This is a genomic window from uncultured Georgenia sp. (genome assembly GCF_937958535.1).
Classification (GTDB): Bacteria; Actinomycetota; Actinomycetes; order Actinomycetales; family Actinomycetaceae; genus Oceanitalea.
In genome coordinates, this window is record NZ_CALGNQ010000058.1 from 1 (window position 1) to 43318 (window position 43318).

The following is a 43318-nucleotide window of genomic DNA, read 5'->3' on the forward strand; positions in this document are numbered from 1 at the left end:
CGGCCGAGCCCGGCTCGTAGCCGAAGGCCGGGTTGCCGATCTCCCAGGGCTCGAAATCGAAGAGGCACACGTCGCCGGGGATGGGCGTGACGGTGGGGTTCTCCCGGTGCGGGGCGGCGGTGATGCGGGGCAGGAGCGTGTAGACCTCGTTGCGGGCGAACTTGGCGTGGAAGGCGTTCCCGGCGAGCGGCAGGGCGTCCCAGACCGCCTGGCTCGTCGCCGGCGCCTCGTCGTCGAGCAGCCGGGCGCGGCAGGAGACGCCGCGCACCTCGAGGGTGATGGTGACGTAGCGGGCCACGGGCCTTCCTCTCACGAGACGGCGGCGAGGACGTCGGCCCAGATCGCCAGGCCCTCGTCGACCTCCGCGGCGGTGATGACGAGGGGCGGGATCATGCGCACGACGTTCATGTACGCCCCGCAGGTGAGCATGAGCAGCCCGCGGCGGGCCGCCTCCTGCTGGGCCGCCTGGGCACGGGCGGTGTCCGGCTGACCGTCCGGCGTGGTGAGCTCGACACCGACCATGAGGCCGAGGCCGCGGACGTCCCCGACGGCAGGGGTGGCCGCCGCCCGGGCACCGGCGAGCAGCTGGGCGCCGCGCTCGGCGGCGTTGTCCACCAGGCCCTCCTCGGCGATGACGTCCAGGGTGGCGACGGCTGCCGCGCAGGCCACGGCGTTCCCGCCGTAGGTGCCGCCCTGGGAGCCGGGCCAGGCGCGTGCCATGAGCTCGGCGGAGGCGGCGATCCCCGAGAGCGGGAAGCCGGAGGCGATGCCCTTGGCGATGGTCATGATGTCGGGCCGCACGTCGAAGTGCTGGTGGCCGAAGTACCGGCCCGTGCGGCCGAACCCGGTCTGGATCTCGTCGACGACGAGGAGGATGCCGTACGCGTCGGCACGCTCGCGCAGGCCCTGGAAGAAGGTGGTGTTGCCCGGGATGTACCCGCCCTCACCGAGCACCGGCTCGACGACGAACGCCGCGGTCTCCTCCGGAGCGGTGACGGTGGCGAACAGGTAGTCCAGCTCGCGCAGCGCGAAGGCGGTGGCCTCCTCCTCCGTGGTGCCGTACCGGTAGGCGGTGGGGAAGGGGGCGATGTGGACCCCGCCCATGAGCGGGCTGAAGCCGGCGGAGAAGCGGGTGCCCGACGTCGTCATCGTCGCGGCGGCGACCGTGCGCCCGTGGAACCCGCCGTGGAAGGCGACGATGTTCGGGCGGCCCGTGGCCTGCCGGGCGAGCCGGAGGGCCGCCTCCACGGCCTCGCTCCCGGAGTTGGCGAAGAACAGCGAGTCCAGCCCGGGGGGCAGCACGTCGGCGAGGCGCTCGGTGAGCTCGAGCAGCGGTCGGTGCATGACCGTCGTGTACTGCCCGTGGATGAGCCGCCCGACCTGCTCCTGCGCGGCGGCGACCACCCGGGGGTGGCAGTGGCCGGTGCTCACCACCCCGATCCCGGCGGTGAAGTCGAGGTAACGCCGCCCGTCGGTGCCGTGGACGCGGCAGCCGCGCGCGTGGTCCACGGTCACGGGGGTGGCCTGCAGCAGCCGAGGGGACAGCGTCGTCGTCATCGGGACCTCCCACGAGGGTTGTCGGATTGTTGACAATACCCATACGATGGCGGGAACGGCAAGGAGGCTGCCATGGAGGAGACCGAGGCGATCGCGTCCGTCCCGACCGGGTTGTTCGTCGGCGGGCAGTGGCGCTCGACCGAGCGGACCATGCCGGTCCACGACCCCGCCACGGGGCAGGTGCTGTGCGAGGTCGCCGACGCCTCGCCGGAGGAGGCGATGGCCGCGCTGGACGCCGCGGCGGCCGCTCAGGCCTCCTGGGCGGCGACCCCGCCCCGGGAGCGCAGCGAGGTCCTCACCCGCGCCTTCGAGCTCATCCGGGCGGACGCCGACCGGCTCGCGCTCGTCATGACCCTGGAGATGGGCAAGCCGCTGGCCGAGGCACGCGGCGAGGTGGCCTACGCCGCCGAGTTCTTCCGCTGGTTCGCCGAGGAGGCGGTGCGGATCGACGGGGGCTACCTGCCCGCACCAGGGGGCGGGTCGCGCTTCCTCCTCACCCGTCAGCCGGTCGGGCCGAGCATCCTCATCACGCCGTGGAACTTCCCGATGGCGATGGGCACGCGCAAGATCGGGCCGGCGATCGCCGCCGGCTGCACGTCGGTGATCAAGCCCGCGGCGCAGACCCCGCTGTCGACGCTCGCGCTGGTGGACATCCTCGTCCGGGCCGGGTTGCCCGACGGCGTCGTCAACGTCGTGACGACCAGCCGCTCCGACGACGTCATGACACCCCTCATCCTCGACCCGCGCTCGCGCAAGCTCTCCTTCACCGGCTCCACCCCGGTGGGCAAGCACCTCCTCGGGCTGGCCGCACGGACCGTCATGCGGACGTCGATGGAGCTCGGCGGCAACGCCCCGTTCCTCGTCTTCGACGACGCCGACCTCGACGCCGCCGTCGACGGGGCGCTGCTCGCCAAGATGCGCAACATCGGCCAGGCATGCACCGCGGCGAACCGGTTCCTCGTCCAGCGCCCCGTGGCAGACACCTTCGCCGCACGGCTCACCCAGCGCATGAGCACGCTGCCGATGGGGCGCGGCACCCAGGACGGGGTGGTCGTCGGCCCGCTCATCACCGACGCCGCGGTGGCGAAGGTCCGCGACCTCGTCGCAGACGCCGTGGACCGCGGGGCACGGGTGCGCCTGGGCGGGGAGCCGGTCGAGGGGCCGGGGTCGTTCTACCCGGCCACCGTGCTCACCGATGTCCCGCGCGAGGCCCGGCTGTCCAGCACGGAGGTCTTCGGCCCCGTCGCGGCCATCACCGAGTTCGACTCCGAGGAGGAGGCCGTCGCGCTGGCCAACGACACCCCGTACGGGCTCGTGGCGTACGTGTACACGGAGAACCTCGCCCGCGGCATCCGGGTGAGCGAGGCGCTGGAGACCGGGATGGTCGGGCTCAACCAGGGCATCGTCTCCAACCCCGCGGCACCGTTCGGGGGTATCAAGGAGTCGGGGATCGGGCGCGAGGGCGGCTTCGCCGGGATCGACGAGTTCCTCGAGACCAAGTACGTCGGGGTCGCGGTCTGAGCCGGCGGCGCTTCGCCGCTGCCGCCGGAACGGCCTATGGTGCGGACGGGTGCCCGCCGCCGCGACGGCGACGGGTGTCACACATCCCCGGACGAGGCGAAGGATTCGGTTGCCGATATCGCTGGACTTCACCCCCCGCCTCGTGGCGTCGGATATCGACGGCACGATCCTGCCCGCCACCGGAGCGGTGAGCAGGCGCACCCGTGACGTCTTCGCGCGTTCCGTCGACTCCGGTCTGGACGTCGTGCTCGTCACGGGGCGACCGCCGCGGTGGCTCCCTGCGATCCTCCGGCAGACCGGGTTGACCGGACCGGTGATCGCGGCGAACGGGGCGATGGTGGTCAGCGGCCCCACGCTGGAGCCGATCGAGGTCCACCCCATCCCCCGGGAGGCCGCTTACAGCGCGGTCGAGCTGCTCCGGGCCGCGGTCCCGGACGCCGTCTTCGCGGCCGAGACCCCGGCGGGCCTGCGCGCCACGTCGGGCTACCTCGAGGCACGCGGCCGGGAGCAGCAGGCACCCGCGCAGCGGGGCGTGACCGTGGTGACCTCCACCGAGGAGCTGCTCGCCGCGGGGCCGGTGGTCAAGCTCGTCACCCTGGCCGACGCGCTGGACCCCGACAAGTTCCTCCGCATCGGACGCGAGCAGGTGGGACACCTCCTCACCGTCACCCGGTCCAGCGTGGGCCGGGCGCTGCTGGAGCTCGGCCCACCCGGCGTGACGAAGGCGTCCACCCTCGCCGACCTCGCCCGGTCGCGCGGCATCCCCCTCACCGAGGTGGTCGCCTTCGGGGACATGCCCAACGACGTCGAGATGCTCCGCTCGGTGGGGCGCGGGTTCGCGATGAGCGGGGGCCACCCGGAGGCGCTGGCGGCGGCCGACGCGACGGCGCCCCCGGTCCACGAGGACGGCGTGGCCCAGGTGGTCGAGCGGATCCTCACCGCGCGGCCGCCTCACCCAGCGCCGGCACCCGGTGTCCGCACGAGGCGTTAGGGTCGGCCCCATGCCAGTAGTGGGAGCCCATGTCGACCAGACCGACCCGATCGCCGAGGCCCGCGCGCGGGGGGCGGATGCCGTCCAGATCTTCCTCGGGGACCCCCAGGGGTGGAAGGGCCCGGAGGTCCGGTACGCCGGCGGCGCCGAGGCGCTGCGGGCCGCCGCCGAGTCGGCCGGTGTGCGGATCTACGTCCACGCCCCGTACGTCCTCAACGTCGCGACGACGAACAACCGCATCCGCATCCCCAGCCGCAAGCTGCTCCAGAAGCACGTCGACGCCGCCGCGGAGATCGGGGCGGCGGGGATCGTGGTCCACGGCGGCCACGTGCTGGCGGCGGACGACCCGGCCGTCGGGTTCGACAACTGGCGCAAGTGCGTCGCAGGGCTCGATGCCAAGGTCCCCGTGCTCATCGAGAACACGGCGGGCGGCAACCGCGCGATGGCCCGCGGCGTGGAGCGCCTCGAGCAGCTGTGGGCCGCGGTGCTCGCGGCCGACGGCGGCGCGGAGATCGGGTTCTGCCTCGACACCTGCCACTTCTACGCCGGCGGCGAGGAGCTCGCCGGACTCGTCGAGCGGGTCCGCGCGGTGACCGGGCGGATCGACCTCGTCCACGCCAACGACAGCCGCGACGCCTTCAACTCCGGCGCCGACCGCCACGCCAACCTCGGTCAGGGGACGCTGCCGCCCGAGGATCTCGGCGCGGTGCTCCGCGAGGCGGGCGCACCGGTCGTCGTCGAGACCCCGGGCGGCGCCGAGGAGCACCGCGCCGACATCGCCTGGGTCCGGGCCCAGCTCGGCGCGGCCTGAGCCTCACCCCCGCCGGCGCAGGCTCCGGTAGCGGCGGATGAGCGCGTTCGTCGAGGAGTCGTGGCGCAGCTCGGGCTCCTCCTCGGCAGTGAGCTCGGGGCCGATCCGCTGCGCCAGCACCTTGCCCAGCTCCACCCCCCACTGGTCGAAGGAGTTGATCCCCCACACCACGCCCTGGGTGAACACCCGGTGCTCGTAGAGCGCGACGAGCTGCCCCAGCACGGAGGGCGTGAGCCGCGGCGCGAGCATGAGCGTGGTGGGGGAGTTGCCGCGGAACGTGCGGTGGCTGACCAGCTCCGCGGCCACACCCTCGGCACGCACCTCCTCGGCGGTCTTGCCGAAGGCGAGGGCCTCCGCCTGGGCGAGGAGGTTCGCGGTGAGCTGGTCGTGGTGCTCGGGCACCTCCTCGGCAGGGTGGACGAAGCCGATGAGGTCGGCGGGGACGAGCTGGGTGCCCTGGTGGATGAGCTGGTAGAAGGCGTGCTGCCCGTTGGTGCCCGGCTCGCCCCACACGACCGGTCCGGTCTGCACGGTGACCGGTGTGCCGTCGCGGGTCACCGACTTGCCGTTGGACTCCATGTCCAGCTGCTGGAGGTAGGCCGGGAACCGGGAGAGGTACTCGCTGTAGGGGAGCACGGCGTGGGTGTCCGCGCCACGGAAGTTGCGGTGCCAGATACCGATGAGGCCGAGCAGCGCCGGCAGGTTGCGCTCCAGCGGGGTGGTGCGGAAGTGCTCGTCGACGGTGTGGAAGCCGGCGAGCATGTCGCGGTAGTGCTCCGGGCCGATGGCGATCATGAGCGAGAGCCCGACCGCGGAGGTCATCGAGTAGCGGCCGCCGACCCAGTCCCAGAAGCCGAACATGTTCGCCGTGTCGATGCCGAACTCGGCGACCTTCTCGGCGTTGGTCGAGACGGCCACGAAATGCTTCGCCACCGCGGCGTCCTCACCCAGCGCCTCGACGAGCCAGCGGCGCGCCGTCGTCGCGTTGGTGATCGTCTCCAGGGTGGTGAAGGTCTTGGAGACGACGACGAAGAGCGTCTCGTGCGGGTCGGCGGCCGCGAGCACCGGGGCGATGTCGTCACCGTCGACATTGGAGACGAAGTCGACGGTGATGTCGGGCGTGGCGTACGGGGCCAGGGCAAGCGTCGCCATCCTCGGGCCCAGGTCGGAGCCACCGATGCCGATGTTGACCACTCGGGTGATCCGCCGGCCGGTGTGGCCGCGCCACCGGCCGCTGCGGACCTCCTCGCTGAAGGTGGCCATGCGGTCGAGCACCTCGTGGACGTCGGCGACGACGTCCTGCCCGTCCACCACGAGCTCGGTGCCCCGTGGGGCGCGCAGGGCGGTGTGGAGGACGGCGCGGTCCTCCGTGGTGTTGATGTGCTCCCCGCGGAACATCGCCTCGATCTGCTCCGGCAGCCCGGCGGCGTGGGCGAGGTCGACGAGGAGGCGCAGGGTCTCCTCCGTGACGCCGTTCTTGGAGTAGTCGACGTACAGGTCTCCCACCTCGGCCACGAGCCGGGTGCCCCGGTCGGGGTCCGCGGCGAAGAGGTCGCGCAGGGAGGTCCCGGCCGTCGCGGCGGCATGCTCCTCGAGGGCCTTCCACTGCGGCGTGGTCGAGATGTCCTGGGGCTGTGGCACGTCTCTGCTCCTTCGTCGGCGTCGGTGCCCCCATCATGACCCGAAGTGGTCTAGTCGGTGCGTTCGATCTCGGCCAGCGAGTCCACCGCGCGCTTGAGGGAGACGAGGATGCCGTCGACGACGAGCTGCTCGTCACGCCGCGGGGCCAGCCGCCTGGCGTCCCGCACGGCGTCGGCGGCGTGGGCGCTCGACATCGGGTTCTCCTCCCCGTCGAGGTGAGGGTCGGCGGTGCCGGCGACGGTGGGGTTCTCCAGGGCGGCGGCAATCGTCCGCAGCGCGGAGCAGATGCGGCGCCGGGTGTCCGCGGTCAGCGCGGCCGCGCGTGCCTCGGTGTCAGAGGGCAGGTCGCTGAAGAGGAGGTCGGCGAGGTCGCTGACCACCAGGGCGAGACGGTCGAGGGTGCGGGCCTCGTACCGCAGCGCCTCGATCGAGCCGCTGTAGCGGCGGGCACGCCGGTTGCGGTGGGCCGCCTCGCCCACCTCGGCGACGAACGCATGCATGCGGGCGCGCTCGTGGGGGCTGGCCGCGTGCTCCTGCTCCCACTGGAGGACGTTCGGCGGCTCGTCCGACTCCAGGAGGTCGGCCAGGCGGGCGACGTCGTCGGCGACGGTCCGGCGGAAGGCGGTGACGACAAGCTGGGCGGGGGCCAGGGGCAGTGGCGGGAAGACGGCGTTGACCGCGATCCCGACGAGCGCACCGAGGAGGGTGAGGCCGGCGTAGGCGCCGACGTAGGTCGCCTCGCCGTTGCCGATGATGAGGGTGAACAGTGCCGCGGTGGGTACCCACCCGCCCATCGCCCCGAGCCGGCGCCAGCCGGCGAGCAGCACGGCGGGCACGACGACGAGCGCGACCGCCGGCGGCCCGGACACCGGCAGGAGATCCACGACCCAGCCGACGGCGCCGCCGACCGCGATGGCGGCCACCGACTGCACCGACTCCCGGACCGAGCCGGCGAGCGTGAACGTCGTGGCGATGACGGCGCCGAAGGGGGCGTAGTAGGGGAACTCCGCGGCCGGGCCGGGCAGCACCCCCGCGAGCGCCCAGGCCAGTGCCGCTGCGACCGCGGCCCGGATCGCGAGCGCCCACCGGGGGTGGCGCCGCCACCGCTCGCGCCACCACCACGCGCGGGTGACGTCCCGGGGGAGCGGGATGCGCACCTGCCACCGTCCCGGGGTGCGCAGCTCAGGGGTCATCGAGGTTGCAGCCCCCGGGTCGCCGGTCCCTCGAGCAGCTCGCCCTCCGCCGTGAAGCGGGAGCCGTGGAGCGGGCAGTCCCACGAGCGCTCCTCGTCGTTCCAGCGCAGCACACCGCCCAGGTGCGGGCAGAAGCCGGAGAAGGCCCGGGTGACACCGTCGACGGTGGAGACCGCCACCGGATGCATGCCGCGCCGGACGATGCAGCCGGTGCCCTCGGCAGGGACGACGCCGGTCCCGGCATCGGCCGGACGGTCGGGTGCCGGGGGCGCGGCCGGCCCCTCCGGCCCCTCGGTCCGTGGCTCGGGGTGGGCGATCGCGCGCGCGTAGCCACCGGCGAGCTGGGCAGCCACGCCGGCGTTGAGCCGCACCGCCTCGGTCAGGCCGGTGACCTCATGCCGGCTCCAGCTGCGGTACGCCTCGCCCCACTCCGGGCGGTCGTCGCCGATGTGCCCTGCGATCAGGTGCGCGGCGGCCACCGCGTTCGCCATGCCCCACTTGGCATAGCCGGTGGCGACCAGCACCCGGGCGTCGCGCGGCAGCAGCGAGCCGACGTAGGGCAGCTCGTCGACCGGGTGGTAGTCCTGGGCGGACCAGCGCGCCACGAGCCGGGCGTCGGGGGACCAGCCCCGGGTCCAGCTCAGGAGGTTCTCCACCCGCGCCCGGGGGGACTCGGCGCGTCCCACGACGTGGGAGGCACCCCCGACGAGGAGCAGCTCACCGTCGGCGCCGGGTGCGGTGCGGATGGACCGGGTGGGTGTACCGGCGGTGATGGACATCTGCAGGCCGGTGGGCTCGGGGACGGCGAAGGCCAGTGCGTAGGAGCGCTGCGGCTCGAGCCGGGCGAAGAACCCGCCACGGTCGGCGAACGGGGTACCGGTGGCCAGGACGACCCAGTCTGCACGTACCGAGCCGCGTCCGGTGACGACGGCGCCGTCCGGGCCGTGCGCGTCGGTGACCCGGGCCTGGGTCCGCACATCCACCCCGGCCCGCTCGGCCTCCTGCGTCAGGGCGGCGAGCACGGCGACCGGGTCGACCTGCGCCTGGTCGGGCAGCCAGGTCGCGGCCAGGGCGGGGAAGGGGACGCGGAAGGTGTCGCGCCACTCGACCGGCAGGCCGGCCGCCCGGGCGGCCGCGTGCTCCGCCTCGGCCGCGGGCAGCTGCTGCGGTCCGGCCGCGTAGGTGAGGGCCGCCCTGCGCTGCACCGGCACGTCGAGCCGGGCGCACTCGGCGAGCAGCCAGTCCTGCCCCACCCGATTGCCCGCCACGTACTGCCGGACGAGCTCGGGGCCGTGCCGGCGCGCGATGGCGGAGAGCCGGGTCCCCTGCAGGAGGGACACCTTGGCGGTGGAGTGGCCCGTGGTGCCGGCACCGATGAAACGGGCCTCGAGCAGGACGACGCGGGCACCGGCGCGGGCGAGCAGGAGCGCTGTCGCCACGCCGGTGAGCCCGCCCCCGACGACGGCCACGTCGTAGCTGCCGGCGACCGGCTTGCTCGCGTGCCGGGCCGCCCCTGGCACGGTGTCCGGGCCGGCCGTGAACCACAGCGAGGTCATCGTGGGTCCCCCTCCGTCCTCGAGCCGCCGACGGCGGCGTCCTCCAGTCCGTGGGTGGTGCGGACCGCGGCGGCGACGACGTCGGGCAGGCTGCCGGTGCGCTCCAGCTCCCGCCGCTGCCGGTCGGCGCCGTTACCGGTACGGGCGAGCCGGTCCAGGCCCGCGGCGACGAGGCCGACGTCGCCGTACTCCTCCAGGGCCGGCCGGACCCGCTCGACGAGGTCCGTCAACACCTCGGACGCCGGTCGCGGCCGCCCGGTGTCGGGGTGGACCAGGCCGTCGCCGAGGCCGTAGCAGGACGCCTGCCAGGTCGCGGCCCGCAGGAGGGCGGTGGGGACGTCGGGCGCGGGCCGGCCCGCGCGCCAGTCGGCGGCCGCGGTCTGGACCAGGGCCCGGGACAGGGCGGCGAGCAGCACGGTGTCGCGGGGGTCCTGGCAGACGTCGGCGACGCGGATCTCCAGGGTGGGGTAGGTCGCCGAGGGCCGGGCGTCGAGGTAGACCATGCCCTCGTCCATGATGACGCCGGTGGCCAGGAGGTCCCGGATCCGCTGCCGGTAGGCGGCAGCCGTGCCGAAGGCGTCCGGTGGCCCGGCCGTGGGCCAGCGCCCCATGACCTGGGCGCGGTAGCTGGCGTACCCGGAGTCACTGCCCTGCCAGTAGGGGGAGTTGGCGGACAGGGCGAGGAGGGTGGGGAGCCACACGCGGACCCGGTCGAGGGCGGCGACCGCCTCGTCGGGTGAGTCGACACCGACGTGGACGTGGCACCCGCAGGTGAGCTGCTCGGAGCCGACGAGGCCGAAGCGCTCGACGATCTCGCGGTACCGCTCGCTCCGCCCCGTCCGCGGCTCCACCGGCAGCGGGGACGTGCCCAGGGCGGCCACCCGCGCCCCCTCCCGCCGTGCCGCGGCCTCGGCGTGCTCCCGCCAGGCGACGAGCTCCGCGCCGAGGTCGTCCATGCTCCGGTGCGGCGCGGTGTCCGTCTCGAGCTGCTGGCGCTGCAGCTCACCGTCCAGGCTGGACCCGGCCTCGGCCGTGGGGTGCCCGGGGCGGCCGTCGGCCGGGCGGTCCCCCTCGGCCAGGTCCGCCCTGCGCAGCACGCGCGGCGCCACCGACACCGCCTGCCCGGAGCCGCTGCGCACGAGCAGCAGCTCCTCCTCCACTCCGACTGTTCGCATCTGGCCAGTCTGTCCCGGCACCGGCGGGTCGGCACGGCGGGCCCCCCGGGCGGCTGACCCGCTGCGGCACACTGGCGGGGTGTCCGCCGTCCTGTCCTCCCTCCTCACCGCCCCGCCCGCCCTCCCGGTCACCGCGGGGCTCGCCGAGCTCTCCGCGGCCGTGCGTGCCCACGGCGTGGCGGTGCTGCAGTCCCCGCCCGGCAGCGGCAAGACGACCCTCGTGCCGCCCGCCCTGTCGGTCGCCCTGGGGGGACGGGTCGTGGTGACGCAGCCGCGGCGGATCGCCGCGCGCGCGGCGGCCCGGCGCCTCGCCGACCTGCTGGACCAGCCGGTCGGGGCGACGAGCGGCTTCGCGGTGCGCGGCCAACGGCGCAGCGGTCCCGACACGCTCGTGGAGTTCGTCACCGCCGGCACCCTGCTGCGCCGGCTGCAGGGCGACCCGGAGCTGCCCGGCGTGCGGGCGGTGGTGCTCGACGAAGTGCACGAGCGGCAGGTCGACACCGACCTGCTCCTCGCCATGCTCGTCGAGGTCCGCGCGGCCCTGCGGGAGGACCTCGCCGTCGTGGCGATGTCGGCGACGGTCGAGGCCGACCGGGTGGCCGCCCTCCTCGGGCCGCGGGCCACGGTGGTCACCGTGCCCGGTGCGCTGCACCCGGTCGCCACGGTGTGGTGCCCGCCCCCGCGCACCGCGGCCCGGCTCGTGCCCGGCGGGACCAGCCCGGCCTTCCTCGGGCACGTCGCCGAGGTGGTCGGCCGGGCCGTGGCCGAGCAGGAGGGCGACGTGCTCGTCTTCCTGCCGGGCGCCCGGGAGGTGGACGACGTCGTCCGCCGCCTACGGGGCACACTCCCCGGGGTGACAGTCCTGCCCCTGCACGGCCGCCTCCCCGGCGCCGAGCAGGACCGTGCGCTGCGACCCGCCGGGGAACGTCGGGTGGTCGTGTCGACGGCGGTGGCCGAGTCCTCCCTCACCGTGCCCAGGGTGCGGGTGGTCGTGGACAGCGGGCTGGCACGCGAGCCGCGCACCGACCATCACCGCGGGCTGGCCGGGCTGGTCACCCGCAGCGTCAGCCAGGCAGCGGCCGAGCAGCGTGCCGGCCGCGCCGGCCGGCAGGGGCCCGGGACGGTGTACCGCTGCTGGTCGGCCGCCGAGCACGCCCGGCTCGCGCGGCACCCGCAGCCGGAGATCCACACCGCCGACCTCACCGGGCCGCTGCTCGAGCTCGCTGTATGGGGCGCGCCCGGGGGAGCGGGGCTCGCCCTGCTCGACCCGCCGCCCCCGGCCGCCGTCTCCGCCGCCCACACCACGCTCGCCGAGCTCGGGGCGTTGACGCCCGACGGCACGGTCACCGGCCGGGGCCGCGACATCGCCGCGCTGGGCACCGACCCGCGGCTGGCGCGGGCACTACTCGACGGCGCCGCGCTGGTCGGGCCGCGGACCGCGGCCGAGGTGGTCGCGCTGCTCGCCGACGACGGCGGTCCCGGCGACGTCGACCTCACCGCGGTGCTGCGCAGGCGCCGGGCCCAGGCCGGCCGCGGCGACACGTGGCGCCGGGAGGCCGACCGGTGGGAGCGGCTGCTGCGCACCACCCGACCGGCGCCACCCCACGAGCCGGTCGCCGACCTCGACCTCGCCGTCGGGCTGGTGACGGCGCTCGCCCACCCCGACCGCATCGCCCGCCGCCGGACCGGTTCCGAGCACTACCTGCTCGCGTCCGGGGCGGGGGCCCGGTTCGCCGGCGGCGCACTGGCCGGCAGCGAGTGGCTCGCCGTCGCGGAGGCGACCCGCGCGCCGGGCCAGGCCGACGCCGTCATCCGGGCGGCCGCCCCGATCGACGAGGCGACCGCCCGGGAGGCGGGGGCCAACCTCCTCGCCACGGTGGAGGACGTCGCCTGGCGCGACGGGCGGCTCGTCGCGCGACGGGTGGAGCGGCTGGGCGCGATCGAGCTCGCGGCCGAACCGCTGGCCCGCCCCGCCCCGGAGCGCGTCACCGCCGCGGTGCGCGACGGGCTGCGTGCCGCGGGGCTCGGGCTGGTGCCGTGGCCCGCCGCGGCGGTCTCGCTGCGCGAGCGGCTGGCGTTCCTCCACGCCGCGCTGGGGGAGCCGTGGCCCGACGTCTCCGACGAGGCCCTGCTCGACCGTGTGGCGCAGTGGCTCGGCCCGGACCTGCAGCGGGTGCGCAGCGACCGGGACCTGGCGCGGCTCGACACGACGAGCGCGCTGCGCCGGCTGCTGCCGTGGCCGGAGGCGGCCCGCCTCGACGAGCTCGCCCCCGAGCGGGTCACCGTGCCCACCGGGTCCGCGCTGCGGGTGGACTACTCCGACCCGGCCCGGCCCACGCTCGCGGTCCGGATCCAGGAGGTCTTCGGCTGGCGCGGCGCCCCGGCCCTGGCCGGCGGGCGGGTGCCGCTCGTGCTCGAGCTGCTCTCCCCGGCCCGGCGTCCCGCCGCCGTCACGGCCGACCTCGCCGGGTTCTGGCGCACCGGGTACCCGCGGGTGCGGGCCGAGCTGCGCGGGCGCTACCCCAAGCACCCGTGGCCCGAGGACCCGACGACGGCCACGCCGACGACGCGAACCGCGCGTCAGTCACGCAGGTAGTCGGCGAGCACGACGGCCTGGTTGTGCTCGGTGTCCCGCGCCGAGTAGAGCAGGGTGACGTCCTCGTGCTCGGCGACGATACGGCGCAGCTCGGCCAGTGCCGTGCTGCCCACCAGCTCCTCGCGGTAGCGGCGGACGAACTCCGGGTAGCGCTCCGGGACGTGGTCGAACCACCGGCGCAGCCCGGTGGAGGGGGCCACCTCCTTCAGCCACGTGTCCACGACCTCCTTGCGGATCCCGCGCGGCCAGAGCCGGTCCACGAGCACCCGGTGGCCCACCGCCCGCTCCGCGTCGTAGACACGCACGACGTGCAGCGCCATCAGTCCCGCCTTCCCGCGACGAGCTCGCTGTCCGTGTAGGGCGGCAGCGCCACGCGCTGCACGGGCAGCGCCTCGGGGTTGTGCTCCCGCAGCCAGACGACGAGGTGCTCCCGGACGGCGCAGCGCAGGGTCCAGTCGTCGCTCGTGTTCGCCGTGGTGACGAGGGCACGGACGGTGACCTTTCCGCCCGTGGAGTCGGTGACGAGGAGCGACTTGGCCCGCCCGTCCCACGCCGGGTGCCCGGCGACGAACTCGTCGAACGCCGCCCGCATACCGGCGAAGTCGGTCCGCCAGTCGAGCTCGAAGTGGACGACGCCGGTGACGCTGTCCCCGGTGCGGCTCCAGTTGATGAAGGGCTCGGTGGTGAAGAAGGTCGACGGCAGCACCTTGTGCCGCTCGTCCCAGATGCTCACGACGACGTAGGTCAGGGTGATGTCCTCGACGGTGCTCCACGTGCCGTCGACCTCGACGATGTCGCCGATGCGGATGGCGTCGGTGAAGGCGAGCTGCAGTCCGGCGAAGAGGTTGCCCAGGCTGGTCTGCGCGGCGATGCCGACGACGACGCTGAGCAGGCCGGCCGAGGCGAGGATCGTCGTGCCGACCCGCTCCACACCCGGGAAGGTGAGGAGCACCATCGCCACCCCGATGATGACGAAGGCGACGTTGACGAGCCGGCGGATGAGCTGCATCTGGGTGCGGGCCCGCCGCCGCTCCCGGTCGTCCTGCTTGCGCGCCACCACGCGCTGTTGGGCGTGTTCCATCCAGGCGAGCACGAGGGTCGCGGCCAGCCAGACGGCCGAGGCGATGGTGGCGACGAGCAGGACATGCATCCCGACGTCGCGGGCGGTGCCACGGTCGGCGGTGGCGGCGAAGGAGATCCGCAGGGCGATCGCCAGCAGCAGCGCGGCGAGCGGCCGGCGCACCCGCAGCCAGCCGTGCCACAGCCCGGGCAGCCGCCCCCTCGTCCGGGTCACCGCGACGTTGACGACCGCCATGACCAGCAGGACCGCCGCGCCCGCGGAGGCGACGGCGATGATCCACTTGAGCACGGGCCAGAACTCGTCCATGGTCCACCAGTAACAGACGAGCCGGACTAGTGCGACGCGTGCTCGGCGAAGGCGCCCACGACCGGGTTCCAGGGCCGCACCGTGCGGCGGGTGATGAGGTGGGCCCGGTGGAACGGGTCGTCGTCGAGCAGGTGCTGGGCCCCGGCCACGTCGCGCGCGCGGACGAGGAGGAGCGCCCCCGGGGCCGCGTTGTCGAGCCACGGCCCGGAGGCGAGCAGCGTGCCCTCCTCGTGGAGGCGGCCGAGGAACTCCCGGTGCCGGGGCCGCAGCGTGGCCAGGTCCTGGGTACGGGACGTGTCGTAGGTGTACTCGACGACGAAGACGGTCATGCGCACGACAGTAGTGCTCCGCTCAGCCGCCGGGGATCGCGCAGGCGTCGGCGACGTCCGTGACGACCTGCGGGTGGGTGGCGGCCGGCGGCCGTGCCCCCGCCTCCCAGTCGGCGCCGGTGAGCACCGGCTGCTCCTCCAGGGCGCGCAGCTCGGCGTCGTTGAAGACGCGGGAGCGGGTGAGGAAGCGCACCCCCTCAGGGCCCTCGAGGCTGAACCCGGCACCGCGACCGGGCACGACGTCCAGGACGAGCTGGGTGTGCTTCCAGGCGTCGAACTGCGGCGCCGAGATCCACACCGGCACGCCATCGGCGTCGTCGGGCGCGTCCGGTCGGGTCTGTCCGGGGAAGAGCCGCAGGTCGAGCACGCCGAGGAGGATCTCCCGGTCCCCGACGACGAACTCCCCCTGCGGGTAGCACATCGGTGAGGAGCCGTCGCAGCAGCCGCCCGACTGGTGCATCATCAGCGGCCCGTGCTGATCGCGCAGCCGGTCGAGGAGCTCCATCGCGGCCGGCAGCGCCGCGACGCGCGGGACGATGACGTTCATCCGTCCTCCTGGTGGGGAGAGTCCGTGGGGCACCCGGGGCCGCCCGCGGGCGGCCCCGGGCCCGGTCGGTCTAGAAGAAGCCCAGCGGCTTGGGGGCGTAGGAGACGAGGAGGTTCTTCGTCTGCTGGTAGTGCTCGAGCATCATCAGGTGGTTCTCCCGCCCGATGCCCGACTGCTTGTACCCGCCGAACGCCGCGTGCGCCGGGTACTGGTGGTAGGTGTTCGTCCACACCCGGCCGGCCTGGATGGCGCGGCCGGCGCGGTACATCGTGTTCGCGTCACGGCTCCACACCCCGGCGCCGAGACCGTAGAGGGTGTCGTTGGCGATCTCGATGGCGTCGTCGAAGTCCTTGAAGGTGGTGACCGACAGGACCGGGCCGAAGATCTCCTCCTGGAAGATCCGCATCTTGTTGTGGCCCTTGAAGACGGTGGGTTGGATGTAGTACCCGCCCTCGAGTCCCTCGACCCGGTCGACGTCGCCGCCGGCGAGCACCTCGGCGCCCTCCTGGCGTCCGATGTCGAGGTAGCTCCTGATCTTCTCGAACTGGTCGGTGGAGGCCTGGGCACCCACCATCGTCGCCGGGTCGAGCGGGTGGCCCCGCTTGATCGCCTCGACCCGGGGCAGCGCCCGGGACATGAACTCGTCGTAGATCGACTCGTGGATCAGCGCGCGCGACGGGCAGGTGCAGACCTCACCCTGGTTGAGGGCGAACATGGTGAAGCCCTCGAGCGCCTTGTCGAGGTAGTCGTCGTCGGCCGCCATGACGTCGGGGAAGAAGATGTTGGGCGACTTGCCGCCGAGCTCCAGGGTCACCGGGATGATGTTCTGCGAGGCGTACTGCATGATGAGCCGCCCCGTCGTCGTCTCACCGGTGAAGGCCACCTTGGCGATCCGCGGGTTCGAGGCCAGCGGTTTGCCCGCCTCCGTGCCGAAGCCGTTGACGATGTTGACCACGCCGTCGGGCAGCAGGTCCCCGATGAGGGAGATGAGGTAGAGGATCGAGGCGGGGGTCTGCTCGGCCGGCTTGAGCACGACGGCGTTGCCCGCCGCCAGGGCGGGGGCGAGCTTCCACGTGGCCATGAGGATGGGGAAGTTCCACGGGATGATCTGCCCGACCACACCGAGCGGCTCGTGGAAGTGGTAGGCCACGGTGTCGTCGTCGAGCTGGGAGATGCCGCCCTGCTGCGCGCGGATGGCGCCGGCGAAGTAGCGGAAGTGGTCGATCGCCAGCGGGAGGTCGGCGTTGAGCGTCTCGCGGATCGGCTTGCCGTTCTCCCACGTCTCGGCGACGGCGAGCGCCTCCAGGTTCTCCTCCATCCGGTCGGCGATCCGGTGGAGGACCAGCGCGCGCTCGGCGACCGAGGTGCGGCCCCAGGCGGGAGCCGCGGCGTGGGCGGCGTCGAGCGCCAGCTCGACGTCCTCCGCGGTGCTGCGTGCCACCTCGGTGAACACCTGGCCGTCCACCGGGCTCGGGTTCTGGAAGTACTGTCCCTTGACCGGCGGTACCCACTGTCCGCCGATGTAGTTGTCGTAGCGCTTCTGGTAGCTCATCAGCGCGCCCTCGGTGCCGGGTGCGGCGTACGTGCCGGGCGCGGTGCTGGTGTCCCTCGTGACGTCGGTCTCGGTGGTCATGAACGAGGACTCCTTCGTGTCTCGGGCTGCCGGGTAGTGGCCGGGAGCCGGCTCCTCCTCGAGCCGGCCCTGCCCTCGACGATATGTCGTGGATCACATCTTGGGAAGGGTCCCGGTCCCCGTCGCCGCTCGGCACCGCTCCCGCAGCGGCGCAGCCGCGTGACCGTTGTTCATCCGGACCGTACGCCTCCCGGGCACCGACAGTCCGTGGAAGGGGAGGATGAGATGTACGCCGTCGTCCGGGTCAACACGATGGAACGGGAGCGTGTCGCCGAGGCGCGCGACCGGCTGGCCGAGTTCGCCGAGGTGCACGCCATGCAGCCGGGCTTCGTCGGAACCCTCACCGTCAGGGTGGACGAGGACCGCGAGGTCGTGGTCAACCTCTGGGAGAGCGAGGAACGGGCCCGGGCGGGTCTGGAGGTGATGGGCCCGCTCGCCGGCCGCCTGCTCGCGCCGCTCATGGCTGCGCCGTCGCAGCTCGTCGCGGCGGGTGCCGCGACCGCGACCGGCGCGGTGGGGGACGCGCTCGCCGCCGTGCTCACTCGGAAGGACGCCGACGTAGCGCCTTGATCTCGCTGCGGCGGGCCTTGGCCTGCGCGCGCCGGCGCCGGGAGCCCGCGGTGGGGCGGGTGGGGCGCCGGCGCGGCGGTGGGGGTGCCAGCGCCTCGCGCAGCACCTGCGCCAGGCGCTCGGCCGCCACCCGCCGGTTGCGCAGCTGGGAGCGGTGCTCGGCCGCGGTGACGGTGAGCCTGCCGTCCACCAACCGGCCCGCGAGTGCCGTGAGCACCCGGTCGCGCTGCCGGTCGCTGAGCGCAGGCGTGCGGGCGACGTCGACACTGAGCTCGACGCGCGAGTCGGTCGTGTTCACCCCCTGACCACCGGGCCCCGAGGCGCGGGAGAAGCGCCACTGGAGCTCCTCCTCGGGCAGCACCACCCGGGACGTCACACGCAGGTCACCGGTCACCGGTCCAGCATGGCACCGTGCGGGGCTGCCGCGCCCGGTCGCGTCGCCGCGCCGGCCGCCGTCGTGCTTTGCTCCTCCTGTGAGCAACCTGACCAGGGCAGAGACCCGCGAGCGCGCCGGCCACGTGACCCTCCACGCATACACGGTCGAGCTCGACCTGCGCGCCGCCCGCGACGCCGCGACGAGCACCTTCCCGACGACCACGACGCTGCGGCTGACGACCACCGCCCCCGCGACGTGGCTGGACTTCATCGGCTCGGCGGTGCACGCCGTCGTCGTCGACGGCGAGGACCGGCCCGTCCGGTACGTGGACGGGCGTGTCCAGTTGGAGGACCTGCGCACCGACGGGAAGGAGACGACCGTCGTCGTCCGGGCCGAGGGCCGCTACTCGCGGACGGGGGAGGGGCTGCACCGCTTCGTCGACCCGGTCGACGGGCAGACCTACCTCTACACCCAGTACGAGCCGGCCGACGCCCGCCGGGTGTTCGCCACCATGGAGCAGCCCGACCTCAAGGCCCCCTACACCTTCGTCGTCACCGCCCCGGCGCAGTGGCACGTGCTGTCCAACTCGGCACCGCAGCACGTCACGGACAGCGACGACGGCTCCCGCACGTGGACCTTCGCCCCCACCCCGCCGATGTCGACGTACATCACGGCCGTGGTCGCCGGGCCCTACCACCGGGAGGAGGGGCACTGGTCGCGGGTGCTCGCCGACGGCTCCCGGCTCGACGTCCCGCTGGGGCTGTGGTGCCGCGCTTCGCTGGCGCCCTACCTCGACGCGGAGGAGTTCCTCGAGGTCACCCGCCAGGGCCTGGACCTCTTCCACGACGCCTTCGACTACCCCTACCCGTGGGGCAAGTACGACCAGGTGCTGGTACCGGAGTACAACCTCGGGGCCATGGAGAACCCCGGGCTGGTGACCTTCACCGAGCGGTACCTGTTCCGTTCCCAGGCCACCGCGGCGCAGCGGGAGGCCCGGGCCACGACCATCCTCCACGAGATGGCCCACATGTGGTTCGGCGACCTGACGACCATGCGCTGGTGGGACGACCTGTGGCTCAAGGAGTCTTTCGCGGACTACATGGGCACCCACGCCACCGCGCAGGCCACCCGGTTCAGCGGTGCCTGGACGACCTTCGCGCTGCGGCGCAAGGCCTGGGCCTACCGGCAGGACCAGCTGCCCACGACCCACCCGGTGGTCGCCGACATCCCGGACCTCGAGGCGGCGAAGCAGAACTTCGACGGGATCACCTACGCCAAGGGCGCCTCGGTGCTCAAGCAGCTCGTCGCGTTCGTCGGCCAGGACGCCTTCTTCGCCGGGGCACGCACGTACTTCCGGCGGCACGCCTGGGGCAGCACGACGCTGCCGGACCTGCTCGCGGCGCTGGAGGAGAGCTCGGGCCGTGACCTCTCGGCGTGGAGCGCCCAGTGGCTGGAGTCCACCGGCCCCTCCATCCTCACCGCGGAGGTCGACGCGGCCGACGGCCGGGTGACGGCGCTGCGGGTCCGGCAGGAGGACGCGGGCGGGGTGCTGCGCGACCACCGGCTCGTCGTCGGGTGCTACTCCCGGGACGAGCACGGTGCCCTGGTCCGCACCCACCGGCTCGAGACCGACGTGACGGGCGAGGTCACCGAGGTCCCCGAGGCGGTCGGCATCCCCGAGCCGGACCTCGTCCTCGTCAACGACGACGACCTCACCTACGCCAAGGTGCGGCTCGACGACCGCAGTACGGCGAGTGCGCTGCGCGCCGGGGGCAGCCTGGAGCGGCCGCTCTCCCGGGCGGTGCTCTGGTCGGCGTTGTGGAACGCCACGCGCGACGCCCTGCTCCCGGCCGAGCGTTTCCTCGACGCCGTGGCGTCGCAGCTGCCGGCCGAGACGGAGGTCGGCATCGTCCGCGACCTGCTCGCCCACGCCGCGACGGCGGTGGAGCGTTACCTGCCCACGGACCGGCGCGCCGGGGCGCGGGCGCTGCTCGCCCAGGAGACGCATGACCAGCTGCTCCGGCGCGATCCCGGGTCGGACCTGCAGCTGGTGTGGGCACGGGCCTTCGCCGACGCGGCGGCCCGTTCCCCGGAGGCGGCACCGCACGTGCGGGAGGTGCTCGCCGGCGCAGTCGAGGGGCTCCGCCTGGACCCCGAGCTGCGATGGTCGCTGTGGCAGGCGCTGGCCGCCGTCGGGCAGGCGGACCCCGAGGAGCTGGCCGACGAGCTGCGCCGCGAGGAGACCGCGACCACCCGGCTGGCGCACCGCGCTGCGCTCGCGGGCCGTCCCGAGGCCGCGGTCAAGGCTCGTGCCTGGGCCGAGCTCGGGCTGCCCGCACCGGGCACCGACCCCACGCCGGGCGAGAGCGACCTGTCCAACGACGAGGTCGACGCCGTCCTGACCGGGTTCAGCCAACCACTGCACGCCGACCTGCTCGAGCCGTACGTCGAGGCCTACTTCGCGCTGCTCGAGCCGGTCTGGGCGGGCCGGTCGATCGAGATCGCCGAGCGCCTGGTCATCAGGCTGTACCCGGCCTGGGTCGCCGACGCCGAGGCCGGCCCGGACCACCGGGTCGTGGCCCGGACCCGCCGCTGGCTCACCGACCATCCCGACGCACCGGCGGGGCTGCGGCGGTGCGTCGTGGAGCAGCTCGACGACCTCGAGCGCGCGCTGCGGGCACGGGCCGCAGGACGCTGAGCATCCCGCGGCCCGGGGCGGCCGCTACCGCTCGCCGCGGGGGAGCCGGGCGGCCTGCACCCGGCGCCGGGCGAGCACGCCGAGCAGGACGAGCAGTCCGGCGAGGGTGACCCAGGCGGCCACCGGACCGCTGCCCGTGGACGGCATCGCCGGCCCCTCACCGGTGCGGTCGCCGCCGCGGGTACCTCCGACCGCGGCGTCGGCGCGGCCCGTGGAGGTGCCTGTCGGCTCGGTCGTGGGGTCGTGCGTGGGTGGCGACGTCGGGTCGATCGTCGGGTCGGCCGTGGGATCGTCGGTCGGGTCCTCGGTCGGGTCCTCGGTCGGGTCCTCGGTCGGGTCCTCGGTCGGCTGCTCGGTGGGGTCCTCGGTGGGCTCCTCGGTCGGGTCGTCGGGGGTTGCCGTCACGCCGCACTCCGCGTGCTCGGCGAGGCCGATGTCCACGGTGCCGTCGCTCGCACACGCCCCGCCGATCTCCACCCGGTAGCCGTCGGGAGCGGTGACACCGACCCGGTGGCTGCCCGCCGGCAGCGGCACCGGCTCACCGAACTGCGCCGGCTCCTCGTCCACGGTGAGCGCGAAGCCCGCCGGCACCGAGAACAGCCCGAGGCCGGATGCAAGGACGTCGAGCGTCACGGTGAGCGAGCCCGCGACGTCGTCGTGGGTGACGATGCACGTGTACGCGCCGCCGGCCGCGAGGTCGACCCGGCCGTCGGGGGCGCAGTCGCCGCCCAGCGCGGTCGTGTACCCGGCCAGCCAGCCCCCGTCCACCGTGTAGCTGCCCGCCGTCAGGGCGGACGTCGTGCCGTCCGCCGCACCGGGCAGGCTGACGACGACGCCGGTGCCGTCGCTCACCTCGACGGTGACGTCGCCGGCCACGGCGGTGCCGCCGTCGTCGTTGACCACGTCGGTGACGAGCGTGAGCGTCGGCACCGCGACGACGGTGTCGGTGTCGGATGCGACGTTGTTCGCCGGGGTGAGGTCGGTGCCGTGCGCGCCGTCGTCGAAGGCGGCGGCGGAGACGCTCAACGTCTGGCCCACGACGACGTCCGGGTCGACCCGCACCGTGACGGTGCGCACTACCCCGTCGCGGGCGGGCACGGCGAAGGCAGGCCAGGTCACGGTCTCGCCCGCGGCGGTGCCGTCGTCGCTCGCGGACACGAAGGTCAGCCCCGGGGGCAGCGTGACGGTGAGCCCGACCCCGCTCGCGGCCACCGGGCCGACGTTGTCCACTGCGACGGCGTAGGTGAGGATCTCCTCGGCGCTCACCTCGGAGCGGGCGTCGTCGACGGACACCGCGAGGTCCGGACGCTGGACGAGGGCCTCGGAGCAGGAGCCGAGCAGCGCCTGGAGCACCGGCTCGGGGTCGTCGGCGAACTCCCGGATGTCGAAGTACGCGCCGCCACTGTTGGTGGCGAGCTCCTGGTAGGCCGTGGTGCGGTGGTCGACGGTGATGATCGAGAACAGGATGGCGCCGTGCGCCTCGAGCGCGGCCGCGGCGTCCGCCGGGGTCACCTGGTGCTGCTGGGTCGGTTCGTCCCCGACGAGGACGACGCACTTCCCGGCACCGGGTCGCAGCCCGACGTCGGGTCCGAGCGCGTCGATGACGGCGTTGATCCCGGGCTCCGTGCCACCGTTGGTCAGCAGCCGGGCGGCTGCGGCGGCGACGTCGTCGAGGTCGTCGGTGGCCGGCACGAGGATGCGGGGCAGGTACACCGGTCCGCCGTCGCGGCGCTCGACCGAGCCGCCGAAGCCCATGACACCGATCTGGTAGTCGAGCTCCGCGGCCAGCTGGTTGGCGATCCGCACGACGTTCTCCCGGATCCGGGCCTGGACGCTGCCCATGCTCCCGGACTCGTCGACGGTGAAGACGACGTCCCCGGGTGGCAGCTGCGTGGTCGGGACCTCGACCGCGTCGGAGGAGGGCAGGTAGTCGTCGCTGCCGTCGTACGTCGCGGTCAGGCCGCGGTCTGCGCCGAGTGGGAGGAGGACGGTCGCCTCGCCGTCGCCGTCCGTCGTCACGGTGCGGCTGGTGCCGCCGAGGGTGACGGTGACCTCCTCACCGCCGATCGGCCGGTACTCGAGGGTGTTCCACAGCTTGACGCGCGCAGTGACGGACCCGCCGCCGGCGCTGCCGGGGACCGGGTGCACGCTGAGGTAGGTCGCCGCCTGTTCGGCCACCACCTGCACCGTGCTCGTCGCCTGCCCGCCGTCCTTGTCGGTGACCGTCAGCGTGGCGGTGTACTCCCCGACGGGGTAGACGTGCGGCACTCGCACGGTGGTCGAGGAGCACGGCTGGACCACGTGGACCTCGCTGCCGTCGCCGTAGTCCCACACGCAGCGCAGGGTCTGCCGGTCGATGCTGCTCGGGTCGTTGACGGACGAGCTCGGGGTCCAGCGGACCCCGACGACACCGGGCTCGACCTCCCAGACGGGCGAGCGGTAGCCCGGACCGGCCGATGCCGTCGGCGGCCGGTTCCGCACCTCCACGGTGCGGGTGGTGCTCGTCGTCATCCCGAAGGAGTCCACGACGGTCAGGGTGACCTCGTACGCCCCGTCGTCGGCGAAGGAGTGGGTCGGGCTGGCCGACCCGGTGGTGTCGGGCAGCCCGTCGCCCCACTCCCAGCGCCGGTGGACGACGGCACGTCCGTCGACGGGGGTGGTGTCGGTGAAGCGTGCCGAGGCGGCCTCGTCGACGGTCCCGGGGAAGGTGAACGTCGCCTCGGGCAGCGGAGGGACCACCCGCTGGCGCAGGCTGGTCCGCGCAGTGGTGCCGGAGGAGTCGGTGACGGTCAGGGTGACGGTGTAGTCGCCGGGCTCTGCGTAGGTGTGCGTGGGGTGCTGCTCGTCGGACGTGGCGCCGTCGCCGAAGTCCCAGTGCCATGCGGCGATCTCGCCGGTCGAGGCGACGGACCGGTCGGTGAACTCCACCGTGGCGCCGCCGACCTGGCCGGTGAGCACCTGGACCCGGTTGGTGACGATGTGTGTGCTGTGCCCGCGGTTGTTCAGTGCGTCGAACCGCACGTAGCGGCCGGTGGCCGGGCGCTCGAGGTCGATGCGCTGGAGCTCGGCGGTGTTCGCCAGCTCGGTGCCGGTGACGGCGGTGAAGCCGCTCGGGGCGTGCGAGAACGCGAAGCGGACGTCGCGCGGGCGCTGGGTGGAGGACGACCCGGGCTGGACGGCGACCGCCTCGACCTGCCAGGTGGCGCCGAGGTCGATGACCGCCCACTGGTTGGTGACCAGCCCGGCGGCGGTGGCCCACCCGACCTCGCTGCTCGGGTAGTCCGTGTCGATGAGCTCGTGGGCGGACTGGCTGCCGTGGTGGCTGCTCCACAGCACGGCGTCACCGCCGTGCTCCGCCCGGGCGACGTCCCCGAGACCGGTGTCCGGCAGCGGGCTGAACGCCGCGGACGTGGGGCCGACGACGGTGACCTCCCGCGTCACGACGTCCGAGACGGCTCCCAGGGTGTCGGTGACACGCAGCGCCACGGTGGTCGACGCGTCGAGGACGTGCCGCGGGTGCTGCTCGGCGGAGTCGACGGTGAACGTCTCGCCGTCGTGGTCGAAGTCCCACTCCCACGCCGCGATGCCGTCGGCGTCGCGTGAGGTGTCGGTGAAGGTCACCGGGGTGCCGGCGTCGACGGGGGAGGGGGCGAACGTGAAGTCGGCGACCGGGCGGTCGGTGACGGTCACCGTGCGGGTGGTCGTCGCGGTGGTGCCGTCGCTGTCGGTGACGGTGAGGGAGACCGGGTGCTGCCCGGCGGTGTCGAAGGTCCACGTCACCTCGGCGGTGTCGGCGTCGGTGGTGCCGTTGCCGTCGAAGTCCCACGCGCGCTCGACGATCGGGCCGTCCGGGTCGGTCGAGGTGTCGGTGAACGTCACCTCCTCCCCGACGATGCCCGGGGTGGGGGCGTGGTCGAAGCCGGCGGTGGGTGGGCCGGTGTCCGGTGTCGCGGGGTCGCAGTCGTCGTCCACCCCGTTGCCGGGCACCTCGGGTCGCCCGGGGTGGACCGCAGGGTCGTCGTCGTCGCAGTCGATGGTGCTGTGCCACCCGTCGCCGTCGGCGTCGGGGTGGACGGGCACGGCTGTCCACCGCGTGGTGGCGGCCCGACCCCGCCCGTCGGTGGTGTGCGCGACGACGGTGTGGGCGCGTCCCGCGTCGTCCGCGGTGAGGCTCAGCGTGTGGCTGGTGCCCGTGCCGACGACCGCGTCACCGACCGTCCACTCGGTGGTGAGCTCGTCGCCGTCGGGGTCGGACGGGGCGACGGTGAGCTCCTGCCGGCCGTCGATGGGGATCTCGAGGACGGCGTCGGCCGGCGGGGTGGGCGTCCCGTTGCTCGGCGGGCGGTTGCTCGTCGTGACGTTCGTGCGGACGAAGGTCACGGTCTGCCGGCCCTCCGCGTCGGTCCCGCGGACGCCCACCACGGTGCGGCCCGGGCGGGTGAAGGTGTGGGTGATGCTGGTCCCCGTGGCGTCGTCGAAGGCTCCGTCGTCGTCGAGGTCCCACTCGACGCTCACGCAGGCGGCGCAGGTGACGCCGAGGGTGCGGGGTGTGTCGACGGGGACCGACCCCGGCACGCTCGTGGAGGTGATGCGCGGGTAGGGCGTGTCGTCGCTGCCCGCGACGACCTGCTCGAGCTCGCCGATGACCGCGTTCATCGCGTTCCCGAGGTCGGTGTACGCCTGGGACATCTGGTTGTTGACCGCGTTGCTGGTGTTGACGTAGCCGGTGAACGAGCCCGGTACGGCGGACGGGTCGAGGGCGTCGAGCAGCTCCTCGACCATGGCGGTGAGCTGCTCCGGGGTGGCGCCGAGGTTGCGCAGCTCGCGCTCGTCGTCGGGGCTCATCCCGTTCCGCTCGAGCTCGGCGAGTGCGTTCTTCACCCGCGTGACGGCGGTGTCGAGGTTGATCCCGCTGCCCGCGCCGCCACGGACGGTGGTCAGTGCGCTGCTCTCGTTGGCGAGGGCGGTGCTGAGGAGGCGGGCGTAGGCCTGGACGTCCCGGGCGTGCATGAGCGCGGCAGCGGCGTCGTCCGCCTGGGCTGCCCCCTGGTACTTCTCCAGCGAGCCGAGGAAGGCGCCGGACAGCTCGGTGACGTCGCTGACGTGGTCGGCCCAGGTGGCGACGGCGTGCCACAGCGGTCCGTCGGTGGGAGGGGTGAAACGCTGACGTGCGGCGGGCACCGCGGGGGCGGCGAAGTCGGGGTCCGGCGGGTCGGCGGCGATGCCGTTGTAGTAGGAGGCGCGGTCGACGATCGTCTTGACGACGTCGAGCTGGAGGCGGATGAGGTCGCGCGGGCCGACGGTGGGGCAGTAGACGTCGACGGGGCCGCCCGAGATCGACGGCAGGAAGCTGCACACGTAGGTGAGGTAGAACCCGGCGAGGTTCCGTGCGTCGCTGACCAGCGAGTAGGCCGTCGTCCCGGCGAAGAGGAGGGCGTAGGCCTGGGCGGCGGAGGTCCAGTGCTCGGCCTGTGCGGTGGCCGCCGACTTCAGCTGCTGGATCCGCGGGTCGGGCAGCACCGGGACGTCGGTGGGGATGACCACCTCGAAGGCGTCGCGCAGGATGGTGTCGCTGCCGTCGAACACGCCGTCCTGGCAGGTGTCCTCGACGATGTCGTAGGTGCCCGGCCCGATGCTGCCGCCGGGGGCGGTGATGCCGATGACCTCACCGAGGACGGCGCTGCCCAGCGAGGTGCCCATGATCGTGTTGGGGCTGCCCGAGACGTCGCTCAGCGCATCGCCCCGGGAGACGGTGCCGCTCGGCACGACGTAGATGTCCGACGTCGTCCAGAAGCGGTCGCAGTCCCGGGTCAGGGTGCCGAAGTCGATGACGACGTAGGAGTTGGGGCCGTGGGTGTACCGCCCGAGGTCGAAGGTCTCGGCGTCGGCGCGGGCCGGAGCCGCCACCAGGAAGCCGGTCAGTGCCACGACCACCGCCGTCGCCGCCGCGGCCAGACGTCTGCCGATCCCCATGCCCACCCTTTCGTCGTCGAATGTCTCCGCGACACCATCGCCCATCCGACGGGGCGGCGTGGTGCTTTTGGACGAGGGAGGCGTTCTGGGACCGCCCGGTGGGCGGGGTCCGGCGGACCGGTCCGGTGGATGGGAGGGCGTGCGGTCAGAAGGGTGGCCAGGGGATCGCCGGGTACCCGGCGCGCGGCGCGGGCAGCCGCCCGGCCGCCAGCAGCTCCTCGCAGCGCCGGACGGTCGCCGCGACCTCGGGACCGGTGAGCAGCTCGCCCAGGGCCGCGCCGAGCTCCCCGTCCAGGGCGGCGCGGACGCGGTCGAGCGCGGCCCGCTCGAGGCCGTCCAGGTCACGGTCGGCCCACCCCCACAGCACGGTGCGGAGCTTGTGCTCGACGTGGAAGGTGAGCCCGTGGTCCACGCCGTGGCGGTGGCCACCCGGCATCTCCAGCACGTGACCGCCCTTGCGGTCTGCGTTGTTGGCGACGACGTCGAACACGGCCATCCGCCGCAGCGCGGGGGAGTCCTCGTGGACCAGGGCGACCCGCCGGTCCTGCTCGTCGACCCCGTCCAGGACGTGGCACCATCCCTCGGGCACCTCTCCGGCCGGGACGAGCACGACCGACTGCTGGGTGGGGTCCGGCTGCCGCCACAGCTGGGCCATCCCGGGCCCCAGCGGGCCGTCGCACAGCCACGTGCGTGGGACGAGGTCCCAGCCGAAGGCCTCCGACAGGAGGTAGGCGGCCACCTCGCGGCGGGCGAGGGTCCCGTCCGGGAAGTCCCACAGCGGCCGCTCGCCGGCCACCGGCTTGTAGACGACCTTCACCTGCCCGATGTGGCCGACGAAGGTGGCGTTCGACGCCGGGAGGACCCGCGCCTCCAGGACGATCTCGCCGTCCGGGGCGAGGTCGGGGGTCACGGCCGGTCGAGGTCCAGGTCGCAGGTGTGACCCTCCGGGTCGACCGGTGCGCCGCACAGCGGGCACGGGGGCCGTCCGGCGGCGACCACGCGGCGGGCCCGCTCGGCGAAGGCCCGGGCCGCGCCCACCGGGATGCGCACGACGAGCGACTCCTCCGGCTGGGACGCCACCGGTTCCAGGGTCTCGGGGTCGACGGGCTCGACGGGCTGGGCCTCGATGACGACCTGCGAGGTGGAGCGGTCCCAGCCGAGGCTGATCATCCCGACGCGGAACTGCTCCTCCACCGGCTGGTCGAGGTCGCCGTCGTCGACGAGGGCCTCCGAGGCCTGGGCGGGGACGCTGGCCGGGTTGCCCTCCGTGGCCATGAGACCGTCGAGGATCTCGTCGACCTTCGCGGCGAGCGCCGCCGACTGCTCCTTCTCCAGGGCCACGCTGACCATGCGCGACCCGCTGCGTGCCTGGAGGTAGAAGGTGCGTGAGCCTGGTGGTCCCACGGTGCCGACGACGAATCGGTCGGGCCAGTCGAAGGTGTGAACGATGCGGGGCACGTGCTCCATGCTACGAGCCGGTGCGCGTCGGTGACGTCGGGCCGGCCCCGCCGCCGACCGGTGCGGTGTCGGGCGGGGCGGTGAGCCAGCCGAGGTCCCCGGCGTCGGTGTTCATCGCGATGACGTGCGGCTGCTGGGGCGTGTAGCGGACGACGGACACCGAGCCCGGGTGCACGTGGATGCGCTGGAAGAGGTCGAGGTGGAGTCCCAGCGCGTCGGCGAGCACCGCCTTGACCAGGTCCCCGTGGGTGACCGCCGCCCACACCGCCTCGCGGCCGTGCTCGGCCTCCACCGCGGCGTCGATACGCCGGACGGCGCCGACGGCCCGGGCGTGCATCGCCAGGAGCGACTCGCCGTCGGGGAAGACGGCGGCCGAGGGCTGCCGCTGCACCACCGACCACAGCTCCTCCGTGGCGAGGTCGGCGAGTTTGCGACCCTGCCAGCGGCCGTAGTCGCACTCGGTGAGGTCCTCCTCCACGACGGTCGGCAGCGGGCGCGGCTGCCGCTCGACGACGGCCTGCGCCGTCTGGCGGCACCGCTCCAGCGGGCTGGTGACGACCGTGACGAGCGGGACGGGGGCCAACCGCTCGCCGGTGCGCGCGGCCTGCTCCCGCCCCGTCCCGTCGAGCTCGACCCCGGGGGTACGGCCGGCCAGGACGCCGCTGGTGTTCGCGGTGCTGCGGGCGTGCCGGACGAGGATGACGGTGGCCATGGGCACCGATCCTAGGGCCGGGCACCCACGGCCACCGCCGCCGGACGGGCTACAGGACCGCCTGGAGGAAGTCGCGGGTGCGCTGCTCGCGGGGGCTGCTGAAGAGCTCCCGCGGCGGCCCGTCCTCGACGATCCGGCCCTTGTCGAACATCATCACCCGCTGCGAGACCTCCTGGGCGAACTGCATCTCGTGGGTGACGATGAGCATGGTGATGTCGGTGTTGGCGGCGACGTCCCGCAGGACGCCGAGCACCTCGCCGACGAGCTCGGGGTCGAGGGCGGAGGTGACCTCGTCCAGGAGGAGGATCTCCGGGTCCATCGCCAGCGCGCGGGCGATCGCCACGCGCTGCTGCTGCCCGCCCGACAGCCGGGTGGGGTGCGCGTCGGCCTTGTCGCCCAGCCCGACGAGACGAAGGAGCTCGTGGGCCCGCTCGGTGGCCTGCTCCTTGCTCCGGCCCAGGACGTGGAGCGGGGCCTCGACGAGGTTCTCCAGCACCGTCATGTTCGGGAAGAGGTTGAAGTGCTGGAAGACCATCCCGATCCTCGTCGAGACGCGGTTGATGTCCTTCTGCTTCTGCCGTACGCGCTTCCCGTCGCGCAGCTCGTAGGTGAAGGGCTGCCCGTCGATGTAGATGAACCCGTCGGTGAGCTCCTCCAGTGTCATGACGAGCCGGAGGATGGTGGTCTTGCCGGACCCGCTGGGCCCGATGAGGGTGACGCGCTCACCCTTGGCCACCTCGAAGTCGAGATGGTCCAACACGGTGTTGTCGCCGAACTTCTTGACGACCTTCTCGAACCGGATGGCCGGCGTGGTGTCAGTAGCGGGCAAGGCGGTTCTCCAGTCTGCGCACGAGGAGGGAGGTGGGGTAGCTGGCCGCGAGGAAGATCAGCCCGGCGAGGGTGAAGGCCTCGGTGTAGGTGAAGGTGCGGGAGCCGTAGTTCTCCGCCGCCCGGATCATCTCCGGGACGGTGATGACAAAGAGGAACGGGGTGTCCTTGAACATCGAGATCACCCAGGTCCCCAGGGCGGGCACGGTGGTGCGCAGCGCCTGGGGGATGACGATCCGTGTCCAGGTGCGCCCCCGCGGCAGGGACAGGGCGGTTGCGGCCTCCCACTGTCCCTTCGGCACGTTGTCGATGCCCGAGCGGTACACCTCGGCCATGTAGGTGGAGTAGTGGACCCCGAGCACGCCGATGCCGATCCACAGCGGGTCCCACGTCACCGCGTAGAAGACGAAGAGCAGCTGGACGACGAGGGGTGTCATCCGGATGAACTCCATCACCCAGCGCACCGGCTTGGCGATGAACGCCGGGGCCGACCGGCGGACGAAGGCGATGACCAGGCCGAGTGTCGCGGCGATGAGGGACCCGAGCACGGTGGCGACGAGGGTCACCTCGAAGAAGGCGGAGAGCAGCTGGGGCAGGACCTCCGCAGCACGCTCCCAGCTCCAGAAGTCGTTCATGAGCTCACCGCCCCGGACTTCGCCGCACGGGGCCGGAAGATGCTCCCCGGGGGTGCCTCCATACCGAGCCGGCGCTTGGCCCGCGCCTCGCCCCAGTTGGCGATGACGACGAGGAGGTAGGCGATGACGAAGTAGATGACCATCGCCGTCCCGTAGGAGAAGAACGTGTCGTTCGTCCGCTGGCGCAGCACGTTGGTCACGAAGGTGATGTCGTGCATGAACAGCAGGTAGGCCACGGCCGTGCCCTTGAGGAGCATGATCCCGAGGTTGCTCAGCGAGGGGATCATGATCGCCCAGGCCTGCGGCCAGATGATGCGGAAAAGCCGGCGCGCGGGGGAGAGGCTGAGTGCGACGCTCGCCTCCCACTGGCCCTTCGGCACCGCGTTGATGGCGCCGCGCACCACCTCCGCCCCGTAGGCGCCGTAGTTCAGCCCGAGCCCGACGATGCCCGACACCAGGCCAGCCACCTCCCGGTTGGCGTAGAGGTCCGGGAAGGCGAGCGGCACCACGTAGAAGAACCAGAACAGCTGGACCAGGAGGGAGGTGCCGCGGAAGAACTCGATGACCGTGCGGGCCGCACCCCGCGCCAGCACGTTGCGGGCCCGTGCGGCGAGCCCGAGGGCGACGGCGATGAGGAAGGCGAGCGCGGACCCTCCGACCGTCAACTGGAGGGTGACGACGATCCCGTCGACGAACTGTGGCCACAGGGTGGCCAGAGCGTCGAAGTTGTCACGCATGGGGAAGGGGCTCAGCCGATGTTGCCGGCGCAGAGGTCCTCGGTGGTGAAGTCGCCGGTCGGGCGCTCACCCTCGGTGAAGCCCCACTCGCCGACGACGGAGAGGTACTCCTCCTCGCTGCCGACGATCTCGGCGAGCTTCTCGTTGTAGGCGTCACGCAGCTCGGTGTCCTCCGGGCGGAAGACGGTGCCGCCGGCACCGAACTGCTCCACGCCGTCGATGACGGCGACGAAGGTGTCGGTGACCTCGACCCCCGGGTCGCCCGAGGCGTTGTCGAGCATCCAGTTCAGGGAGATCCCGGTGAGCGCGAAGACGTCGGCCCGCCCGTTGGTGATGAGGTCCATCCCGTCCTGTGGGTTGCCGACCTCGGTGGCGTCGATCCCGAGTGCGCTGGCGTAGGTGGCCTCGATCGCACCGGTCATCGCGGCCATCCGCAGTCCGTCGTCCTGCGCCTCGGCGATGTCCTGCATGTCGTGCACGTCGAAGGGGTTGCCCTCCTCGACCATGAGCGCGGTGGTGTACTGGAACTCCGGGTCGGAGAAGATCGCCTGCTCGCAGCGCTCGGGCAGGATCGACATGCCCGCCGCGACGACGTCGAAGTGGCGGGCATTGAGGCCCTGGATCAGCTGGCCGAACTCGGCCTGCACGCCCTCGACGTTCTCGATGCCGAGCTCACCCCAGATGCGCTTCTGCAGCGCGACGGAGGCGCCGACGAGCTCGCCCTCGTCGTTCTGGAAGCTGTAGGGCGCCTCACCGGCGAAGCCGACGGTGATCGTGCCCTTCTCCTGGAGGGCCTCCAAGGTGCTCTGGCCGGCCTCGGTCTCCACGGCTCCGCCGGTGCCACCGTCGTCTCCGCCGCATGCCGCCAGCCCCAGGGCAACCGCTGCGGCTGCTGCGGGGATCGCGACCCGTCGGCGTGAAAGATTCGTGGTCATCATGGTCCCTTCGGTTTGCACGAGGCAGTGCTTCCCGAAACCGATCCCAGGCCGCAGGCTGCGTTGCCCGGAGACGGCCAGGCGCCCCGAGTGGTCATGTGCCCCGCCACGCTAGGGAAGTCCGGGAGGGATGACAACAGGGTGGTTCGTCCGGATTTCACGCGGCGAACGGTGCGCGACACCCGGTGTTATCCCCATGACGACGCGCAGAGGTCCCGGTCCGTCGAGGAGCGGGACCACCTGTCACGGCGTCCGAGATCCGGTGCGTGATCGTTATCGCACCGAGATGTACTTTACTTGGACTTGACTATGACCGGGACACCTGTAGACCTTCTCGGTGGCTCACTGCAGCGCGGGGATGACCTCACGCTCGAAGAGCTCGATGCCGCTGGTGTCGTAGGCGGCCTCGGGGAAGTAGAAGATCCCGTAGGTCATCCCGAGGTCACGCAGCGCGCGGAGGTTCTCCACGATCTGCTCGGGGGTGCCGCACGCGGGCATGCCGCGCACCGAGCGCAGCTGCTTCTCCACGCCGTCCTCGGGCACGCCCACCGAGCGGAGCCGGTCGGCCAGCCGCTCGAGCCGGTCGGTCACCTCGGCCTCGTCGCGCCCGATCGCGACGTTGTAGTTCGCCGAGCGGACGATGCGGTCGTAGTCGGTGCCGACGTCGCGGCAGTGCTCGGCGAGGACCGCGGACTTGTGGGCGAAGGCCTCCGGCGTCCCGTCGAAGTTCGTGTAGTCGGCGTAGCGCGCCGCGATGCGCAGCGTCACGCGCTCACCCCCGCCGGCGACCCACAGCGGCACACCACCCTCCTGGAGGGGGAGCGGCCGACAGATGGCGCCGTCGACCGCGTAGTGCCTGCCGCTGAAGGTGGCCACGCCCTCGCGCCAGGCCTGGCGCATGATCTGCACGCCCTCCTCGAGCATGGCCAACCGCTCCCCGGCCCGAGGGAAGCCGTACCCGTAGGCGCGCCACTCGTGCTCGTACCAGCCCGCACCGATCCCCATCTCGATGCGGCCACCGCTGACGTGGTCCACGGTCGCGGCCACCTTGGCCAGGTACATCGGCGGGCGGTAGGCCATGCAGGTGCACATCTGCCCGAGCCGGACCCGCTCGGTCGCGGCCGCGAGCGCGGCCATGAGCGTCCACGCCTCGTGCGTGGCCTCCTCGCTGGGCACGGGCGTGGTGTGGAAGTGGTCGTACACCCACACCGACTCCCACGGCCCGGCGTCGGCACGCCGGGCCAGGTCGCGCATGACCTGCCAGTGCCGCTCCTCCTCGATCCCGACGAGGTCGAATCTCCAGCCCTGGGGAATGAACATTCCGAATCGCATGCGCGGAGCGTACGTCAGGTCACGGACTGGTCACGGCACGCGCGCTGCGGCACGACGTCCCGGCCCCTTGCGTACCCTGGTCGCGTGGACACCGGGGAAGACACGGCGCGGGATGCCGAGGAACGCATCTGGACCGTCCCGAACGCCATCAGCTTCCTCCGGCTGGCGCTCATCCCGGTCTTCGCCTGGCTCATCGTCGCCGAGCACGACGCCGCCGCACTCCTCGTCCTGGCCGTCGCCGGGGCGTCGGACTGGGTGGACGGGTACGTGGCCCGCAGGTTCGACCAGGCGAGCCGGCTGGGCCGCATGCTCGACCCCGCGGCCGACCGCCTGTACATCTTTGTCACCCTCATCGGCCTGGCCTACCGCGAGCTCGTGCCGTGGTGGCTGGTCGCCGTCATCGTCGCCCGCGAGCTCGTCCTCGCCGCCACGCTCCCGGTGCTCCTCCGCCACGGCTACGGCCCGCTGCCCGTCCACATGGCCGGCAAGGCGGGCACGTTCTGCCTCATGTATGCATTCCCGCTGCTCCTGCTCGCCTCGGTGCCCGGCCTCGTCGGGGACGTCTCCTGGACGGTGGGCTGGGCCACCGCGCTGTGGGGCGTGGGGCTGTACTGGTTCGCCTGCCTGCTCTACCTCGAGCAGGTGGTGCGGATCGTGCGCCGGGACCGACGGGCGACGAGCACCGCATGACCGGCCGGCGGCCCGACCAGTCGATGACCCTCCTGCGGGAGGTCGTCGAGCGCCCGCTCGACCCGGGCTACGCCGAGGCGGCCCGCCGGCGCGCCGAGGGACGGGCCCCGGCGCTGCCACTGTGGCGCAAGGTCGTCATCGGGGTGCTCGCTGCCGCGCTCGGCGCGGGGGCCGTGTGGGCCACCCGCGAGCTGCGCACCCCGGCCGACGCCGCCGGTGAGGCGCGCACCCTGCTGCTGTCGCAGATCGACGAGGGGGTCGCCCGGGCCGAGGCGCTGCGTGCCGAGAACGCCGCCCTGGCCGAGGCGATCGACCGGCTGCAGGAGGAGTCCCTCGCCGGCACCGACCCCGAGTTCCTCGAGCGGGTGCGCCTGCTCACGCTCAGCGCCGGCGGCGCCCGGGTGCGCGGCCCGGGCGTGACGATCACGCTCGACGACTCCCGCGAGGCGCAGGCCGGGGAGCCCGACTCCGACCTCGGCCGGGTGCAGGACCTGGACCTGCAGGTGCTCACCAACGCGCTGTGGGCGGCCGGGGCGGAGGCAGTGGCGATCAACGGGCACCGGCTGTCCACCGTGAGCGCCATCCGCTCCGCCGGGCCGGCGATCCTCGTGGACCTGGCCCCGCTGGCCCGCCCCTACGTCGTCGAGGCGGTGGGCGACCCGGACGAGATGCAGGCCCGCCTCACCCGCAGCTCCGCCGGGGCCCACCTGGTGACCCTCCGGGAGACCTTCGGGATCTCGGTGACCATCGCCGAGTCGGCGGACCTCGTCCTGCCCGGGACGAGCGCGCGCACGCTGCGCCACGCCGAACCGTTGGCCGAACCGGCCCCGGACGAACCATGATGGTTCGCCACAGGTCCGCGCAGGCGTCGAGGGAGGGGTGGTGAATGTTCGCCGTCATCGGGCTCGTCATCGGCGTCGTCGTCGGTGTGGTCGTCGAGCCGACCGTGCCCACGGCCCTGCAGCCGTACCTGCCGATCGCCGTCGTCGCCGCGCTCGACGCCCTCTTCGGGGGCCTGCGCGCCTACCTCGACGGGGTCTTCGACGACCGGGTCTTCGTCGTCTCCTTCCTCTCCAACGTCCTCATCGCGGCGCTGCTCGTCTTCCTCGGTGACCAGCTCGGCGTCGGCGCGCAGATGACGACGGCGGTGGTCGTCGTCCTCGGCATCCGGATCTTCTCCAACGCGGCGGCCATCCGGCGCCACGTCTTCAAGGCCTGAGGCGCGTGCAGCACATGGACGGGCAGATCCGACCGGCCCAGCCCGGCGGGGGAGAGGGCAACGGCCTGGCCCGGCTGCGCCGGCTGTTGCTCGGGCGCCACCGCACGTGGGTGCACGTCCTCATCGTCCTGCTGTGCACCGCCGTCGGCTTCGCCCTCGCCGTCCAGGTCCGCCAGACCCAGTCCGACACCTACGCCGCCATGCGGCAGGACGACCTCATCCGGCTGCTCGACGAGCTCACGGTCCGGAACCGGGAGCTCACCGACGAGGGCGTCGAGCTGCGCCGCGAGCTCGCGGAGCTGGAGTCGGGCTCCAGCTCGCGGGCGGCAGCGCAGGAGGCGGCGGCCCAGCAGGCCCGGGTGCAGGGCATCCTCGCCGGGGCCCTGCCCGTCGCCGGTCCCGGGGTGGAGATCGTCGTCCACGACCCCTCCGCCCAGGTCAGCGCCCCGACCTTCGTCACCGTGCTCGAGGAGCTGCGCAACGCCGGCGCGGAGGCGATCGAGCTCAACGGGCAGCGGATCACCGCGTCGAGCTGGCTGGGCACGAGGGCCGGCGGCCTCGTGGTCAGCGGCGTGGACATCTCACCCCCGTACACCTGGCGCGCGATCGGCGACCCGCAGACCCTCGCCGTCGCGCTCGACATCCCCGGCGGGGCGCTGGCCTCGATCCGGGCCGCCGGTGCGGCCGCCGAGGTCACCCAGCGCGACCGCATCGAGATCACCTCGGTGCGCGCCCTCACCCCGCCGGAGTGGGCCACTCCGGTCCCTGTCGAGGACCGCTGACGGCACTCCGGACGCGACAACCTGTCACTGGCGTGCCAACGCGAACTATGGTGGTGTCGTGAGCCGGGTGACAGGACCCGGTCGGGTGTCGCTGGAGGGGAGTTCACGCAATGGGAACCGAACCGGAACCGCAGGACGTGTCGAGCACGACAGCCCGGTTCGGAGCGATCGGGGCCGGTGAGGACACCACCGCCCGGGCCGACGTTCCGCCGCCCGACATGGCGGCCATCGAAGGCCTGCCCCCCGGTCACGCCCTGCTCATCGTGCAGCGCGGCCCCACGGCCGGTGCCCGCTTCCTCCTCGACACCGAGCGCACGCTCGCCGGGCGCCACCCGACGGCCGACATCTTCCTCGACGATGTCACCGTCTCCCGCCGCCACGCCGAGTTCATCGCGCACGAGGGCGGGTACATCGTCCGCGACGTGGGGTCCCTCAACGGGACCTACGTCAACCGCGAGCGCATCGACTCCGCCGTGCTCCAGGCCGGGGACGAGGTCCAGATCGGCAAGTACCGGCTCACCTACCACCCGAGCCCGAACCGCGGCGACGCCTCCGCCTCGTGAGCGCGACGGCACGCCGCGCGAGCGGTCCGGAGAAGGAGGAACCGCAGGAGCAGGAACGTCGGCCGTGGCCGCCATGGGCCTCCACCGAGCCGACGATGAGCATCGGGGCGGTCCTGGCGGTGCTGCAGCCGGAGTTCCCGGCGGTGCGCATCTCCAAGCTGCGCTTCCTCGAGGAGCAGGGACTGGTCAGCCCCCGCCGCAGCGGGTCGGGCTACCGGATGTACAGCCAGGCCGACGTCGAGCGCCTGCGGTTCGCGCTGACCCAGCAGCGTGACTCCTTCCTCCCGCTGCGGGTGATCCGCGACCAGCTCGAGGATCTCGACGCCGGGCGTCCGGTGGCCAACGCCCCCGGCACCCGGGTGGTGGCCCGCGACGGCGAGCTCGTCCGGCCGCGGCCCTCGGCCAAGGTGCGCGCCGAGGAGATCGCCGACCTCACCGGGGTGAGCCTGGCCGAGATCGAGGAGATCGCCCAGGCCGGGCTCATCGTCGCCGACGCCCGCGGCCGGTACCCGGGCCGGGCGGTCGACATCGTCCAGCACGCCGCCGCGCTCTCCCGGCAGGGGATCAGCCCGCGCCACCTGCGCACCGTGCGCACGGCCGCCGAGCGCCACGCCGACACCATCGAGCAGGTCGTCGCCCCCGTCCGGGCCCAGCGCTCCGGAGCCGGCCGCGAGCGCGCCGCGGCCCGGGCACAGGAGCTCGGCGAGCTCTACGGGCGGCTGCACCTGGACCTGCTCCGGCTGGCCATCGACGATCTCGCCTGAGCATGTCCGGTCCGCGCGACACGGCCCCGCGAATACCCGCGCACGGGGCCCTCGATGGTCGTACGGTTGCGAGTATGCGAGAGATGGATGTGCTCGGCGTCCGAGTGAGCATCCCCGAGAACGAGGTCGTCGTCGTGCTGGCCGCGAAGGGCGGCGGCCGCACCGTGCTGCCGATCGTCATCGGGCCACGGGAAGGTGCCTCGATCGCGACGGCCCAGGCGGGCATCGTGCCCGAGCGGCCCCAGACCCATGACCTGTTCATCTCGCTCCTGGAGGCGACCGGGGTACGCCTGGAGGAGGTGCGGATCACCAAGCTCGAGCAGGGCACGTTCCACGCCGAGCTCGTGCTGTCCTCGGGACAGCTCGTCGACGCCCGCCCGTCGGACGCCATCGCGCTCGCGCTGCGGGCGCAGTGCCCGGTGCTGTGCGAGGAGGCGGTCCTCAGCGCGGCCGGCGTGGTGATGGACGCGGAGGACGAGGCCGACGTCGTCGCCGACTTCCAGGCCTTCCTGGAGAACGTCGAGCCGGAGGACTTCGAGACCTGACAGGCCGCGCCCCGGGAAGGCAACCCTCAAGTTCAAGTTGAGGGTGAGACACGCCGGGGATGATCCGTCCAGACGGCGCGCCGGGCGTGTCGTTGACTGCGCCCCTGCCGGGTCATAGCGTGGGGGACATCAGGGCCGGAGCACACACCTCGTGCACGGCGTGGACGAACGGGAGTGCACGTGAGCGGCAGCGACGCGACCGCCGGCGCGGCGAGCGGGATCCCACAGCGGGCACAGGGCATGCTCTTCGGCGACTCGTTGCCGGACCTCGACACCGAGACCGGCTACCGGGGTCCGACGGCCTGCCGGGCCGCCGGCATCACCTACCGCCAGCTCGACTACTGGGCCCGCACGGGGCTGGTCGAGCCGAGCATCCGCAGCGCCAGCGGGTCCGGGTCCCAGCGCCTGTACAGTTTCCGCGACATCCTCGTGCTCAAGGTGGTCAAGCGGCTGCTCGACACCGGGGTGTCGCTGCAGCAGATCCGCACCGCCGTCCACCACCTGCACGAGCGTGGCGTGGACGACCTCGCCGGGATCACCCTGATGAGCGACGGCGCGAGCGTGTACGAGTGCACGAGCGCCGACGAGGTCATCGACCTGGTCCAGGGTGGCCAGGGCGTGTTCGGCATCGCCGTCGGCCGGGTGTGGCGCGAGGTCGAGGGCACGCTCGCCGAGCTGCCCACCGAGCGCGCCGAGCGCGGCGCCCCTCCCGTGGAGGACGAGCTCTCCAAGCGCCGCCGCGCCCGCGACGCCGGCTGACCTCACCCTCCGTCCGGGTCGCCACCTCCCGGGTGGGCCGGGCTCCGCCTGGGGAGTTGTCCCCATCACGTTCGGCGGGCCGCGTGCCGGAGGTCATGCGGAGTACTCCTACTATCGAAGTATGAGTAATCCCATCGCCGGTTGGTACCCGGATCCTTCAGGAGACCAGAGCAAGCTCCGCTACTGGGACGGCACGTCCTGGACCGAGCACTACGCGCCAGCGCAGGGCGGTGGGCAGGCCACCGAGGCGGCCGGCCCCGACGGCTCGGGCACCTCCGGTGAGAGTGCCGTGACGGGCGATGCGCACAGCAGCGGCTCCGAGGAGGGCGCCGCGCAGGGCCAGGCCGACGCCGGCCAGGCACAGCAGGGCCAGTACGCCGGCCAGGCACAGCAGGGCCAGTACGCCGGCCAGGCACAGCAGGGCCAGTACGGCCGGCAGCCCACCGAGCAGCTCCCTCAGCACCAGTACACCCCGCAGGGCTACGGCCACGCACAGCCGCAGCAGGCGCCCGCCTACCAGACGCAGCAGGCTTACGGTCAGCCGGCCTACGGCCAGCAGTCGGCGCACCAGCCCTACACCCCCCAGGGCCAGCAGCCCTACGGGCAGTACCCGGGCAGCCAGCCCTACACCCAGTCGCCCTACGCCGGCCCGACGCAGGAGCAGGACCCGTACAACCAGCAGCCGGGCACCGAGGGGGGCGGCGGCTCGGGCAAGGGGCTGGTCATCGGCATCATCGTCGCGGCCGTCGTCCTCATCGTCGCCGCCGTCATCGCCGTCGTCCTGCTGCTCCGTGGCGGGGACGAGCCCGACGACCGGGCCACCGGTCCCGCATCCACCCCGGCACGTACCGAGCAGCCGAGCGACGAGCCGAGCGACGTACCGAGTGACGAGCCGTCCCAGGTGGGTGGCGGTGCGATGGACGGGGGCGAGCTCACGCTCGACACGGCGGTCGACGGCCGCTTCGACGAAGGGGGGACGTGGACGGCGACGCTGTCCGTCAGCGAGCCCACTCCCGTCGTCTTCGACGTCGTCGGCGAGCGGGGGGACCTCGTGCTCGCGGTCAGCGGCGGTTCGGTCGACGCCGAGAACGACGACCGCCGCGACTTCCTCGACGTCCGTGACTCCAGCCCGCTCGACCCGGCCCTGGCGCTCTTCCTCGAGCCGGGGGAGTACGAGGTCGTCGTCTCCGCGTACAGCGAGTTCTCCGACGGCGTCTTCACCCTGACGGCGCACTCGGTGGAGCTCGTCGCCCCCGGCGACACGGTCTCCGTCTCGGCAGGGGAGGACGACTTCTGGCTGGGCGCGTTCCAGCTCGACGAGGACGCGACGGTCGTCCTCGACACGGTGGCCACCGACGGTGACGGGGTGCTCGGGCTGTTCACCTCGGAGGGGGAGATGGACCAGGTCGACGACAGCGACGACGGCGCCGGTGAGTGGCGTGACCCGTACCTGCGCGCCGAGCTGCCGGCCGGCGTCCACTTCGTCAGCCTGCACGACTACTGGGGCGACCCGCTCGACACGGAGCTGACCATCTCGGTCGAGTGACGTCGACACCCTGAGCGCGGCGCCCCCGGAGAGCTCTCCGGGGGCGCCGCTGTGCATGCTGCGGTGTGCGGAGCCACGCGGGTCGGGCCATGCTGGGGTGGACGCCGCCGTCCGCACGGAGACCCCGACCAACAGGAACGAGGCATGACCCGCTCTCCAGTGCTCGAGTCACTCCCGGTCGCCGCCGCACCGATGGCCGGTGGGCCGACAACCCTCGCGCTGGCCGCCGCCGTCGCAGGCGAGGGCGCCTTCCCCTTCCTCCCGGGCGGCTACCGCGATGTCGCCGACCTCGCCGCCGACGTGGCCGACCTACGCCGCCGCGTCACCGCCTTCGGCGTCAACCTCTTCGTCCCGATGCCGCGCCGGCCACCCGACGAAGGTGCGCTGCGGGCCTATGCAGCCCGTCTCCGGCCCGAGGCCGAGCACCACGGGGTGGACGTCCCGTCGGTCGGGATCGGCGCGCACGACGACGGGTGGCCGGAGAAGCTCGCCCTCCTGCGGGAGGACCCGGTACCGGTGGTCTCGTTCACCTTCGGCCTGCCGGACACCCGCGACGTCACCACGCTCCACCGGGCCGGGACTCGGGTGCTCGTCACCGTGACCACGCCCGACGAGGCACGGGCGGCGCAGGAGATCGGGGTCGACGGGCTCGTGGTCCAGGGCAGCGCGGCGGGCGGGCACAGCGCCACCTTCGACCCCGAGCAGCTGCCCCGGCCGCTGCCCACCGACGAGCTGGTCCGCGCCGTGCGTGCCGCGACGGGACTGCCCGTCGTCGCAGGCGGGGGAGTCCACGGCCCCGAGAGCGTCAAGCGGCTGCTGCGCGCGGGGGCGGAGACGGTCGCCGTGGGGACCCTGCTCCTGCGCACCGAGGAGAGCGGCGCCTCCCCGACCCACAAGGCGGCCCTCGCCGACCCGCGTTTCACCGGCACGACGCTGACCCGCGCCTTCACGGGCCGCCCGGCCCGGAGCCTGCGCAACGGCTTCATCGACCGGCACGAGCGGCATGCCCCCAGCGGCTACCCGGAGGTCCACCTGCTCACCCGCGAGATCCGGCGCGCCGCCGCCCGGGCCGGCGACCCCGACCGGCTCCACCTGTGGGCGGGGACCGGCTACCGCAGCGCACCGACCGGACCCGCCGCGGACGTCGTCCGGCAGCTCGTCGCCTCCCTCTGACCTCCGTCCCTTGCGCTACACACAGCGTAGCGCTACGCTATCCGTAGCAGTCTGGTCGAGTGAGTGACTGGAGGTGCATCGAATGGCGACGACGACTGACGCACCGACGACCTCACGGCGCGAGCTGCGCACGGCGCGTCCGTGGCGCAGCTGGTCCGACTGGGTGGCCCTCGGGCTCGGCGCCTACCTCGCGCTCGCCCCGCTGTGGACGGGCGGGGCACCGGCGGCATGGTTCGCCACCCTCGGCGTGCTCACCGCCGCGGTCGCCCTGTGGGCGCTGGGCACCAGCTCGTCGGCACCGGCGGAGTGGACGCAGGCGGTCGTCGGGGTGGTGACCTTCTTCGCGCCCTGGATCGGCGACTTCGCCGGGGAGATGGCGGCGGCCTGGACCGCCCGGGTGGTCGGTGTCGCCGTGGCCGCGCTCGCGGCATTCGCCCTGGCGATGGCGGCGCGGACCAAGGCGTGAGCGCCACGCACGCCGTCCTGCGCCCGCACGCGGGACGGGACCTTAGGGGCCGGCCCAGCGCGGGCCGGCCCTCGGCATGTCTGCCCGCGGAGGGGAGAGCACCGTCGGGGGAGAGGGAGGGGAGCCGATGAGAAAGGCACGACCGCGCGCCGCAGCGCGCCGGACGGTGACGGACGCCAAGATCGCCGAGGCCGTCCTGGACATCATCCGCGGCCAGGGGGTGCGAGCGGTGACGGTCGACGCCGTCACGGCCCGGTCCGGGGTGGCGAAGACGACGATCTACCGGCGCTACGAGGATCGGTTCGAGCTCCTCGCCGGGGTCCTGGAGACCCTCGCCCCGGTGCCGGACCACAGCGACCATGCCGTCAGCAAGCGGGGGATGGCCCAGGTGCTGCGCGAGCTGCAGGACGTGTTCCAGGAGCGGGTGGGGCTGGCCGACGTCGGCCAGGTCCTGGCCGGGGAGGACTCGTTCCTGCGCCAGTGGCGCGAGAAGGTGGTCACCCCCGGTCTCGACGCGCTGCGCGGCTACCTGGAGCGCGGCACGGCGGAGGGCGCCTTCGACCCGTCCGTCGACCGCGACCTCGTCGTCGACATGATCGTCGGGGGCATGATCGTCCACCACGCGCGCAGCGGCGAGGTGGACGAGGGCTGGGCGGCGAGCATGGCCGAGGTGATCTGGCCGCTCCTGGAGACCTCGGCCAACTGACGGTCCACGGGCGCGCCCAGGGGAGGATCGCACCGGGCAGCTGCCGCGAGGAGATGCGCGACCCGCGGTCCGAGAGGAGGAGCACCATCCCGCCCGCCGACCTGAGTTGACATAATGTGCATTATCGGCGCGCCGTACCGAGGAACTGCCGCAGACGCCCTGAGCACACCCGACGCCCCCTGTTAGCCTCGCAACAGCGCATGTTGTTGCACGATCAACGATGGGGTCGGAGATGAGCACCGCCCGAGTGGCCGCCGGAGCACTCGTTGTCCTCGGATTGGCTGGGTGTTCCATCGACGGGACAACCGCCGAGCCCGAGGACATCACGGCCCAGATTGCCGAAGCTCCCTCCACGGGTCCATTCGACGTCGGGGACACCATTCCAGCCGGGGAGGTTGCCCCGCACGAAGCCCGGCGGGAGGTCGCCGAGCGTCTCGCGAGCGAGAACGACCGCGAGTTCGTGTGGGTCACCGATGCGTACACGATCGCCGAGGGCGGGGAGGTCGTTGAGACCTACTACGCGGTGGATGGCACCGGTGAGGCGTCCGACCGCGTCCGGGAAGAGTGGAGGATGTTCGACGACCCGGATGAGGCGCTCGACTACGCGAACGATGTCGTAGCCGATGTGAGCGAGCCGGAGCGATACGCCGTCATTCCGCTCGAACCGTGATCACCACACAGGCTCGATGACTGCGGCGTCGGGACCGGGCCGCCCGGCCGGGCACCGCTACTCCCGGCTCATGAACTCCCGTCCCTGCCGGCCGGCTCCCGGACACCAGCCCTACTGGCGGGCGAAGGAGACCTCGGTCGGGTAGCCGTCATGGGGATGGTCGAGCACCTGGGCGATGAGGGCGGCGGCGCTGCGCACACCGACGGCCCGGTCCGGGTCGTACTCCTGGCCCCGCGCATGGCGC

40 protein-coding genes are annotated in these 43318 nt (G+C 73.3%); 19 read left to right on the plus strand and 21 right to left on the minus strand.

Features of this window, described 5'->3' with window-relative positions:
- Both Q0195_RS03480 and Q0195_RS03485 read right to left on the minus strand, forming a co-directional pair.
- A partial coding sequence (locus Q0195_RS03480) for a DUF3830 family protein (protein WP_299274602.1) occupies positions 1 to 298 on the minus strand: 298 nt, incomplete at its 3' end.
- 11 nt (positions 299 to 309) lie between these two features.
- Positions 310 to 1557, minus strand: coding sequence for an aminotransferase class III-fold pyridoxal phosphate-dependent enzyme (locus Q0195_RS03485; RefSeq protein WP_299274605.1), 1248 nt, complete (start codon positions 1555 to 1557; stop codon positions 310 to 312).
- Between the two features lie 72 nt (positions 1558 to 1629).
- Here Q0195_RS03485 and Q0195_RS03490 point away from each other — a divergent pair, with 72 nt between their 5' ends.
- The 3 genes from Q0195_RS03490 to Q0195_RS03500 all read left to right on the plus strand — a co-directional run bounded on the left by Q0195_RS03490 (position 1630) and on the right by Q0195_RS03500 (position 4880).
- On the plus strand, positions 1630 to 3078 hold the full coding sequence (locus tag Q0195_RS03490; protein ID WP_299274608.1) for an NAD-dependent succinate-semialdehyde dehydrogenase: 1449 nt from the start codon (positions 1630 to 1632) through the stop codon (positions 3076 to 3078).
- Between the two features lie 109 nt (positions 3079 to 3187).
- Positions 3188 to 4069, plus strand: coding sequence for an HAD family hydrolase (locus tag Q0195_RS03495; protein WP_299274610.1), 882 nt, complete (start codon positions 3188 to 3190; stop codon positions 4067 to 4069).
- A 10-nt stretch (positions 4070 to 4079) separates the two neighbouring features.
- Entirely contained in the window at positions 4080 to 4880 is an 801-nt protein-coding gene (locus Q0195_RS03500; protein WP_299274613.1) for a deoxyribonuclease IV, read from the plus strand.
- 3 nt (positions 4881 to 4883) lie between these two features.
- Here the strand turns inward: Q0195_RS03500 and pgi are convergent, their stop codons facing one another.
- From pgi to Q0195_RS03520, 4 genes are read right to left on the minus strand one after another with little or no spacing between them, the layout of a single operon-like run.
- On the minus strand, positions 4884 to 6521 hold the full coding sequence (gene pgi, locus Q0195_RS03505) for a glucose-6-phosphate isomerase (protein ID WP_299274615.1): 1638 nt from the start codon (positions 6519 to 6521) through the stop codon (positions 4884 to 4886).
- A 50-nt stretch (positions 6522 to 6571) separates the two neighbouring features.
- Positions 6572 to 7714, minus strand: a complete 1143-nt coding sequence (locus Q0195_RS03510) for a hypothetical protein (protein ID WP_299274617.1) — start codon at positions 7712 to 7714, stop codon at positions 6572 to 6574.
- Positions 7711 to 9270: an FAD-dependent oxidoreductase gene (locus tag Q0195_RS03515; RefSeq protein WP_299274619.1), complete on the minus strand. Its 1560-nt coding sequence runs from the start codon at positions 9268 to 9270 to the stop codon at positions 7711 to 7713. The genes Q0195_RS03510 and Q0195_RS03515 overlap by 4 nt, the downstream gene beginning before the upstream one ends.
- On the minus strand, positions 9267 to 10445 hold the full coding sequence (locus tag Q0195_RS03520; RefSeq protein WP_299274621.1) for a glutamate--cysteine ligase: 1179 nt from the start codon (positions 10443 to 10445) through the stop codon (positions 9267 to 9269). The genes Q0195_RS03515 and Q0195_RS03520 overlap by 4 nt, the downstream gene beginning before the upstream one ends.
- 79 nt (positions 10446 to 10524) lie before the next feature.
- On the opposite strand from Q0195_RS03520, the gene hrpB reads away from it, so the two are divergent.
- Positions 10525 to 13041: an ATP-dependent helicase HrpB gene (hrpB, locus tag Q0195_RS03525; protein WP_299274624.1), complete on the plus strand. Its 2517-nt coding sequence runs from the start codon at positions 10525 to 10527 to the stop codon at positions 13039 to 13041.
- On the opposite strand, the gene Q0195_RS03530 is transcribed toward hrpB, so the two are convergent.
- From Q0195_RS03530 to adh, 5 genes are all read right to left on the minus strand, one after another.
- Entirely contained in the window at positions 13026 to 13361 is a 336-nt protein-coding gene (locus Q0195_RS03530) for a DUF488 family protein (RefSeq protein WP_299274631.1), read from the minus strand. The two genes, hrpB and Q0195_RS03530, sit on opposite strands and share 16 nt — an antisense overlap.
- Positions 13361 to 14428, minus strand: a complete 1068-nt coding sequence (locus Q0195_RS03535) for a mechanosensitive ion channel domain-containing protein (RefSeq protein ID WP_299274634.1) — start codon at positions 14426 to 14428, stop codon at positions 13361 to 13363. The genes Q0195_RS03530 and Q0195_RS03535 overlap by 1 nt, the downstream gene beginning before the upstream one ends.
- A 26-nt stretch (positions 14429 to 14454) precedes the next feature.
- Complete coding sequence (locus tag Q0195_RS03540; RefSeq protein ID WP_299274637.1) at positions 14455 to 14757, minus strand: YciI family protein; 303 nt, start codon at positions 14755 to 14757, stop codon at positions 14455 to 14457.
- Between the two features lie 22 nt (positions 14758 to 14779).
- Complete coding sequence (locus Q0195_RS03545) at positions 14780 to 15304, minus strand: DUF779 domain-containing protein (RefSeq protein ID WP_299274641.1); 525 nt, start codon at positions 15302 to 15304, stop codon at positions 14780 to 14782.
- Positions 15305 to 15374: 70 nt separating this feature from the next.
- Positions 15375 to 16937 (minus strand): aldehyde dehydrogenase, encoded by a 1563-nt coding sequence (gene adh, locus Q0195_RS03550; RefSeq protein WP_299274643.1) that lies wholly within the window; start codon positions 16935 to 16937, stop codon positions 15375 to 15377.
- 207 nt (positions 16938 to 17144) lie between these two features.
- Between adh and Q0195_RS03555 the strand changes: the two genes are divergently transcribed.
- The gene (locus tag Q0195_RS03555; protein WP_299274646.1) at positions 17145 to 17507 is read left to right on the plus strand and encodes an antibiotic biosynthesis monooxygenase; all 363 of its coding nucleotides are present in this window, start codon (positions 17145 to 17147) and stop codon (positions 17505 to 17507) included.
- On the opposite strand, the gene arfB is transcribed toward Q0195_RS03555, so the two are convergent.
- Positions 17476 to 17901: an alternative ribosome rescue aminoacyl-tRNA hydrolase ArfB gene (arfB, locus tag Q0195_RS03560; RefSeq protein WP_299274649.1), complete on the minus strand. Its 426-nt coding sequence runs from the start codon at positions 17899 to 17901 to the stop codon at positions 17476 to 17478. The genes Q0195_RS03555 and arfB overlap by 32 nt on opposite strands.
- 79 nt (positions 17902 to 17980) lie before the next feature.
- On the opposite strand from arfB, the gene pepN reads away from it, so the two are divergent.
- Positions 17981 to 20581, plus strand: a complete 2601-nt coding sequence (gene pepN / locus Q0195_RS03565) for an aminopeptidase N (RefSeq protein WP_299274652.1) — start codon at positions 17981 to 17983, stop codon at positions 20579 to 20581.
- 24 nt (positions 20582 to 20605) lie between these two features.
- On the opposite strand, the gene Q0195_RS03570 is transcribed toward pepN, so the two are convergent.
- The 9 genes from Q0195_RS03570 to Q0195_RS03610 form a co-directional block, all read right to left on the minus strand.
- Entirely contained in the window at positions 20606 to 26554 is a 5949-nt protein-coding gene (locus Q0195_RS03570) for a PKD domain-containing protein (RefSeq protein ID WP_299274655.1), read from the minus strand.
- A 145-nt stretch (positions 26555 to 26699) separates the two neighbouring features.
- On the minus strand, positions 26700 to 27464 hold the full coding sequence (locus Q0195_RS03575) for an SCO1664 family protein (protein ID WP_299274658.1): 765 nt from the start codon (positions 27462 to 27464) through the stop codon (positions 26700 to 26702).
- A complete protein-coding gene (locus Q0195_RS03580) occupies positions 27461 to 28012 on the minus strand; it encodes a DUF3090 domain-containing protein (protein WP_299274661.1) in 552 nt (183 codons plus the stop codon). Before Q0195_RS03580 ends, Q0195_RS03575 begins: the two co-directional genes overlap by 4 nt.
- A gap of 10 nt (positions 28013 to 28022) precedes the next feature.
- Entirely contained in the window at positions 28023 to 28724 is a 702-nt protein-coding gene (locus Q0195_RS03585) for an MSMEG_4193 family putative phosphomutase (protein WP_299274664.1), read from the minus strand.
- 49 nt (positions 28725 to 28773) lie between these two features.
- The gene (ehuA, locus tag Q0195_RS03590; protein WP_299274667.1) at positions 28774 to 29553 is read right to left on the minus strand and encodes an ectoine/hydroxyectoine ABC transporter ATP-binding protein EhuA; all 780 of its coding nucleotides are present in this window, start codon (positions 29551 to 29553) and stop codon (positions 28774 to 28776) included.
- Positions 29540 to 30187, minus strand: a complete 648-nt coding sequence (gene ehuD / locus Q0195_RS03595; RefSeq protein ID WP_299274670.1) for an ectoine/hydroxyectoine ABC transporter permease subunit EhuD — start codon at positions 30185 to 30187, stop codon at positions 29540 to 29542. The genes ehuA and ehuD overlap by 14 nt, the downstream gene beginning before the upstream one ends.
- On the minus strand, positions 30184 to 30924 hold the full coding sequence (locus Q0195_RS03600; protein WP_299274673.1) for an amino acid ABC transporter permease: 741 nt from the start codon (positions 30922 to 30924) through the stop codon (positions 30184 to 30186). Before Q0195_RS03600 ends, ehuD begins: the two co-directional genes overlap by 4 nt.
- An 11-nt stretch (positions 30925 to 30935) precedes the next feature.
- Positions 30936 to 31751: a transporter substrate-binding domain-containing protein gene (locus Q0195_RS03605; RefSeq protein WP_299274675.1), complete on the minus strand. Its 816-nt coding sequence runs from the start codon at positions 31749 to 31751 to the stop codon at positions 30936 to 30938.
- Between the two features lie 450 nt (positions 31752 to 32201).
- Entirely contained in the window at positions 32202 to 33191 is a 990-nt protein-coding gene (locus Q0195_RS03610; protein WP_299274678.1) for an LLM class F420-dependent oxidoreductase, read from the minus strand.
- A gap of 84 nt (positions 33192 to 33275) precedes the next feature.
- Between Q0195_RS03610 and Q0195_RS03615 the strand changes: the two genes are divergently transcribed.
- The 13 genes from Q0195_RS03615 (at position 33276) to Q0195_RS03675 (ending at position 43074) form a co-directional block, all read left to right on the plus strand.
- Positions 33276 to 33881 (plus strand): CDP-alcohol phosphatidyltransferase family protein, encoded by a 606-nt coding sequence (locus Q0195_RS03615; RefSeq protein ID WP_299274680.1) that lies wholly within the window; start codon positions 33276 to 33278, stop codon positions 33879 to 33881.
- Positions 33878 to 34723, plus strand: a complete 846-nt coding sequence (locus Q0195_RS03620; RefSeq protein WP_299274683.1) for a DUF881 domain-containing protein — start codon at positions 33878 to 33880, stop codon at positions 34721 to 34723. The genes Q0195_RS03615 and Q0195_RS03620 overlap by 4 nt, the downstream gene beginning before the upstream one ends.
- A 44-nt stretch (positions 34724 to 34767) precedes the next feature.
- The gene (locus Q0195_RS03625; protein WP_299274686.1) at positions 34768 to 35100 is read left to right on the plus strand and encodes a small basic family protein; all 333 of its coding nucleotides are present in this window, start codon (positions 34768 to 34770) and stop codon (positions 35098 to 35100) included.
- Between the two features lie 14 nt (positions 35101 to 35114).
- Positions 35115 to 35882, plus strand: a complete 768-nt coding sequence (locus tag Q0195_RS03630; RefSeq protein ID WP_299274689.1) for a DUF881 domain-containing protein — start codon at positions 35115 to 35117, stop codon at positions 35880 to 35882.
- Positions 35883 to 35992: 110 nt separating this feature from the next.
- A complete protein-coding gene (locus Q0195_RS03635; RefSeq protein WP_299274692.1) occupies positions 35993 to 36445 on the plus strand; it encodes an FHA domain-containing protein in 453 nt (150 codons plus the stop codon).
- Between the two features lie 95 nt (positions 36446 to 36540).
- The gene (locus tag Q0195_RS03640; RefSeq protein ID WP_299274695.1) at positions 36541 to 37209 is read left to right on the plus strand and encodes a MerR family transcriptional regulator; all 669 of its coding nucleotides are present in this window, start codon (positions 36541 to 36543) and stop codon (positions 37207 to 37209) included.
- Positions 37210 to 37283: 74 nt separating this feature from the next.
- Positions 37284 to 37754: a bifunctional nuclease family protein gene (locus Q0195_RS03645; protein ID WP_299274697.1), complete on the plus strand. Its 471-nt coding sequence runs from the start codon at positions 37284 to 37286 to the stop codon at positions 37752 to 37754.
- A 240-nt stretch (positions 37755 to 37994) separates the two neighbouring features.
- Positions 37995 to 38513: a MerR family transcriptional regulator gene (locus Q0195_RS03650; protein WP_299274714.1), complete on the plus strand. Its 519-nt coding sequence runs from the start codon at positions 37995 to 37997 to the stop codon at positions 38511 to 38513.
- A gap of 121 nt (positions 38514 to 38634) precedes the next feature.
- Positions 38635 to 40059, plus strand: a complete 1425-nt coding sequence (locus tag Q0195_RS03655; protein WP_299274700.1) for a DUF2510 domain-containing protein — start codon at positions 38635 to 38637, stop codon at positions 40057 to 40059.
- Between the two features lie 144 nt (positions 40060 to 40203).
- On the plus strand, positions 40204 to 41232 hold the full coding sequence (locus tag Q0195_RS03660) for a nitronate monooxygenase (protein ID WP_299274703.1): 1029 nt from the start codon (positions 40204 to 40206) through the stop codon (positions 41230 to 41232).
- 82 nt (positions 41233 to 41314) lie between these two features.
- Positions 41315 to 41698: an SPW repeat protein gene (locus tag Q0195_RS03665; protein WP_299274705.1), complete on the plus strand. Its 384-nt coding sequence runs from the start codon at positions 41315 to 41317 to the stop codon at positions 41696 to 41698.
- Between the two features lie 127 nt (positions 41699 to 41825).
- Entirely contained in the window at positions 41826 to 42404 is a 579-nt protein-coding gene (locus Q0195_RS03670) for a TetR/AcrR family transcriptional regulator (protein WP_299274708.1), read from the plus strand.
- Between the two features lie 232 nt (positions 42405 to 42636).
- The gene (locus tag Q0195_RS03675; RefSeq protein WP_299274711.1) at positions 42637 to 43074 is read left to right on the plus strand and encodes a hypothetical protein; all 438 of its coding nucleotides are present in this window, start codon (positions 42637 to 42639) and stop codon (positions 43072 to 43074) included.
- Positions 43075 to 43318 lie beyond the last annotated feature (244 nt).

Bases quoted from the DNA above. Each gene is read 5' to 3' on its own strand.
- Q0195_RS03485 (WP_299274605.1), bottom strand. From the start codon at position 1,557: ATGACGACGACGCTGTCCCCTCGGCTGCTGCAGGCCACCCCCGTGACC.
- Q0195_RS03490 (WP_299274608.1), top strand. From the start codon at position 1,630: ATGGAGGAGACCGAGGCGATCGCGTCCGTCCCGACCGGGTTGTTCGTC.
- Q0195_RS03500 (WP_299274613.1), top strand. From the start codon at position 4,080: ATGCCAGTAGTGGGAGCCCATGTCGACCAGACCGACCCGATCGCCGAG.
- Q0195_RS03510 (WP_299274617.1), bottom strand. From the start codon at position 7,714: ATGACCCCTGAGCTGCGCACCCCGGGACGGTGGCAGGTGCGCATCCCG.
- Q0195_RS03515 (WP_299274619.1), bottom strand. From the start codon at position 9,270: ATGACCTCGCTGTGGTTCACGGCCGGCCCGGACACCGTGCCAGGGGCG.
- Q0195_RS03520 (WP_299274621.1), bottom strand. From the start codon at position 10,445: ATGCGAACAGTCGGAGTGGAGGAGGAGCTGCTGCTCGTGCGCAGCGGC.
- Q0195_RS03530 (WP_299274631.1), bottom strand. From the start codon at position 13,361: ATGGCGCTGCACGTCGTGCGTGTCTACGACGCGGAGCGGGCGGTGGGC.
- Q0195_RS03535 (WP_299274634.1), bottom strand. From the start codon at position 14,428: ATGGACGAGTTCTGGCCCGTGCTCAAGTGGATCATCGCCGTCGCCTCC.
- Q0195_RS03540 (WP_299274637.1), bottom strand. From the start codon at position 14,757: ATGACCGTCTTCGTCGTCGAGTACACCTACGACACGTCCCGTACCCAG.
- Q0195_RS03545 (WP_299274641.1), bottom strand. From the start codon at position 15,304: ATGAACGTCATCGTCCCGCGCGTCGCGGCGCTGCCGGCCGCGATGGAG.
- adh (WP_299274643.1), bottom strand. From the start codon at position 16,937: ATGACCACCGAGACCGACGTCACGAGGGACACCAGCACCGCGCCCGGC.
- Q0195_RS03570 (WP_299274655.1), bottom strand. From the start codon at position 26,554: ATGGGGATCGGCAGACGTCTGGCCGCGGCGGCGACGGCGGTGGTCGTG.
- Q0195_RS03585 (WP_299274664.1), bottom strand. From the start codon at position 28,724: ATGGCCACCGTCATCCTCGTCCGGCACGCCCGCAGCACCGCGAACACC.
- ehuD (WP_299274670.1), bottom strand. From the start codon at position 30,187: ATGAACGACTTCTGGAGCTGGGAGCGTGCTGCGGAGGTCCTGCCCCAG.
- Q0195_RS03600 (WP_299274673.1), bottom strand. From the start codon at position 30,924: ATGCGTGACAACTTCGACGCTCTGGCCACCCTGTGGCCACAGTTCGTC.
- Q0195_RS03610 (WP_299274678.1), bottom strand. From the start codon at position 33,191: ATGCGATTCGGAATGTTCATTCCCCAGGGCTGGAGATTCGACCTCGTC.
- Q0195_RS03620 (WP_299274683.1), top strand. From the start codon at position 33,878: ATGACCGGCCGGCGGCCCGACCAGTCGATGACCCTCCTGCGGGAGGTC.
- Q0195_RS03625 (WP_299274686.1), top strand. From the start codon at position 34,768: ATGTTCGCCGTCATCGGGCTCGTCATCGGCGTCGTCGTCGGTGTGGTC.
- Q0195_RS03630 (WP_299274689.1), top strand. From the start codon at position 35,115: ATGGACGGGCAGATCCGACCGGCCCAGCCCGGCGGGGGAGAGGGCAAC.
- Q0195_RS03635 (WP_299274692.1), top strand. From the start codon at position 35,993: ATGGGAACCGAACCGGAACCGCAGGACGTGTCGAGCACGACAGCCCGG.
- Q0195_RS03640 (WP_299274695.1), top strand. From the start codon at position 36,541: ATGAGCATCGGGGCGGTCCTGGCGGTGCTGCAGCCGGAGTTCCCGGCG.
- Q0195_RS03645 (WP_299274697.1), top strand. From the start codon at position 37,284: ATGCGAGAGATGGATGTGCTCGGCGTCCGAGTGAGCATCCCCGAGAAC.
- Q0195_RS03650 (WP_299274714.1), top strand. From the start codon at position 37,995: ATGCTCTTCGGCGACTCGTTGCCGGACCTCGACACCGAGACCGGCTAC.
- Q0195_RS03655 (WP_299274700.1), top strand. From the start codon at position 38,635: ATGAGTAATCCCATCGCCGGTTGGTACCCGGATCCTTCAGGAGACCAG.
- Q0195_RS03660 (WP_299274703.1), top strand. From the start codon at position 40,204: ATGACCCGCTCTCCAGTGCTCGAGTCACTCCCGGTCGCCGCCGCACCG.
- Q0195_RS03665 (WP_299274705.1), top strand. From the start codon at position 41,315: ATGGCGACGACGACTGACGCACCGACGACCTCACGGCGCGAGCTGCGC.
- Q0195_RS03670 (WP_299274708.1), top strand. From the start codon at position 41,826: ATGAGAAAGGCACGACCGCGCGCCGCAGCGCGCCGGACGGTGACGGAC.
- Q0195_RS03675 (WP_299274711.1), top strand. From the start codon at position 42,637: ATGAGCACCGCCCGAGTGGCCGCCGGAGCACTCGTTGTCCTCGGATTG.